This window comes from Glutamicibacter sp. AOP38-B1-38, from assembly GCF_052377485.1.
In the GTDB taxonomy this organism is placed as follows: domain Bacteria; phylum Actinomycetota; class Actinomycetes; order Actinomycetales; family Micrococcaceae; genus Glutamicibacter.
In genome coordinates this window covers 1-57022 of sequence record NZ_JBQSWU010000019.1, presented here as the reverse complement: position 1 = coordinate 57022, position 57022 = coordinate 1, and the positions used below count along the sequence as shown (strand labels likewise).

Genomic DNA, 57022 nt, shown 5'->3' with positions numbered 1-57022 from the left:
TGAGGGGGCTCACCCGGACGCCGTGGCCCAGGTGATGACGGAGATTATCGGCGAGCTGCAGCGGCTCACCGGCGAAGAGCTGGACGGCATCCCCGCCGGCGTCACCGTGCCCGGCGTGGTGATCGACGGGGTGGTGCATACGGCCGCGAATATCGATGAGGCCTGGATCGGATTGGATGCCACCGCGATGCTGGGCCAGCTGCTGGGCCGCGAAGTTTCGGTGCTCAATGACGCCGACGCGGCGGGCATGGCCGAGGTATACGCTGGCGCCGGCTCGCAGGCCGGCCGGCCGATCAAGGGCAGCACCTTGTTGCTGACCCTGGGTACCGGCATCGGATCGGCGTTCTTCCGCGACGGGGTGCTCTTCCCGAATGTGGAATTCGGGCATCTGGAGATCGACGGCTTCAACGCGGAGAGCAAGGCCGCCGCCCGGGTGATGCGCGAAGAGAACCTCAGTTGGGAGCAGTACATCGCGCGCCTGCAGCGCTACCTGTCCCACGTCGAATTCCTCTGCAGCCCGGATCTGATCGTCATCGGCGGCGCGATCTCCGAAGACCATGAGCAGTTCTTGCCGCAACTGAAGCTGCGGGCCAAACTCGTGCCGGCAGAATACAACAACGCCGCCGGGGTGCTGGGCGCCGCGCATCGCGCCCTGCACTCGGGCACTTAGGAACCTATGCATACCATTGACCCGAACGCCCAAATCAAGCTCGTCGCCGTTGACATGGACGGCACCTTCTTGGACGGTGAGGGCCAAATCCCCGACGCGGCCTGGGCCGTGATCGACGAACTGCAGGATCGGGGCATCAGCTTTGTCCCGGCCTCCGGGCGGCAGTTCGCCACGTTGCGCGAACAGTTCGCGCAATTGGGCGAAATCGCCATCATCGCCGAAAACGGCACCGTGGTGATGCACGGCGAGAACGAGATCTATTCGAACATCATCGCCGGAGAGTCGGTCGCCGCGGTGATCGCCGCGGTCCGCGGCCAAGGGCAGCTGAATGCCGGGCTGGTGCTCTGCGGCCGCCGCACCGCCTATGTGGAACGCAGCGACGCGGCCTTCGCTGCCGCGATCGCCCCGTACTACCGCGCGGTGGAGGTCGTCGAGGACCTGGCCCAGGTGCAGGACGAGATCATCAAGATGGCGGTGAACGTGGGCACCGGCGCGGTCCAGGAGATGGCCGCGGCCCTGGACGTTGAGCTGCAGGTGGTGATCTCCGGAAGCCATTGGGTCGACGCCATGAACCACGGGGTGCACAAGGGCCTTGCGCTCAACGCGCTGCAGGAGAAACTCGGCGTCAGCGCCGGTGAAACGGCGGTCTTCGGTGACTACCCGAACGATCTGGAAATGATCAAGGCCGCCACCTATTCCTTCGCCATGGCCAACGCCCACCCGGTGGTGGCCGCCGCGGCGAACTTCACCGCCCCGGCGAATACCGAGCACGGGGTGCTGCAGGTTTTGCGTGCCTACCTCCAGGGCCGCAGCGAGCTCTGACCCCGTCTGCCTTTGCGGGTGCCGAGTTTCAAACTGGCCGCACCGCGCGGGGCAGGAATTTGGCCGGGAAGCGAAGAACGCCCCCAGTCTCGGCAGGCGGTGACGAAGCTGGGGCGCGGTCAGCCGATGGCCGCGAGGCCGAAAGCCTAGCGGACGTCCTGTTCGGCCAGATGGTTGGCGATCGCGTCGAAGGCGCGGATAGTGGGGAAGAGCTTGGAGGCATCCTGCGGCAGCGGCCAGCTGGAGAGCTTCACGCAGACCATCTTCGTTGCGGGATTCATGTAGATCATCTGCCCGTGGATGCCCAGCGCCAAGGCAACATTCGACTTGGGGTAGGGGAACCAGATCTGATTGCGGTAATGCCCGCCGGGCATCATATTATCGCCCGGTGAATCCGCGAAGGCTTTGAGCTGGTCTTCGGTGGCGGTGAAGGTATCGCGAATCCAATCTGGATCGAAAACCTTCTGCCCGGTCAGCGCCACCCCGTCATTGACGTACAGGTGGCCGAGGCGCGCCAAGTCGCGCAGGGTCGCATTGAAGCCGCCGTCGTACATGCCGGTGCCGAACTGGTCGGTGCCCATCACCAGGTCCTGCTGTGCGCCGATCTTGGCCCATACGTATTCGGAGAGCAGCTGCGCCATGCGCGCGCCGCCAGCCGCCTCCAATACCCAGCCGAGCACGTCGGTCTCGCAGGAACGGTACTCGAACGGACCGCCGTGTTCGGTTTTGGACTTCAGCGTCAGCAGGTAGTCGTACATCCCGATCGGGCCGATCGCGCCGCTGGGTTCGGTCCAGCCGATGGCCTCCTCCAGCAGGCGCACCTCGGCCTTCGGGTCCAGGTACTCCTCGGAGAACTGGATGCCCGAACGCATGTCCAGCAGGTGGCGGACTCTCGCCCCGGCATAGCCCGAGCGTTCCAAAGACGGCACATAGTCGGTGACCAGCGCGTCCACGTCCAGCTTTCCAGCGCCTACCAGCGCGCCCGCCACGGTGCCCACGACGGTCTTGCTCATCGACATCAGCAGGTGGTCGGTCAGCGAGGTCATGGTGTTGTAGTACTTCTCCACCAGTACCCGGCCATTGCGCATCACCAGCAGGCCATCGGTGTTCGTCGAGTTGATGACACCGCGCACGGTCATCGACGGTTCGGACGCGGAGACCTTGGCTACCTCAAGCTCGCCGATCTCCATTTCGGTGAACGGCAGTTTCGCGATCGCGTCATCGCCGCGGGAGACCTTGGTGGTAGGCAGGAACTCGGCGATGTTCTGGAAGGATATCTGGATGTTTTCCGGATACTGCCAGTTGGCGATCGTTAACTCGGTTGTCGCTAGGCCGCTGGTCATCTGCTGGTCCGTCTTCTCTTGGGAACGCTGTTGTGCTCTGTGTTTCGGAGCCTACCACCAGCAGTTGAATGGGGCAGTGATGCTGGGTTAGCGGTTTTCCGCCGGCGGAACGTCGATGCCCTTGTACTGCGCGCGGATCGAGGAGATGAAGTGCTTCGCGTCGATGGTCAACTTCGTCTTCTTCTTCCCCTCATACTGCAGCTTCGCCTTGGTCACCAATACACCCAAGTCAGCGCCCTTCCAACGGTAATCTTCGGCACCGTAGATGCGCAGGAAGAACGCTTCCTTGTGGTTCTGCAGCTGGTGCCAGTCCAGCGCGCTGCGCGAGAACTGCAGCTTGCCCTTGGAGTCCAGGAAGTACTTGCCGGTGCGCGGGGCATGGGTGATGTACTGCACGATGTCATCGGTTTCCTTGATGATCATGTGGCTCCAGACATCCGCCCCGGAGAGCTCCTCCCAGCGCGCGTTGATCTCATCGACGTCCAGCTCGAAGTCCACGTCGAGGTATTCGAGCAGGTGGAAGAGGAACAGCGGGATATCCGCGTAGGCGCCGGCGGTCACGTTGGTGATCGCGCTCGCCCCGGAGATGCGCGGGTTCAATTCGCCCAGGTACACCTCGTCGGTGTCGGTATCGACCAGCACGTCGACCTCGAAGAAGCCGCGGTACCCGGTGGATTCAAGCCCCGCTCCGACCTTGCGGACCAGTTCGATGGCGCGGGCGCGCTGCCCGTCGGTGACCACATCGGGGTGCATCTCGTTGCCGCACCAGCCGCCCTTGTACGGGGTCAGCTCCTTGTATCCGGCCAGCTCGGTGAGAATCGGGCCGACGACGGTGCCGCAGCGGGTGAGCACCGCTTCCACGGCCACCGGCTGGTTGTTGATCCGCTTCATGACCTTGAGCTGTTCGCCGATGATGTGCTTGGAATACTGGTTCCAATCATCCTCGCTGGTGATGAAGAACGTGGTCTTGCCCGAATCGCCGTATGGGGTCTGCACGACCAGATCATCGCCGAGCTTCGCCCCGCGGGAAAGCTTCTGCAGCTGCGCATAGGAGTCGGCGGTGCCCAGCACATTCGGGACCGAGTGGGCGCCGGCGGCGTTGCCCAGTTCGGTGGTGACGATCTTCGAATCCAGATGGGTGCGCAGCTCGTGCGATGGCAGGATCAGGTCGTAGCCCAGCTCCTCGCAGATCGCCTCGGTTTCCTCGTCGAAAAACACCATCGCGATCTTCGGGCGCTGGCCTCCGGGGGTGCGGCGCGCATCGATGTATTCGCGCACCTCGGGGTTTTCCAGCAGCCAGTTGTTGATTTCTTCGGAGCTCTGGAAGTCCACATGCGGCTTCTCACTCGGGGTGAAAACCCGCGGGTGGTGTCCGTCCCAGCCATCGTAGTAAGTGATATAGCTGAATTTGCGCACCCAGCGGTCAAGGCCCAGCAGGTTCACCGGGGTGGCGCCGATGAAATAGATCGGAGTCTGGTTGGTGCGGAAGAAATGGCGCGCCTCGCTCATATTCTTCAGCGTGCGGCCAAAATTCACGATGCGTGGAGCCTCCACGATGCTCTCGTCGTCGTTATAGGCGGCATCCACGGCAACATTGGCAGTCATCTCGTCCAAAACGCTTTCCTGCGACTGCGTTTTGCCGGCCTGTTTGCGTAATTTGGCCAGATCGCTCGGTTTGGGCATCTGCGGTCGTGCCGTGCCTTCGCTCGCCTCAAGAAAATTTGCCATGGGATGTCGTTCCTTCAAAGTGGTAGACCTAGTAATTCTTCACGTGCCCGACGCTGGACACGCTGCGTACCGGTTGCTCTATCCATGCTTCGGGGTGCGAGTAAGGCGAGAGCAACGGTGAGGTAAAGCTGCGGTGAATAGTGAGTTTTGGGGCGCTTTGGCGTTGGGTAATAGCCTAGACGCGCGAAAGTCCTAACGTGAATTTAATGACACGTTAGGACTTTCTCTGTCATGTGACGATGTCAGCTAGCGGAGCCGACGTAATACCCGATGGCTGCCAGGGCTGCCCGCACCCCGGTATCCAGGGCTGGAACATAGTCGGGCAGGAAATGCGGGGAGTGGTTTACCGGGGCGGGCCGAGCGGTGGTGTCGAAGCCGCCGAACATCCAGAACACATTCGGTACGCCCAGCGCATCGGCCAGCGCCCCGAAGTCCTCCGAGCCCATCGCCGGGGGCACGAAGCGCACCTGTTCGGCACCGAACTCGGTCCCGAAGGCCGAGGCCATGGACTGGGTTTGCTGCGGGTCGTTGTAGAGCCGCGGGAAGCTGTAGAGCGGCTCGATCAGCGGCGCCGGCGCATTGCCGGCGGCGGCCTCGGCTTCGATGATGCGGGTGACCGCGCTGAGCACCTGCGCGCGGACCTCTTCGGTGAGCGTGCGGATATTCAGCGTGAACTCCGCGCGATCCGGAATGATGTTCTCCTTCAATCCCGCATGGAAGGTGCCGCAGGTGATCACCGCCGGGCTCAGCGGATGCAGTTCGCGCGAAACGATGCTCTGCAAGCGGGTGATGATATGCGCGCCGAGCACGATCGGGTCGATGGAATCCTGGGGCTGCGAGCCGTGGGACTGCTTGCCGAAGAGCGTCACCTTCAGCGAGTCGGCCAGCGCCATCGCGCTGCCCTCGGTGACCGCAATGGATCCGGTCTGGAAGGGGAAGACATGCTGGCCGAGCACCACCTGCGGGTGCGGGACCTTGTCCCACAGCCCGTCCGCGAGCATCGCCTGCGCGCCGGCCGCGGTTTCCTCGCCCGGCTGGAAGATCCACAGCACCGTGCCGGACCAGCTGTCGGTGCTTCGGGCCAGCACCTGCGCCGCGGCCAGCGCGGAGGCCACGTGCGTGTCGTGGCCGCAGCCGTGCATTACCGGAACCTCGGTGCCGTCGGGCAAGACCCCGGTGGCCACCGAGGCGTAGTCCGCGCCGGTGTCTTCCTTGATCGGCAGCCCGTCGGAATCCGCGCGGAAGGCGATCACCGGGCCGGGGCCATTGGCATGGATCCCCACCACCCCGGTGCCGCCGCAGCGGAAGTTCTCGATGCCCAGATCGGCCAGCCGGCCCTGGATGTAGTCGGCGGTGGCGTGCTCTTGCATCGATAATTCGGGGTGTGCGTGCAGGTGCAGGTAGCTTTCGTGCAGCGCACGAGTCTCCTGGGGGTTCAGCGCGAGCTCGTTCATGGTCTTCCTTTGCTTGGTGGTGCTTAGTCTTCGGTGGTCGCCGCGAACTGGGTGCGGTCCCGGACCAGCCAGGAAACGATGATAGAGGCGATGACCACCAGCGCGGTGGCGAACATCGCCAGCCCGGGAGCCGCCGGCAGGATCACGAAGTTCATCAGCAGCGCGAGCGCAATGGCCACCAGGGTGGGGCGCAGCGACTTCATCGCAACGATGGACTGCACGAGCACCGCACCCATCAGCGAGGGCAGGATGTAGAGGCGGGCGACCTCGACTACCTCGGCGGGAACCATGGATACCAGCCAGGTGCCCAGCAGCCCGACGAAGAGCAGCAGGCTGGTGAGATGGACCGTGGCCGCGCCGCAGATGGCCATCACCGCGGCCAGATCTCCGCGTTTGCTGCCCGGCTTGGCACCGATGGACGCCTGGGCGACGATCGCGGCCGGAAGCAGCTTATTGGAGATGTTGCCGATCATGAATGCCTGGTACATGGCGGCCGAGCCGAGGATCGGGAAGTAGGTGGCCGGTTCGACGATCCACAGCACCCCGAAGGTCGCCGCGACCGCGAGGAATGCCACCCAGATCATCGACGGGGCGATGTCCAGATCGCTGAAGAAGACCAGATAGATCGGGCCGAGCAGGGAGAAGAGCAGGCCGGCGGACATGGTCAGCGAGCCGTAGCGGGTGGTTTGCTTTTCGAAGCGCGCCATTGAGGCGTCGGCTCCGGTCAGTTGTGCTGCTGAGGTGCTCATGTGGTGCTCCTGGTCTTAGGCTGCGGTGTGCAGGAAGTAGCCGGCGGTGATGGCAACGGCGATGGAGATGCCCAACGCCCATTCCTTCAACCATTTCGCGTTCAGCGCCTTGGCCAGGAAGAGGCACAGCGCCATGGTGGCTGCGGACACCGCAACCAGGATCAGGTGGACGTTCGATTTGGGCAGTTCGGCAATGGTCAACGCGGAGAACGCGCCGAGCAGGGCCGCGGTGGGAATCAGCGCCATCACCGCGGGATTGCGTTTGGCCAGCGACTTGCCGCCCTTTTTCATGATCGGGGTGAGGATCAGCGTGGCGAGCATCCACATGGCCCCGGACAGGCTCATCGCCATGAACGCGACCGCGAAGACCTGCTGGGTGTAGTCCGCCCCGCCCAGCGAGGCGCCCATGGCGACCGCGGAGATGGTCGCCGATCCGGTTTCCGCCGAGACCGAACCGATTAGTCCGATGCGCACCAGCACCGCGGGGGTGCCGAACAGGGCCAGCAGCGCGATGGCGACGAAGACGACCGCCAGCGAGGGGCCGACGGAGGCGACCGCACCGGCGCGGAAGGATTCCTTCAGCTCGCGCGCCGGCATGTCCACATGCGGCGCGGCGACCTTGGCCGCCCGCGAGTAGAGGACCGTCTGGATGAAGATGACTGCGAATACGCCCAGGGCGCAGAACCACAGGAAGGGGGTGTTGGCGATGGCCCAGATGTTCGTTGAACTCGGGTCGCCAGCGGCCAGAACGAGCTGTGGCTGCATGGTGGGCTCCTGAAAGGGGTAGGTGGCAAAGCTTGATGTGATGTGGATCGCATCTAGTAATAACCTTGCTAGCTCCCGTCAATAACGGCAATAATTGGCACGTATTGCCAAGTTTCTGTCGTTTTCCGCCAAATCCATGATGGACTTGCCCAATAGATGCAGGATTTAGTCACCAAGGGGAGCCTGTGATGGCGCAGCATGAAGTTTTCAACGAGCTGGAACGCCGCATCGTCATCGCGATGCAGATCGACGGACGGGCCACCTGGCGGAAGATCGCCAGGGTGCTGCACGAGCCGGAACGGACCGTCGCGCGCTATGGCCAGGCGCTGCTGGAGAGCGGGAGAGTTTCGGTGGCGGCGATCGCGCACCGGTCCGGGTCGCTGGTCGCCTCCTTCACCTGCGCGCCGGGGACCGTGCGGGTGGCCTGCGAGGCGCTGGCCCAGCGCCCGGATACCAGTTTCAGCTATATGGTCACCGGGCAGAGCGACGCGGTCACCGAGCTGCACTACGACGGGGACCTGGCCGAAATCCTCACCATGCAGCTGCCGGCTACCCCCGGGGTGAACTCGCTGGCCGTCTACCCGATCCTGAAGTACTTCAAGACCATTCGCGCCTGGCGCGCCGAACCGGTCAGCGAGGCCCAGGAGCGTGCGCTCACCCCGGCCACCGGCGGGGAGCTGACCGAATGGAATCCGGCCCCCGGGCTCACCGAAAACGATTCGATGATCATCGAGGTATTGCGCAAGGACGGGCGGGCGAGCATCGATGCGATCTCCCGGCAGGTGAAGATGAGCGAATCCTCGGTCTCCCGCCGAGTGGACTGGCTGCTGCGCGGCGAGCAGATCAGCATCCGCACGCTGGTGGAGCCGGCGCTGCTCGGCTTCCCCGTGGAGGCGCTGCTGTGGGTGCAGACCTCCCCGCATAGCGTCGAGGCGCTCGGCCAGCGCCTGCGGCTGCTGCCCGAGGTGCGCTATGCGGCGGCCGTCGCCGGGGACGCGCAGCTGATCGTCGACGTCACCGTGCGCACCCAGAAGGACCTGTACCGGTTCATCTCGGACACCGAATGGGGCGAGATGGTGCAGATCAAGACCGCGATGGTGCTTTCGGCACGCAAGCGCGGAGGGCGGCTATTCGCCGTGTAGCGTGGCGGAGAAGTCGTTCTGCGTGAATTCGAATCCGGCGTCGGCCAGCACCCTGCTGGTGACCTTGCGCCCGGTCAGCGCCACCCGGGCGTTGGAACCCAGCGCCGCTGCGCCAAGCTTGGGCAAGAGCGTACCGGTGGGCAGCCCGGGCAGCCCGGCGATCGAGCGCAGCGCGGCCATCACCTCGTGGTTGCGCAGCGGATGCGGGTTCGCCGCGTGCACCACACCTGCGGGGATCGGCGGGGTCTCCAGGCCCAGCAGATTGCGCACCAGGCGCAGCCAGTCCTCCATCCCGATCCAGCTGAACCACTGCTTGCCGCTGCCCAGCGGACCGCCCATGCCGGTGTGCACCAGCAGGCTCAGCGGCTTGAGCAGCGGGGCATCGGGGTGCATCACCAGCGAGGTGCGCAGCACGTAGCTGCGCGCGGCGTTGACCTGCGCGTCGTTGAAGGCCTGCTCCCAGGCCGAGGCCACTCCGGTCATTTCCGGCAGCGCGCGTGCGTCCTTAGGCAACGGGCTGTCTTCGGTGAATTCGGTTTCCCCGCCATCGCCGAAGATCGCCGTGGTGCTGGACTGGATCCAGCTGGCCAGCGGGGTCTCCAGCGCGGCCGCGGCCTCGGCCAGGGTAGCGGTGCTCTGCACGCGCGAGGCGGTCAGCTTGGCGATATTCTCCGCCGTATTGCGCTTGTCCACGCGCTCGCCGGCCAAATTGATCAGGTGCACCGGGTACTTCTCGTGCGTCAGCGCGCTGGCCCAGGCCCCCTGATGGCGCCCGTCCCAGGGGTACTGCTCGGCCGGGAAGTCCGGTTCCGCGTTCCGCGTGAGCACCGCGACCGAGGCGCCGCGGCAGACCAGCTCGGCGACCAGATTGCGCCCCAGGAAGCCGCGTCCCCCGGAGATGACCACATGGGCCGGTACGGTGCGGTGCGCGGCCGGCGGGATGACCTTGAACAGGCGTGCGGCCGCCAGCGCGAAGTCGGCGCACAGCGCATTGGCGACGCTGAATTTGAAGGCGGCGGTTCCGACCCCGCGCAGCGCAACGGTAAAGCGCAGCAGTGCGCCGCTGCCCGCGGAGTCGACTTGCCAGCGCAAGACCATCTCCCCGCCGGGCTGCGGCTGGGTGAATTCCACCATGCGTTGGGCCGGATTGCGGCGGGTGATCGAACCGGCTGGGGCGGTGGCGCGGTGCAGCGGGCCGAACAGCCTGCCCGGCGGGCGCAGGTCGACCTTGGTGCCTACCCCGCGCTGGTCATCGTGCACCACGAAGCCGTCGAAGCTTTTCATCCAGCTGCCGGTCTGCGACAGGTTGCCGACGATGGAATACACCGCCTCGGGGTCTGCGGCGAGGTACTGCGATTCGGTGCGCTGCCAGCGGGTGAACTTATTGAGCATCTGCGCCATTCTCAGATCATCCTTCGAGTTGATCAGAAACTTCGGACTTCTCCAAGGCTACTTCGGTTTGCTGTGCCCGGGCGTGATGCCCGCCCGATGCTGTCCTGAAGTGTCGCGCCGGGCTTGGAAGTGGCGCGGTGATTAAAGGAGAAAACCGGCGTCCGCCGAGTGCCGTTGGGCATTCGGCGGGCGCCGGTTTTCTCGGGAAGAACGACTTGCGCGTTAGGCGGTAACCTTCGTGCCCAGTTCTTCTTCCATGGCGGTGAATTCCGCGTCGATCTCAGCGTTCGGCTTGTAGGTCGCCCGCGAAACGAGCCACGCGACAACCAGCGAGACGATGAAGCCCGGGACGATCTCGTACATGTTGCTGGCAAGCACGTCGATGTTGCCCCAGATGTAGACGACCGCGGCACCGGAAACCATGCCGGCGAAGCCGCCCAGAGCGGTCAGCTTGCGCCAGTACAGGGCCAGCAGCACGATCGGACCGAAGGAGCCGCCGAAACCGGCCCAGGCGAAGGAGACCAGGTCCAGGATCGAGGAACTTGGGCTCAGCGCCAGCAGCGTGGCGATCACCGACACGATCAGCACGCCGGTACGTCCGAGCATCACCAGTGCCTTAGGCGAGGCCTTGCGTCCGGTGATGTTGTAGAGATCTTCGACCAACGCCGAGGAGCAGACGATCAGCTGCGAGGACATCGTCGACATGATGGCTGCCAGCACGGCGGCCAGCACCAAGCCGGCGATCAGCGGGTGGAAGAAGATCTGGCTGAGCAGCAGGAACACGGTCTCGCTGCTTGCATCGGTCAACGGCTCGTCGGCGAAGTAGGCGACGCCAACCAGCGAGGTGGCGATGGCGCCTGCCGAAGCCAGGAACATCCAGCCGATGCCGATGCGGCGTGCCGTCTTGGCCTCGCCCGGGCTGCGCAGCGCCATGAAGCGCACGATGATGTGCGGCTGGCCGAAGTAGCCCAGTCCCCAGGCGGCGGTGGAGAAAATTGCCACGACCGCGAGGAACCAGTTGCTGCCGGTGAAGGAGGAGAACAGGTTGAATGCTTCCGGATTCACCTCGGTGATCTTCGAGGCCAGGGAGCCGAAATCGCCCATCTGGATGACGGCGACGATCGGCACCGCGATCAGCGCGGTGAACATCAGCAGGCCCTGGGCCACGTCGGTGAGCGAGGCTCCGAGGAAGCCGCCGAACAGCGTGTAGAGCAAGGTGATGATGGCAACGAAGATCATGCCGTTCAGATAAGGCCAGCCGAAGGAAGCTTCGAAGAACTTGCCGGCGGCGACCATGCCCGAGGACACGTAGAAGGTGAAGAACACCAGAATGATGACCGCCGAGGCGATGCGCAGCAGGTGCTTGCGGTCCTTCAGGCGCTTCTCGAAGAAGCTCGGAATGGTGATCGCGTTCTGTGAGATGGCGGTGTAGGAACGCAGACGAGGGGCGACGAACTTCCAGTTCGCCCAGGCGCCGATCAGCAGGCCAATGGCGATCCAGGCTTCGTGCAGGCCGCCAAGGTAGATGGCGCCGGGCAGGCCCATCAACAGCCAGCCCGACATGTCACTTGCACCTGCGGATAGCGCTGCCACCCAAGGCTTCAGGCCACGGCCTGCGAGCATGTAATCGTCGATATTCGATGTTCGCCTAAAAGCTATATAGCCGATGCCAAGCATCACGGCCATATAAAAAGCGATTGCGATGATCTGATAAGTCTGGTCAGACATTTTTCCTCATTGCCGTTTTTTGTTCGCCGGCGCGTGTTATTGCCCGGCGAACCGCGGATCTAGTGGTGCGAATCACCACTATTGCACTTATTTTTCTATTTGTCTTGGCTGCCTTCACTGCTCGTTATGGATTTGTAACTTAAAAGACCGTATCGAACTAGTGCGCAGAATCAGAATCGAGTTCCTGCGCTTCGTGTTGAATTGCCAGCTCTTCGTGCACCAGCGTGCGCACCGCCGCGATCGCCGGGGATCGCGCCGAAGAGTGCCGCATCGCGGTGAAAATGGTGCGCACCGGGGCGTTGTGCAGGTCCACGAAACGCAGCTGCCGCTCGAACTGGGTCCATACCAGATCCGGCAGCAGCGCCACCGCCGTGCCGGTCTCGACCAGGGTGACATGTGCCTGAAGATCGGCCGTTTCGTAACGTACGTCCGGCTCGAATCCGGCCATGCGGCAGGACTGCTCCGCCCAGTGCCGGCTTGCCGCGCCCGGCGGTTCCATCACCCATGGAAGGGCAGCGGCATCGGCCAGGGAAGTGGCCCGGTCGAATTCGGCGTTGCCCTCGCCGCCGGGCAGCGGAAGCGCCAGGCGGATCGGGTCATGCGCGAGGTGGCGCCGATCGAGAGTTTCAAAGATCGGTGCCGCATGCCCCTGATACTGTTCGGCGATCACCAGATCGAAGTTGCGGGCGCTGGTTTCGTGCAGCGCTTCTTCGGGTTCGTGCTGGGTCATCTCCACGCGCAGATGCGGATGCATGGAGTGCAGCTTGCGCAAGACCGATGGCATGATGGCGAGCATCGCGGTCTGGAAAACCGCTAGGCGCACGGTGCCCGAGACGTTGGACATGGTCGCCGCCAGGTCCGCTTCGGCGCGTTCCATCGAGCCGAGCAATTCCTCGGTGTGGGCGACGAGAACCTGGGCTTGCGGAGTCAGCTGGAGCTTGCGTCCATTGCGTCGCAAAAGCTCGACTCCGGCTTCGTCTTCGAGCTGGCTGAGCTGCTGTGAAACCGAGGACGGGGAGTAGCGGAGCACATCCGCAACCTCGGCGATCGTTCCGCGAATACTTAATTCTCTGAGAAGACGTAATCGTCGCATTTCAAGCATTGATTCATATCCTAATCACACGCATGTTAAGTGAAGTTATGCCCGGGCGTTTCGTGCACCCATTAATACATTAGCAAACCCGAACGAAGCCCTTCGGGTTTGTTCACTTTTGCTTAATCAAAGTTGGGGTCATACTCGATCTTGCACACAGCATTTTCGCGGCCAACTATCCGGTGATTCCGTAAGCTCGTCAGCCACAACGAAATTCGCGATCGGTGTATCAATATAAGGACGAACTGCATCGAAGGGAACGGCACATATGTCATCCTCTATCACCTCTCAGCGAACCGTCGCTCCGGCGGTTGACGCAACAGGCAAGCCACTGACCCACCCCTCAGAACTTGCCGATGAGACCATCGCCTTGGTCCGCCACTGGCTGACCGAAGCCGCCAATTTCCCGGTCGACGCCTCTGCGGCGCGCCTCGCGGGAGTACTGAAGGATCCGAAGGGCCTGGACTTCACCGTTGGATTCGTCGACGGCGTGATCCGCCCCGAAGATCCAAAGGTCGCGGCCAGCAACCTGAAGCGGCTGGCCCCGATGGTCCCAGCCTTCCTGCCGTGGTATCTGCGCAAGGCCGTCGCACTGGGCGGCACCATGGCTCCGCTGCTGCCGGGAATCGTCGTGCCCGTGGCCCGCAAGGTGCTGCGTGAAATGGTCGGCCACCTGATCATCGACGCCTCGGATACCAAGCTGGGCGGCGCGATCTCCAAGATCAAGCGCGAAGGGGTGAACCTGAACGTGAACCTGCTCGGCGAGGCGATCCTCGGCGAGGGCGAAGCGACCCGCCGTCTGGAGGGCACCTCCAAGCTCTTGGCCCGCGATGACGTGAACTACGTTTCGATTAAGGTTTCCTCCACCGTGGCCCCGCACAACCACTGGGCCTTCGATGAGGCCGTGGAGCACATCGTGGCCAAGCTGCGCCCGCTCTACGAGCTGGCCAACAACGCGAGCGCGAAGAAGTTCATCAACCTGGACATGGAAGAGTTCAAGGACCTGGAACTGACCATCGCGGTCTTCACCAAGATCCTGTCGCTGCCGGCGTTCAAGGACCTCTCGGCCGGGATCGTGCTGCAGGCCTACCTGCCCGACGCCCTGGGCGCGATGATCGAGCTGCAGGAATTCTCCGCCGCGCGCGTGGCCGCCGGCGGCGCGCCGATCAAGGTGCGCGTGGTCAAGGGCGCGAACCTGCCGATGGAAATCATGGAAGCCGATATCCACGGCTGGCCGCTGGCCACCTGCCACTCCAAGCAGGACACCGACACCAGCTACAAGTCGGTGCTCGAATACGCGCTGCGCCCGGAACATGTGCCGAATGTGCGCATCGGCATCGCCGGGCACAACCTCTTCGACGTGGCGCTGGGCTGGCTGCTGGCCAAGGCCCGCGGCGTGCAGCATGGCATCGAGTTCGAGATGCTGCTGGGCATGGCCACCGGCCAGGCCGAAGCGGTGCGCCGCGATGTGGGCGAGCTATTGCTCTACACCCCGGTGGTGCACCCGGCAGAATTCGACGTGGCCATCGCCTACCTGATCCGCCGCCTCGAAGAGGGCGCCAGCCAGGAGAACTTCATGTCCGCGGTCTTCGAACTGGAGAAGAACGAGGAATTGTTCGAGCGTGAAACCAACCGCTTCCTCGCCTCGCTGGAAAACCTGAGCGACGTGGTGCCCGCAACGCACCGCGTGCAGAACCGCCAGCTGCCCGACGCTTCGCTGACCGAGGTAGTGGCCGGATTCGCCGATGGAAGCACCGAGTTCTTCAACACCCCGGACACCGACCCGAACCTGGCCGCCAACCGCGCCTGGGGACGCGAGATCCTGTCCAAAATGCAGGATTCAAATCTCGGCAAGGACCTGGTCGCCGCCCATACCCTGTCCTCGACGGCGCAAATGGATGAGGCCATCGCCATGGGCGTGGACGCATCGGCTAGCTGGCAGGCGCTCGGCGCGGCCGGCCGCGCGGAGATCCTGCACCGTGCCGGGCTGCTCTTCGAAGAGCGCCGCGCGATGCTGCTGGAGGTGCTCGGCTCCGAATGCGGAAAGAACATCGACCAGGGCGACGTGGAGATCTCCGAGGCGATCGACTTCGCCCACTACTACGCGCAGCGCGGCCTGGACCTGGAAAACGTCGACGGGGCAAGCTTTGTGCCCTCGAAGCTGACCGTGGTCACCCCGCCGTGGAACTTCCCGATGGCGATCCCCGCCGGGTCGACGATGTCCGCGCTGGCCGCCGGATCCGCGGTGATCATCAAGCCGGCCACGCTGGCCGCCCGCATCGGCTCGGTGATGGTGCAGACCCTGTGGGATGCGGGAGTGCCCCAGGACGTCTTGCAGCTGGTCTTCGCCGGCGAGCGGAAGCTCGGCACCCAGCTGGTTTCCGACGAGCGGGTTGACCGCTTGATCCTCACCGGCGGCTACGAGACCGCGCAGCTGTTCCGCTCCTTCCGCAAGGATCTGCCCTTGCTGGCCGAAACCTCGGGGAAGAACGCGGTGATCGTCACCCCGCACGCGGACCTGGACTTGGCCGCACGCGACGTGGTGGCCTCGGCCTTCGGGCACGCCGGGCAGAAGTGCTCGGCCGCCTCGCTGGTGGTGCTGGTCGGCTCGGTGGCCGAATCGCGGCGCTTCAACAGCCAGCTGATCGACGCGGTGAAATCGCTGACCGTCGGCTACCCGTGGAACCCGGAATCCCAGATGGGACCGCTGATCGACGTACCGGGGGAGAAGCTCGCGCGCGGCTTGAGCACCCTGGGCGAAGGGGAGCGCTGGGCCATCGAGCCCAAGCAGCTCGACGAGTCGGGCAAGCTCTACTCCCCGGGCGTGCGCTACGGGGTGCAGCGCGGCAGCGAATACCACCAGACCGAGTACTTCGGTCCGATCCTGGGCGTGATGACCGCGCAGAGCCTTGAAGAAGCGGTCGAAATAGTCAACGACATCGACTTCGGACTCACCTCCGGGCTGCACTCGCTGGATTCGGAGGAGATGGCCTACTGGCTGGAGCACATCCAGGCCGGCAACATCTACGTGAACCGCGGCATCACCGGTGCCATCGTGCAGCGCCAGCCCTTCGGCGGCTGGAAGCGCTCGGCGATCGGCGCGGGCACCAAGGCCGGCGGCCCGAACTACCTGGTCGGCATGGGCAGCTGGCGCGATGCTCCGGTGACCGAAACGGCCACCTTGTCGGCCTTCGACGAGCGGCTGCTGAACGCCGCGGAGCTATCGGGCGAAGACGCCGACTGGTTGCGCGGTGCGCTGGGCAGCGACAAGCTGTGGTGGCACCAGGAGTTCAACGCGGCCAAGGACCGTTCGGGACTGGCCGCCGAGCGCAATATCTTCCGCTACAAGCCGGTGGATGTCACGGTGCGCTTCGAAGCCGCCTCCAGCGGGCACGGCATCACCGAGGCCTTGCGCGTGGTGGCCGCCGGGGTGACCGCCGGTTCCCGGGTGATCTTCTCCGCGGATGCGGACCTGCCACGCGGGGTGCGCAACCTGTTCGCCGAGCACTCGGTGACGGTGGTCCGCGAAGATGCAGCGGCGTTCGCCGCCCGGGCCGCGCGCCTGGCCGCGAAAGAGGGGCCGACCGCGGCCTCGCGCATTCGCTTGATCGGCGGTTCGGCCAAGGCCGTTGCCGAGGCCACCGACGGCAAGCCCGATGTGGCGATCTACGCCTCGCCGGTCACCGGTGCCGGACGCGTGGAGTTGCTGCCGTTCCTGCACGAGCAGGCGGTATCGATCACCGCGCACCGGTTCGGTACGCCGAACCACCTCAGCGACGAGCTGATCTAGTCCGCTAGTTTCCTGCGTTGACCGTGGGCCGGTCCGTACCTCGTTTGAGGTCCGGGCCGGCCCGCGGTTTTTTGTGCTTCGTTTCAGGCCCGAGACTCGCTGGTCATTCAGTCAGTCAGGATCAGCGCAGCGCGATATCCATCTGCCTCAAGACAAGACATGGCATCTAATTCTTGGCCGGTGATGGGAAGGCAGGTCGCATCCACCCAACTCTCCCCGCTAGGAGCATCAATCCACGAATCATCGATGATGATCACCGGATGTTCCGCGGAACCCGCTGTCCCATGGCACAAGATCCAATGCGGGACGTCGTAGCCGAGCATCTGCTGCAACGACACCAGCAGCAGCACCCGGGCACCGTTACCCACCGCTTCTTGGATCTGTGAGATCTGCAGCCGCGTAGAAGTCACCGGCAGTCCGGTCGCCTTCGCCCGGCGGTGCGATTCAGCTTGGAGGATGCCGCGCCAGCCGCGTTCGGCCTCGGGATAGTAGTCAACGATGACCGGCTTTCTGGTATCCAGAGACACCTGGACCGAGCTGGCTGGCCAACGCTCTGCGATGGCCAGCCCGAGCCCCACTGGTTCACAGGCCATGAAGTTGGTCGCTTGACGCCACAACAGCAACTCCGCGGTGCGTAGTTGATCCAGCTCGGCGATGCTGGTGGTTTCCCCGTGCGCGGCCAGGGCGGCAACCGCCGCGCAGGTGAAGTTCTCGCTTTGCTGGTAGTGCGCGGTTCGCAAGTAGCTGGCCGGATGCATCCAGCGCACGTAGCCTGCTTGTGGAGTCGAGTCCGAAGCTTGTGTGGCGCAGCGCGGGGCGGGCAGCGTCTGGAAACCGGTTTGTTCGGCCAGGGCGGCTAGCCGCGGATCTTGGGTCCAGTTTTCCCATTTCACGCAGGCTAGGTTTTGAACCCGGGCGTAATCCAGCACCGCGCGGATGACCTCTTCGCGTGTTGCTGCGTCGCGGGCGAGGAGCCCTGCGATCTTTACGTAGGCTGCCGCCGGACGGGCGGTGAGCAATGCGGCACCGACTATTACGGCTTCGGAAAACTGTATCGTCAGCAGTCGGGTGCTGGCAGCCGGAATTTCGCGTTCCCACGGACCGGTCATGGAACCCAGGTGCTTCAGTTGCGCCGGATGCTGATCCGGGTCGAAGTCTTGGAGCCTAGCGCGAAGAGCAGGGTGATGTGCCATGGGAGACTTTCGGTTCGGTGGGTAACTGGTTTCAGCTCCTTGCTTAGCAACTAGGCGCGTGAGCGGTAGAGCAGCCAGATGAAGTACGGCGCGCCAAGGAGGGAAACGATCAACCCGGCTGGGATCTGTGACGGCGCGATCACTGTACGGCCCAGCGTATCGGCCAGGCAGACCAGCAATGCTCCGAAAACCATGGATACCGGAATCACCCGGTGATGGCGCGCCCCCACCAGCGACCGGGCCAGATGCGGGGCGATGAGTCCGACGAAGCCAACCACACCCACTGCTACCACGCTGAGCGCTGCGAGCAACGCTGCAATTGACAGAGCGATCAGCCGGGTGCGGGCCGTCTTGATGCCCAGCACCCGGGGCAGATCCTCGTCGATGGCCAGCAAGTCGAGTTTGCGCCCCATGAGCAGCACCACCGGAAGGCTGAGTGCCAGCACCGCCACAACCGGCGCCACGTCCCCGAACTGACGGCCATAGGTTGAGCCAGACAGCCAAGTATAGATGCGCGGGGTTTCCCACGAGTTAATGCTCAACAACAGGTAGGTGGTGACCGCGGAGAGGGTGTAGCCAGCGCCAATGCCGATCAGCACAAAGCGTTCCGGGGAGAAACCTCGGCGCCAGGCCAGCGCAGTGATGACGGCGAACGTGGTTAAAGAGGCTATGACCGCAAAAATCACCAGCAGCGAGCGTGAACCGCCAAGGGCGGTGATCACTATGGCCGCGCCCAGCCCGGCACCCGCGGTGATGCCAAGGATGCCAGGTTCGGCCAGGGGATTGCGCACGGTGCCCTGTACCAAGCAACCAGCTAGGCCCAGTGCGGCTCCGGCGCCCAGAGCCGCAGTGATCCGTGGTGCCCGTTCGGAGAAAGCGCGGGCGATGAGCTTGGGTGCATCATCCTGGAACCACAAGGCCAGGTCTCCCAGCTTCAGGAACATGCTCCCAGCCAGAAGGCCTAGAATCACCGTTCCGAGCAGCAAAATGAGACCCAGCACCATGGTGAGAATGAACCGGCGGCGGCTAAGCAGTTTGCTAGCCACCTGCAAGGAGTTGCGGGTGCTGGAAGCTTCGGGCAGCCGCATCGCCAGGATGATAATCAGCACCCCGCCCAGGATCGCCGTGGGGACGCCGGTGGGAATGGAGGCTGCACCTTGTGCGCCTAACAAGGAACGGAGGACCGCATCGGCCAGCAGGATCAGTAGCGCACCGATTAGCCCAGTGGCTGGAAGCAAAAATAGCTGGCGGCGCAACACGGTTAGTCGACGTGCGAGCAGCCGGGCGAGCACCGGGGCGCCGAGCCCGACAAAGGTGATGGGTCCGGCCAGCGAAACGGAGACGCCGGTGAGCACCACGGCGCACAGGACGGCTAGGGTGCGCGTTGAACGAACGGGAATGCCGAGCACCGCAGCGTTTTCATCGCCCAGGGCGAGCACGTCCAAACGGCGACAGAGCAAGAGGCAGATGAGCAAGACCGCCAGGATCACCGGAAGGCTGCGTAAAAAAGCATCCAGGTTCAGCTGGGACAGTGAGCCTGAGCCCCAGGCGTAGAGTCCGGTGGTATTTTCCTTGAAGAGCAGCAAGATGATGCCGCTGCCGGCTTCCAAAGCCATCGCGATGGCTGAGCCTGCGAGGATCAACCTGGTAGTGGCGGTCCCTACACTGCGCCCGGAGATAGCCAGCACGACCCCGGCGGCGAGCAGACCGCCGGCGAATGCTAGGGTGCTGGATGCCAAAGTGGACAGGCTCAGGCCCAAGGCTGCGGCCACGCTCAGCGCGAAGTAAGCTCCGGAAGTGACGGCCAAGGTGTCCGGTGAGGCCAACGGATTGCGGGTAACCGATTGGAGCAGGGAGCCGGCGACTCCCAAAGCCAAACCTACCGCGGCCCCCGCGCAGAGTCGTGGCATCCGGGAGCCGGTGAAGATCTCGGCGACCCCTACGCCGCCAATCCGGGTGTTCTCCCCGAACAAAGCGCGCAGCAGTTCACCCAGCCCTACCCCGGAAGTTCCTTGCGTCAGATGCCAGGCGCCGACCAGCAGCACTGCTGCTGCCAAGGCGGCTAGCAGGCCTAGACCTGCTGCGATTCGAGCGCCGGTGGCCGGCACGAAAGAATTTTCCGTGCCGGTCATCGAGACGCTCACGTCACCGGCAGCTGGCAGCCGGTCTGCGGATTTTTCAGCGGTAATCATGCTTTGCCGTGGACTACTTGGCTTCCGAAGCGGAGGTCAACGCATCGGCGAAAGCATCCACGGCCTGGCTGGTGGACTTCGGTCCACCAGCACCCCAGATGTTCGGGAACTGGAAGGTCCGGCCTTCCTTGACTGCGCTGAGGTTCTTCCAGATCTCGCTGGAAGTCAGTTCGGTGGTCCAGCCAGTTCCTGCGTCGTTGGAGTAGAACAGGTTGGCTTCGCCCACACCGGCCAAGCCTTCCACATCGGTTTGGGCTAGACCGTATTCCTTGTTCACTCCGCCGGAGCCAAAGGACTTGTTGATGCCGTCGCTCCAAGCCGGTGTCAATCCCAGTTCCTTACCGAGCTCGGTGAACAGCGCGCCGTCGGTGTAGGGACGGATGGTCAGGTTGGAGCCGTCAACCCAACCGTCGAAGAACATGAAGTCAGTGGTTTCCATCTTCACATCGGCCACCTCCTGCTTCTTGGCCGCTAGGTGGGCATCGAATTCGTTGAGCACTGCGGTTGCGCGCTCGGTGCGGCCGGTGGCCTCGGCGACCTGCGAGAAGACGTTCTTCATATTGCCAATGGGGTCTGAAGAATCGTTGCCCCTAACCGCCAGAACTGGAACGTCGCCCTTATCAAGCTGCGATAGCACAGGGTCCTGGTCGCTAAAGGCATCCACGATAATCAAATCGGGATCTAATGCGTAGATGGAATCCAGATCTGGTTCGCCGCGTTCGCCTACCGAGGCGACGCCTTCTGGAAGTTGCTCTGCTGTGACGTAGGTGGTGTATCCATCGGGGGAGGCGACGCCGACCGGGGTGACACATAAGGTTAGTGCATCTTCAATTTCCTGCCATTCGAGCACGACCACGCGTTCGGCTGGCTTATCTAATTCCAGCGTGCGGCCCAGATCATCGGTCATCGAGACCGAGTCGGTGCTCGTGGCAGTGGTGTCATCCGCGCAGTTTGCAGAGGCCGCGGAGGGGCTCTGTGCGGAGGCAGATCCGGAGGTGTCGGTGGTGCCGCAAGCGGTGGCCGTGAAGAGAAGGGCGAGGGCGGCCACGGAAGTGACGGCGCTACGGACGAGTGGAGACATAGTTTTTCCCTTGTTAATGAGTGTTTCGGTGGTAAGCAGAAGTGGTCAGCTTTGCCGGTGGCGGCTGACCGGTTCGATACGCAGCAATCCGGTCTGCTGATCGGTGCTGACCTGCACGCTGATCTCATAAACCTCTGAGAGGTTCTCGGCGGTGAGGACCTCGGCGGGAGTTCCAGTGGCGTGCACCCGACCTTGCTTCATCAGCACCAGCCGGTCCGCCAGCGCGGCGGCCTGGTTCAAGTCATGGAGCACAATGCCGATGGCCAGCCGGTTTTCACGGGCCAGATCGTGGACTAGGTCCAGGGTCTCGACTTGGTATCTCAGGTCCAGATGGTTGGTAGGTTCGTCGAGCAGCACCACGTTGGTTTGCTGTGCCAGGCACACCGCTAGCCAAACACGCTGAAGTTCTCCGCCAGAAAGCTCCCCGGCTGCCTTTTGCGACATAGCTGTTGTGCCGGTCAGCTCCATGGCCCGAGAAATAGCTGCGTGATCCGTCTGGGATAGTCCGGCGAATCCGCGCCGATACGGGTGGCGGCCGAAAGCGATGATATCTGCCACCGCCAAGCCCTCCGGGGTGGCGTGGGACTGAGCAAAGAGCGTGACTTCGTGCGCGAATTCGCGTCCGTTCAGCGTGCTGATTTCGCGGGGCTTCGAATGGGAACCGGTGAGGGTGATAACCCCTGCGGCTCGCTCATGCAACCGTGCCATGGAACGCAGCAGTGTCGATTTTCCACTGCCATTGGGTCCAATGAGCGCGGTGACTTCACCCGGGGATAAGCTGATGGAGGCACCGTCGACCACGGTGCTTTTGCCATAGCGCAGCACCACCTCATGGGCGTGCATGCTTCCGGCCCCAGCGGAAGCTGATCCGGCTGCTACGCCTGGCATGAGCGTTGGGCGGACTGATTACGTCCGGATTTGTTAATGATTTTCACTTAGGTAAGTCTAAGTTAACTATTGTGTGTCAGCAATCAATGATTTCTGACATTCAATCAGGTTTTCCGGTCACTTCTTCGAGTTCGCCATGGTGAATGCGCCGGGTGTCGATCCCATAGTGCGCCGAAAAGCATCAATAAAAGTACTCGGCTGAGCGTAACCTAACAAGTCAGCCACGTCCTGGACTCCTTCGCCAGTGGCCAGCAGCTCCATTGCGCGGTGAACTTTCACCGCTTGGCGCCACTGGGCAAAGGACAGGCCTGTCGCCTCACGATAGGCGCGGGTGATGGTGCGTGCGCTGATCCCAGTTTCCACTGCCCACTGCTCAAGGGGTCGATTATCCGACGGGTTTGCCAATAACTGGTGTGCAATGCCACTGATCCGCGGGTCATCGGGCAGACGCAGCGCCACTTGGTGAGCGGAAGGTTTGAGCACGTCAAAAACGACGGCCTCTGCACGGGCTCTGGCTTCTTGGCTCAGTTCCCGACTAGAGAGGTGGATCAACAGCGACTCAAGCAGCGGTTCCATGTCGATCACCGTCGGGACTCTGAATTCGGTGGTGGTTCGTTCGGGGGCGAAGAAGGCGCTAAAGAGTTTTATGTGTGCTGTCAGCCGTCCACCATGAAGCATCTTGGCTGGAATCCAGAGGCCGTAACCCTCGGAGACCGTAAAAATCTGTCCCTCAATTTGTGCGGTGAGCGTGCCCTCCTGTGCCCACAAGAGTTCATGGGCCAAGTGCGAATGCGGCTCCCATTCCGTGGACGCCTCAATGTCGAACGCTTCGCTCAAGATCACGAATGAAGAAGTCGCGCCGAGGGGCAGCTCGGTTGCTCGCACCAAGGAGGTGTCCGGCTCACGGGACCAGGTGCCTAGCCCGATAGCTGGTGCAGAAATATGGGTCATGCTAGCAGTATAGAAAGTTATCGACATGACGCAGACCGCGCCATAGCCATGCAGGAATCTGATCAGCGTTCCACTTCATAAACAAGGCTAACCCAGTGTGCAATGCGCAAGCTCTTCATCTCGTTTCTCCAGCCTGAAGCCTCGCGCAATGCGCAAGCTGGCGGAGACAGCGTTACCCGGAGCGACTCGGGCGCTGAGTTTATTGATTCCGAAGGCCCCGGGAATGATGGACAGGGCATTGTCGAGCATTGCTCCGCCGATTCCTCGTCCCCATTTATCTGCCGATACTCAGAAGCCGAGCTCCACACAGGCTTCTTGGCGGGTGGAAAACACGATGCCGACGGGCTTCGTTTGCCTCAGTTGCTACGAACCAGCGCGATGCTCCCACAAGGTCCAGCGGTTCTTGTTCAAGGGCTTCGCGAACGCAGGCCGTGATAGTTTGCCGTTCCTACGGTTGCCCATAACCAATAAAGCGGACTGCTCGTTCGTCCGTGGCCATCGTGGCAATGAAGTCTGTGTCTGCATTCGTGAATGGAAGCAGGGTGATTGAGGAAGGAAGCAACATCCCGACCCTTTTGATGTCGAAGAATTAAACTACCCATGGAAACAAGAACTTTCCCAAAACACCAAGCCAGCGCAGAATCTGGTGCTTCTGCGACCAGAGGCGGCAGTACTGTCAGCAGCAATCACAAGACTAGATTAACAACATGATTACCGCTGGATTTGCCCGCGTCAGGGGCTTAGTGCCGCACGCCCGGCAACGGGTAACTAGGATTTTGCCGATTTCTTCTTTGCTTGACGTTCGCCACCGCCGGGGCGCGCGGCCAGCACGTCTGCGGCCACGGAGAGCAGCGCGGGAAGGATATAGCGGGCGAGCGTGGCCAGCACGAAGAGGGTCAGCGATCCCTCGGGGGCCTGCGCGGCGGCCAGCGCCAGGAAGCCAAAGCCGAGCCCGCTGGCCAGGCCCACGATCCAGCCGGCGGCACCGCGCGGGCGCAGGATGAACCAGCCGGTGAGGGCCACCAGCGGAAGGATCAGGCCCAAGGTGTGGAAGTAGCCGGTGTAGGCGCCGGTCAGATCGAGCGCGGAGACAAAGAACCAGTCGCCGTATTCCACGCTGCCCAGCACCGGGAGCTTGAGCAGCAGATCGAGCAGGAAGCTAAGCATGATGATTCCGATGCCGAAGATTTTTGCCGCACGGGTGATTGGCAACAACCAAAAAGTGGCAAGTACCAGGCAGCGCAGCACCCAGAGGCTGACTACTACCAAGGCGTTCGAACCTAAGACCAGATGGGTCATGGCTAGCGCGGTGTTGCCGGCCAGTCCGAGGATCACCGCGAACCAGATGAAGATGGACAGGGCTGAAAGCTGCATGCGGGGTTTGTTCTCGGTCACCGAATCAAGTGTAGTCAGCGCGGCTGTGTACTGGCTATATTGGCGGTTTAGAGTTCCAGTTTGAGCGCCTTGCGCAGGGTCAGCGCCCCGCCGGTGTGCATCACCGCACGGCGGTAGATCCGTTCGGCGAACAAGATAGTGAACCAGCAGGTAGCCAGCGTAAGGGCCAGTGAGATGAGCGGTTCAACCAGTGAGACTTCACCGCCGAGCAGGCGGATTGGCATCGCGACGGAGGAAACAATTGGCACATAGGAGGCGATGACCAAAAATCCGTCCTTGGCGTAGATTCCGATGAACAGCACCGCCATCAACACACCGACTACCGGCCCAGAGGATTGTTGGAGGTCTTCGGTACGGCTGGCTAGTGCTCCCAGCGTCGCCCAGATTCCGGCGAGGACCAGGAACCCGACAAGGAAGAAGGCCACAAACCAGCCGGCTACTTGCGAGACGACTCCAAGGAACGGGATCTGAACTGGTGATAGATAGGCGGCGAACAGGCCCACGGAGAGAAAGAGCAGCAGCTGGGCCAGCGCGAGAATCACGTTACCCAAGATTTTGCCCGCAAGCAGCTGACGCAGATTGATCGCGCCGGCGAGGATCTCCACTACCCGGTTTTGTTTTTCTTCGATCACCGAGTTGGCTATCGGCATGCCGAAGATGAGTGCTGACATATAGAACAAGAAGGAGAAGAGGAACGCCATAGCCTTGATCATGGAGGCACGTTCGGCGTCCCCATGCATTTGGGTGACCGTTAGTGCACCGTCGCCCGGTAGCTGATCTGCGTTCAGCCCGGCCGAAGTGAGCAGTCGCGCGGTCAACACCTTCTCGGTGGCTTCGCGCAGCGCCCCATGGAGTTTGTCCGGGACTTCATCGGATCCGGTGAGCGTAAATTTATTTGCTGGGCCCTGGCTCAGCGTGGCATCAAGCTCCCCAACATCAAGTTGCGCGGTGGCATCATCGGCCGGTAGCTGTTCGACGTTGATTTTCAGCTGGTCTTCGGCGTCCGAGGCCGCTTGGTTGAGGACGGTGAGACTGGCCTGATCGGTGGCCGCCACCGAAAACTGCGTGGTGCGTGTGGCGAGAAATCCGGTAACGGCGATCGAACCGATGATCAGCAACAGCGTGACCAGGGTGGAGATGATGAAGGCCTTGTCGCGCAGCTTCGTTTCGACTTCGCGCAGGGTGACGATCAGCCAGGCGGGGGTGGGGCGGGTGTTCATGCGATGATCTCCCGGTAGATATCCGCCAGCGCGGGACGGTGCAGGGCGAATTCGGTGACCGTGCCGCGGGAGAGCGCGTGGGCCAGCACGCGTTGCGCGTCGCCTGGCGTGCCGAAGCTGACCAGGGCGTGCTGCCCGGAGAGGTCGATCACCTCGACCCCCGGCTCGGTGCGCAGCCAGCCGGCGTCGGCGCCCAGGGCCAGTCGGTGCCTGCTGGCTTGGGCGGTGCGCAGCTCGCTGGCCGGGGCGTTGGCCAGGATTCTGCCTTCCTGGATGATGACCAGGTGGTCCACCAGGGTATCGAGCAGATCCAGCTGGTGCGAGGAGAAGAGCACCGGGACGCCGCGGGCTGCGTAGTCGCGCAGGATGGAGCTCATCGCGTCCACCGCCAGCGGGTCCAGCCCGCTGAAGGGTTCGTCGAGCACCAGCACGTCGGGTTCGTGCAGCAGCGCGGCGGCCACCTGCACGCGCTGCTGGTTGCCCAGCGAGAGGGCCTCCAGCTTGGATTTGGCCCGCTCGGCCAGGCCGAAGCGGGCCAGCAGGTCCATTGCGCGGGTGCGCGCGGTGCCGCGGGCCAGCCCGTGGAGCTGACCGAGGTAGATCAGCTGGTCGATCACCGGCTGCTTGGGATACAGCCCGCGTTCCTCTGGCATGTAGCCGAAGTTGGGGCGGGTGGGCGCGTCCAGGGCGGCCCCGTCCAGGGTGAGCCGGCCGCCGTGGGCGTTGAGCAGTCCCATGATGATGCGCATGGTGGTGGTCTTCCCGGCGCCGTTGGCGCCGACGAAGCCGGTCAGCGCCCCGCGCGGCACGGTGAAGCTCACCTCGTCCAGGACCTTGGTCCCGGCAAAGGACCGGGTGATCTGCTGAAGTTCGAGCATGCTCGGCCTTTCTGGCTGGGGAATCTCTTCGCTTGCCTTCCAGCTTAGGCAGGCCGGGGCGGATCCGCCTGATGCTTGGGGATGAAACTATTGGATGAGCCCGGCCCGGTGGGCGTAGAGGGCCGCCTGGACGCGGTCGCGCAGGTGCAGCTTGGCCAAGAGGTTGGACAGGTGGGTTTTCACTGTCGCCTCGGACAGGGCCAGCAGGGCGGCGATCTCCTGGTTGTTTTTGCCGCTGGCCAGCGCGGTGAGCACCTGGCGTTCGCGGGCGGTCAGCGCGTGCAGCGCCGCGCTCTCTGCGCCCGGTGCCGGGGTGCCGGGGCGCGCGCTGGTCTTGCGGGTGATGAGCTTGAGTGTGGCCTCCGGGGAGAGCAGCGCGTATCCGGCGTGGATCTGGTGGATCGCGTTGAGCAGCAGTTCCGGTTCGGCGTTTTTCAGCAGGAAGCCGCTGGCCCCGGCATCGAGCGCGTCGAAGAGGTAGTCCTCGCGGTCGAAGGTGGTCAGCACGATGATCTTGGTGTCCACGGTGCCCGCCAGCTGTGCGGTGGCCGCGATGCCGTCCAATGCGGGCATCTGGATGTCCATCAGCGCGACATCCGGGGTGCGGGTGCTGATCAGCTCCACGGCTTCGGTGCCGTTGGCGGCGGTGCCGATGACCAGCAGCTGCGGATCGGTTTCCAGGATGAGCTTCAGCGAGGAGCGGATCAGTGGCTGGTCATCGCAGATCACGACGGTAATTTGGCTCATGGGCTTAGCCTAGTTCCCTTCGGGGGATCCGGGCAGGCGCAGCCGGGCGCGGGTGCGCCAGCCGCGCGGGGTGCGCGGGCCGATCTCCACCAGCCCGTGGTGCAGCGCGGCGCGTTCGCGGATGCCGCGCAGCCCGAAGCCGCTGCCGGCGCTGTCCGGGCGGGGGGCTCCCTCGTCGGTGACTTCCACCTCCACCCAGGATCCCTGCGCGTCGGTTCCGGAGCGCAGCGCGAGCGTGGCGGCGCGGGCGGTGGAGTGCCGGCGCACATTGGCCAGCGCCTCCCCGCAGATGCGGTAGAGGGCCAGCGAGAGGCCGGGGGCCAAGGAGGCGAAGAAGTCCGGGGCGTGCTCGTCCGTCGAGAGCTGCACGCCCAGTCCGTGCGCGGCGTTCTGCTCGAGCAGCCCGGGCAGCGCCGCCAGCGAGGGCTCCGGGGCGCGGGCGGCGGAATTGCCGGTCCCGGGATCCTGCGGGGACTGCTCGCGCAGCACGCCGAGCAGCGAACGGGTTTCGGCCACCGCGCTGCGTGCCGAGGATTCGATGCCGCGCATCAGTTCGATGGCCTGGGCCGGATCGCGGTCCTGGACCAGCCGGGCGGCGGAGGCCTGGACTCCGACGGAGGCGATGTGGTGGGCGATGACGTCGTGCAGCTCGCGGGCGATGCGCAGGCGTTCGGCGTTTACCGCGCGCTCCGCGAGCTCTTCGGCCTGGGCGGCGATGCGCGCGGCCTGGACGAGCACCAGGGATTTGGCGTAGGAATTGGACCAGCTGGTCAGCCCCAGGAAGATCGCTCCGCCGAAGAAGAGCACGTTGATCAGGAAGCTGTACAGCGGCAGGGCCAGCTCTTCGGGGATCGAGCCCATCGGGTTTTCGACCAGCAGCCGGTTCGCCGCCGAATACAGGTCGCCGGTGAAGAAGGAGAGGACCAGCCACACCGCCATGCTCAGCAGCACCAGGGCCATCGCGGTCCACAGCCCGCGGCGGTTGCGGGCCCAAGCCACGGCCGTGTACAGGCCCAGGAAGTAGGCCAGCTGGGCGCAGAACTGCATGACGATGGTGGCTGTGGCGGGGGAGCTGCCGATCAGGAAGGCGGCCGAAGAGATGAGCATCATCGTGATCGGCCAGCGACGGCGGAACATCAGCGGCAGGATCAGGGCCGCGAGCAGGGCGAAGGCCAGCGGCCGCTCGGCGCTTTTGCCCGTCTCGGTCAGCGAGAGCACCAGTTCCAGCATGAGCAGCGCCAGCAGGTAGAAGCCCAGCGCCACCGCGATGTCGCGGCGCAACGCGGTTGCCGAGGGTGCCTCGCGTTCCCAGTCGGCCGGTGGCAGCGAGGGGACCTGGCGGTGCAGCAGCTGCGAAAGGCGGTGCATAGTTCTTCCTGTTCGGTGCATTCGTTGCGGGTGCGAGGGCTCTTCCGCACTGGACTTTACCCGCCGACCGGGCCCGGGTGAATGCGCCTTGGGGATTACGCCATTTGTCTTGGCGTGCCGGGTGGGGCTTGGCCAATTAAGTTACTGAGCGGTAATGTGATCTCATGCACATGATTTTTCGCATCCTGCTGATGCTGCTCCAAGGCAAAAAAGCCCCGAGGCTGTCCATGCTCGACTCCGGAACCCTCCAGATGCGCGCGACGCTGACCGATATCGACTTCGCCGGGCATATCAACAACGGCATGTACTTCTCGATCTTCGATCTGGGCCGCTTCGATCTGATGTTCCGCTCCGGGGCCTGGAAGGTGATCCGCGAGCACAAATGGAGCCCGGTGGTGCAGGCCGAAACCATGACCTTCCGGAAGTCGGTGAAGCTCGGGGTGAAGTTCACCCAAGAGACCCGGGTGCTGGGCATGGATGAGCGCTGCATCTACTTCGAGCAGCGCATCGTGGTGGCCGGCGAAATCTATGCCCGCGGCTATATCGCCACGCGCATGACCTCGAAAACCGGGCCGGTGCCCAATGAGCAGATCCTTGCCGCGCTCGGGCTGAGCATGCCCGAAGACCGCGTGCTCCCCGAATGGGTCGCCCGTTGGCGGGCGGAAAGCGCCCTGCCCGGCGCGCGCAAGCCCGCTCCGCACTCCTGGATCAGCTAGGCGCCGCGGCGCGCGGCGTCCAGGAACCGGGCGATCAGCTCCGGGTCCTTGACTCCGCGGGCGGACTCGACCCCGGAGGAGACATCCGCGCCGCTGGCCGCGGACTCGGCGAGTGCCGCGGCCACATTCTCCGCGGACAAGCCGCCGGCCACCAGCCAGTTGCGCCCGGCCGCGAGGGTGCGCACCTTTGCGTAGTCCCAGCTTTCCCCGCTGCCGGGGACCGCGGCGTCGATCAGCAAGAAGTCCTCTCCCCAGTCCTCGAATGCCTCGGGCTGCGCGTCCATGCGCACCGCGCGGATCACCCGGAATCCGGCCGCGCGCACCGCTTGCACCTCTGCGCGGCGCCGTTCCCCGTGCAGCTGGATCCAGCCGAGCCCGGCGGCGGAGGTGCGCGCGATGGCCGTTGCGGTATCCTCATCGCGGAACACCGCCACGGTGGCCACCTTGCTGGGGACTTGCGCGGCGAGTGCTGCCGCCAGTTCCGGGGAGACCTGACGCGGCGAATTGGTCAGCACGAAGCCCAGCGCGTCCGCCCCGTGCTCCAGCGCGATCGCCACGTCATGCTCCGTGGCCAGGCCGCAGATCTTCACAAACGGGCGGGCGCTCATCGAGTGGCCTCCGCGCTGGCCTGCGGGTCGCTCAGATGCGTGGGGGTGTAGCCGCCGGGCGCGTTGGCGCGGATCTCAAGCAGCTCCCGGGCGTGCTCCCAGAGCCGGGAGTCCTCCGCGCTGACCGGCACCCAGGTTTCTACCGGCACCGCCGTGCCGGTGTCGTCGCGGGCGACCAGCACGGTCAGGCAGTAGGTGGTCAGCTCCATCTGGTTGGTTTTCGGATCCCCGGAGCGCACGTGCACCGCGATGTGCATGCCCTTGGAGCCGGTATAGACCAGCCGGGCCTCGACCTCGACCAGATGGCCGATGAGCAGCGGGCGGTAGAAGCGCACGCCGCCGGAGAACACCGCGACGGTGTCCCGCCCGGCGTAGCGGCTGGCGCACAGGGCGGCCGCCTCGTCGATCCACTTCATCACGATGCCGCCGTGCACCTTGCCGCCCCAGTTCACGTCGGTGGGCGCGGCGAGGAAGCGCAGGGTCACCCGCGGCGCGGTGCCGGCGTCGGTATAGGACTGGTCGTTCATCGACTCGACGATGCGTTCGCGGATCTCGATGCGCGCCAACGCATTCTGCCGCAGCTGCAGCTCGCGCGGGGTGCCCGGGGTGAAGGAGGGCACTTTGGTCGGTTTGCCCCGCTCATCCACCGCCACGAAGATCACCAGGCAGGTGGAGGAGGTGACCGGGCGCAGCTCGCGCGGATCGGAGAAGGACACCTCGGTGCGGATATGCATGGAGCTGGTGCCGGTGTAGACCACCGAGGCGGTGACCTCCACCAGGTCCCCGGAATGGATCGGATCCGCAAAGTGGATATTTCCCACGTAGGCGGTCACGCAGTAGCTGGCGGACCAGCCCACCGCGGCGGCGTAGGCGGCCTTATCCACCCATTCGAGCACCGTGCCGGCGGCCACCGTTCCGGTGATCCCCACATCCGTGGGCGCTGCGAGGAAGCGAAGGGTCACCGAATGCGGCCGGCTGGCCGTTTGCAGAGCAGTCATTTGTCTAGTTTCCCCCGCGCGGGCGCCGGTTGCCAACCTATGACGCCGGGCTTTCGACTTAGGATGGAGGGGTGCGTAGGGTCTTTGGAATTTTTTCGGCATCCACCGCGGCGGTGGTCTGCCTCGGGTTGCTCTCGGCCATCGGTGCCATCGGGCTGGCGGTGCTCATCGGGCGCGCCATCGATTCGCTGCGCGCGGATCAGCCCTTGGACGTCGGCTGGTATGTGGCGGTGGGGTACGAACTGCTGCTGGTGGCCGCCGCGGCGCTGCTTACCCCGGTGCTCATCGCCCGCTCCGGGCGCAAGCTCGGAGCGCTGCAGCGCCACCAGCTGGTGCGCCACTATTTGGCCATCGGCCCGTTGGCGGTGCGCCGGCTCGGCGAGGGCGAACTGGTCGATGCCGCCATGGACGCGGTCGATCGCTCGGTGCGCTTCCGCACCGGCTTCATGGGTCCGGCCATCTGCGCGGTGGCCACCCCGGTGCTGGTGCTGCTCGGCATCGTGTTTTTCATCGATCCGCTCAGCGCCTTGATTCTGCTGCTGCCCACCATGCTGGTCCCGGTGCTGGTCATCGGCTTCCAAAGGCTTTTCCGCGGTTCTTCGGGCGAGTACCGCCGGGCCCAAGGGCTGCTCTCGGCCACCTTCCTCGACGGGTTGCGGGCGCTGACCATGCTCAAGCTCAACGGCGGGGCATCCTGGATGGGGCAGCGCATCGCGGTGGCCAGCGAAAGGGTGCGCCAGCAGGTGATGAAACTGCTGGCGCGGAACCAGCTGGTGCTGCTGGTGATCGACGCGAGCTTCGCGGTGCTGCTGCTGGCCACCGCCGCGCTGCTTGCCTGGTGGCGGGTGGGCAGCCTGGCGATCACCCCCGGGGAGGGGGCCGCCCTGGTGCTGCTCAGCTTCCTGATGCTCGCCCCGGTGAACTACGTGGGCAGCTTCTTCTACATCGGGATGACCGGCAAGGCGGCCGAGCAGAAAATTGAGAGCTTCATGGACACCGAGCGGCACCGTGCGGCGGCGAATCCGCTGCGCGTCGACCTGCGCGCCGACGCCTTGCAGCTGCTGGATCTGGGGGCCGGATATGAGGGGCACCCCGCGGCGCTGGAGCAGCTGAACTTCAGTTTCCCCGCCGGCTCGAAGACCGCGGTGATCGGGGCCTCGGGCAGCGGCAAAACCACCTTGCTGCGCGTGCTGCAGGGGCAGCTGGAGACCACCGCCGGGATCATCCACGACGGGCACCAGGCTTTGGGCCCGGCCACGCTGCGCTCGAATACGGCGGTGGTGGAACAGGGCACAACGCTCTTCGGGATCAGCCTGCGCGAGAACCTGCTGCTTGCCGCGCCGCAGGCCAGCGACGAAAAGCTGCGCGCGATGCTGCGCCGCGCCGGGTTGGCGCCGTGGTTCGCGCAGCAGGAAGCGGGGCTGGACACGGTGCTTGGCGAGGGCGGCGCAACGCTGTCCGGGGGCCAGGCCCAACGCCTGGCCATCGCCCGCGCGCTGCTGGCCGAGCGGCCCATCCTGCTGCTCGACGAGCCGACCAGCTCGCTGGATGTGCAGACCGAAGCCGAGGTGCTGGACACCCTGCGCGAGGTGGCGGCGGGGCTCACGGTCATCACCGTGACCCACCGCTTGGGGCTGCTCGCCGACTACGACCAGGTGCTGGTCCTGGATCGGGGGCGGATCGTGCAAGCCGGGTCCCGGGAGGAACTGCTGGGCACCGAGGGGTACCTGAAAACGGCGATGGAGAATTTCGGCCAGCGCGTCGCAGCGCTGGGCAGCCAACGCGGGAACGGGGCGAAATGATGAAACCGCACGGCCAGCAGCCAAGCAGCCTCGCCAGCGCCCGGTGGCTGATCGCCCAAACCCGGGACCTGCTGCCGCCGGTGCTGCTTGCCTGCCTGCTCGCCTGCCTCACCCGACTGGTCGCCTTGGCCATCTATCTCTTTGCCGGGCTGGGGCTGGTGGCGGCCATCGGCCTTCAGCTGCCCGCCGGGCTGCCGCGGCTTCCCTTCGGCCTGCTGGTGGCGGCGATTATCCTCGCCGGCCTGTGCAAGGGAGGGCTGCGCTATGCCGAACAGTATGTGGGGCACAGGCTCGCCTTCCTGGCCCTGGCCAGGCTGCGTTCAACCATGTACGAGGCCTACCAGCGGCAGGCGCCCTTCGCGGCGGCCAGCAAGAATTCCGGATCCATGCTGGCCAAGGCCACCCGCGATATCGACAAGGTGGAGGTATTCTTCGCGCATACCCTGCCGCCGGCCGCGGCAGCGCTGCTGGTCAGCGGCGCGGTGCTGGGCTGCGTCTACCAGGTCTTTGGCGGCACCGCGACGCTGATCCTCGCCGGCGGCTATCTGCTGGTCGGACTGCTGCTGCCGCTGCTCGGGGTCGGCGCGCTGCGCCAGGCGGCTGGCAGCGCCGCACAGGTGCGCGGCAGCCAGAACCGGATCATCATCGAATCCCTGGCGGGCATCGAAGTGCTCCACGCCTTCGGCGCCGGTGGGCGGATGCTCAAGCGCATGGATGAGGCCGGAGCGGCGGATACCCGGGAAGCCCACCGGGCCAGCTGGGTGACCGGGCTGCGCGCGGCGCTGAGCCAGATCGTCATCTGGGGCAGCGCGCTGGCCCTGCTGCTCACCGATTCCGTCCAAGGCACGGCGGCCACGATCATCCTGGTGGTGATCGCGGTCCCTTCCTTCGAGCCGGTGCGCGCCGTGGACGGGTTCGTGCTGGGGCTGCAGGACTCCCTGGCGAGCGCTCGCCGATTGTTCGCCACCGCCAGCGCGCCACCGGCCGTGGCCGAGCCGAGCGAGGCGGGGGACCTGCCGGATACCGGGACGCTGAACGTCCAAGACCTCACCGTGCGGCACGGGCAGCGCGAAGTGGTGCAGCAGGTGGACTTCACGGTGGAGCCCGGGGAACTGGTGGCGCTGGTGGGCGCCTCGGGCTCCGGGAAATCCTCCATCACCGCCGCGCTGGTCCGGGCGCTGCCGGCCGGCGGAAGGCTCAGCTTTGGCGGGGCCGCCCTGGATGCGGTACCGCTCCAGGCGCTGCGTTCGCGCATCGTGGTGGTCTCCCAGGAGGCGGTGATGGTCCGCGGCACGGTCCGCGAAAATCTGCTCTTGGGCACCACCGGAACTACCGACGAGGAGCTCCGCGCGGTGCTTGAGGAGCTGGGTCTGGGCGAATGGCTGGAGCAGCAGCCGCAGGGCCTGGACACCCGGCTGGCAGATCGTTCCACCAGGCTTTCCGGCGGCCAGCGCCAGCGCTTGGCCCTGGCGCGCGCCCTGCTGCGGCACCCGGCGCTGCTGGTTATGGACGAATCGACCAGCGCACTGGATGCCGCGAGCGAAGCCCTGGTGCTGAAGGCGATAAATGAGCGCCGCGGATACGGGATGGGGGTGCTGATGATCAGCCACCGCCTTTCCATCGTGCAAGAGGCCAGCGAGGTGCTGGTGCTGCGCGAGGGGCGGGTGGTCGAAACCGGTTCCCCCCAACAGCTGCTGGCCGATGGCACCAGCGAGTTCTACCAGATGGTGCTGCGCGAAAACGATCGGATCGATACCGGGGGCTAATCCCTGACAAGTCCCGGTGCAGGCAGTAGGGTCGAAAACATGATGCGAATAGTAGTGATTCTGTTCCTGTTCGTGCTCGCCGCCGGGTTTGTGCTCACGGCGCTGCTGGCGGGAACTTCCGGCAACTGGGTGTGGTGGATCCTGGTGGCGCTCACCGCGGTGCTGGTGGCCGTGGGGATCCGGGACATGACGCAGAAACGGCATGCGATCCTGCGCAACTTCCCCATTCTGGGACATGCCCGCTACCTGTTCGAATTCATCCGCCCGGAGATCCAGCAGTACTTCATCGAGCGGAACACCGACGGCACGCCCTTTGACCGCGACACCCGCTCGATGATCTACGCCCGGGCCAAGGGCGCCGACAGCCACAAGGCTTTCGGCACCGAGCTGAAGGTGAACGAGGTCGGCCACGAATACCTGCTGCATTCAAGCGCGCCGGTGGCTCCGAGCAAGGAGCAGCACCGGGTGGAAATCGGTTCGAGCCAGTGCGCCCAGCCCTATGAGATGTCGCTGCTGAACATCTCCTCGATGAGCTTCGGGTCGCTCTCGGCCAACGCGGTGCTGGCGATGAACAAGGGCGCGGCCATGGGGGATTTTGTCCACGAGACCGGCGAGGGCGGGCTGACCAAATACCATCTGGAGCACGGTGCGGACCTCTTCTGGGAGATCGGTTCGGGCTACTTCGGCTGCCGCACCCCCGAAGGCCGGTTCAACCCCGAGACCTTTGCGCAGAAGGCCAACCTCCCGCAGGTCAAGGGCATCACCATCAAGATGTCGCAGGGTGCAAAGCCCGGACTCGGCGGGGTGCTTCCGGCGGCGAAGGTGACCGCGGAAATCTCCGAGGCCCGCGAGGTGCCGATGGGCCAGGACTGCATTTCCCCGGCGAGCCACGCCGAATTCTCTACCCCGCGCGAACTGCTGGCCTTCGTTTCAAAGCTGCGCAAGCTCTCCGGCGGCAAACCGGTGGGAATCAAATTCTGCGTCGGTTCACGCACCGATGTGATGGCGATCTGCAAGGCCATGATCGAAACCGGGGTGCTGGTTGACTTCATCACCGTGGACGGTGCCGAAGGCGGCACCGGCGCCGCACCCCTGGAGTACGAAGACCATGTGGGGACACCCCTGACCGAGGGGCTGATGCTGGTCCACAACGTGTTGATGGGCGCCGGGCTGCGCCACGAAATCCGCCTGGCGGCGGCAGGGAAGATCGCCAACGGCTCGGATATCGTCAAGCGCCTGATCCAGGGCGCGGACTTCGCCTTTTCCGCCCGGCCGATGATGATGGCCACCGGCTGCATCCAGGCGCAGAAGTGCCATACGAACCACTGCCCGGTTGGCGTAGCGACGCAGAACAAGCGGCTCATGCGCGCCTTGGACGTCGAGGACAAGGGCCACCGGGTGTACAACTACCACCGGCTGACGGTCACCGAGGCGGGACAGATCATGGCGTCCATGGGCCTGCACGGTCCGGACCAGCTGAACACCCGGATGCTGCGGCGCCGGGTGAATCTCCAGTCGACCCGCTCCTACGCCTCGCTGTTCCACTGGCTGCAGCCCGGCGAGCTGCTGGAGAATCCTCCGGCCTCGTGGCGGGATGACTGGCAGGAGGCGGACGCGGATCACTTCGGCGAACACGCCCCGGTGCATTTCGGCCTCCCGAGCAGTGTGGCGCTGGCCCCGGCCCGCCGGCTCAGTGAACCCGGCGAAGCGGTGAAGGCCACGCGCGTGGAGCCGCGCGATTCGCAGAAGGTCCATCCGGTGCCCAGCGATGTCACCCGGCCCGAAGGCCAGCCAGGGTCCTGAACCGAAGCTACTCGCCCATGAGCGCCAGCAGCGCGGCGGCGTTGACCTCGCGCGGCGCTGCGGGTTGCCAGCTGGGATTCCGGTCCTTGTCGATGACCTGGGCGCGGATGCCTTCGGCCAGGTCGGGCTGGTGCATCAGGTGCTCCGCCAGGCGCAGCTCCCGGTCCAGGGCGCCGCGCAGGTTCTGCTCGGCGCGGGCCGCACGCACCGCATGGAACGCCGCGGCCACGCTGGTCGGGGAGTTCGCGGATATCATCTCGGCCGCGCGGCGCGCGCCGGGGTGGACCATGGACTGCAATCGTTCCAGGACCGCGTCCGGGCTCTCGGCGCCGAAGGCGTAATCGATCCAGCCCTGTTCGATTTCCAGCCGACGGGATTCGGGAACCGCGTGGAGCACCTCGAAGGCCGCGGCGATCTCCGCGGCGCCCAGGCCGATCAGGTCATCGAGCTCATCAACTATGGACGCGGCGAGGGATTCGCTAATGACCGCGTCGGCGAAACCCAGGAAGACCGCGTCCGCGCCGCTGAAGGAAGTGGCCGTCATGGCGAAGTATTCGCCGAAGTGCCCCGGCGCGTTGGCCAGCAGGTGGCTTCCGCCAACATCCGGGGTGTAGCCGATGCGCGCTTCGGGCATGGCCAGCTTCGCGTCGGCGGTGACCAGGCGCACCGGTGCGTGGCTGGCCAGGCCGATGCCGCCGCCCATGGTGATCCCGTGGGCCAGCGTAATCAGCGGCTTGGGGTAGACCGAAATCAAGTGGTCGGTGCGGAACTCCAGGGCGAGCAGTTCCAGGAAGTCCGCGTGCCGGCCACCGGTGATCGCGGCATGGAAGTCGGCGATATCTCCTCCGGCGCAGAACCCCCGCTCGCCGCGTCCGGTGAGCAAAACGAGCCCGATCTTCGGGTCCTCGGCCCACAGCTGCAGGACCCGGTGCAGCTCTTGGAGCATGGACAAGGTCAAGGCGTTGAGTTTGCCCGGACGGTTCAGTTCAAGATGTCCTACCGGTCCGTGCACGGACGCTACGACTAGTTCTTCCACGATCGCCCTTTCCGAGGCTGCCTACCGATAACCGCTTTCCAGCCTAGTCGGAAAGGATCTGCGTGAGCCGGTCCAAAACGAGGGCAACCTTGGGCTTCTTCGAATTCTCCGGCTTCAAGGCGAAAATCGAGCGGGCGAGCCGGATTTCCGGTGCATCGACAATACGCAGGCCCGCGGGGGCCTGGGTCATGGCCAGATCCGGCACCAAGGCGGCGCCGAGGCCCGAGGAGACTAGATTCAGCGACGCGTTAAAATCGTCGCAGTAGGCCGCGACCTGCGGGTGGATGTTGTACGAGGCGAAGAGCCGGGAGATCAAGGTGGCGTCCGAGGTGCCCGGGTGGTGGAAGATCCACGGCCATTCGGCGAGCTGGTCCACGGTCAGCTGGGCGTCGTCTGCGATCGGCCACGAGGCCGGGATGACCACGCGGAACTGGTCATCGCCCAGCCAGGCGCGTTCCAGAGAGGCGGGCCAGCTCAGCCCGCCGGGTCCCACCTGGAAGATGAGCGCGAGGTCCAGGTCCCCGCCGTTGCCCAGGCCGGCGACGGTTTGCTGGGGTTCGCCGATCCACAGGCGCAAATTGATGCCCAGGGAGTTCCAGTCTTCGCTGGTCAGCAGCTTGGGCAGCGCGTAGGTGGCCAGGGACGGGAAGATGCCGAGCTTGATCTCCTCACGGTCTGTGGAATCCGTGGAGATGGTCGCTACGTCGGCCATCAGGGCGTCGAGGTCGGTGAGCACGCGCTTGGCGTGGCGCACCATGCGCAGTGCCCCGGGCGTGGGGGTGATGGAGCGGGCGCCACGCAGGAACAACGTGGTTCCGGTGCTGCGTTCTAAGGCGGTCATCTGTTGGGAGACGGCGCTGGCAGTGTAGCCCAGCCGGGTTGCGGCCGTGGCAAAGGAACGATGCGCCACCACTTCGAGCAGGGTGCGCAGATGAACTGGATTGATCACTTCTAAAGTCTAAACGCTGAAGCCTAAGGGCTGCTTAGTCAGTGAGCTAGTCCTCATCTTCGTCGGCGTTGGATTCTTCGGTGAATTCGTTATCCAGCTGCGCCTCGGTTTCCAGATCGTCATCGAGCAGGTAGGCGCGGGTGGCCAACGGGTCGATGTTCCGCATCGTTTCGGGCGAATCGCTGGAGCCCTCATAGGCTTGCGAATCGCGGCCGTCGTCGGGCTCGTAGATGTCGTTCCCGTATTCGGGTGCGAAGTCGGTTGGTTCGAAATCCTTGGTCATCACGTACTCCTCCACAGAATGCGAGGGACCCGACGAGAGCCGGGGGCATCCCTCATGACTTCTCGTAATCACAGCCTAGGCCGGGAAGGCGCACAAGGAAAGACTTGTATTTTCGCGCTGCTCAGTGATTGTGTTCGGCGTAGTGCTCCAGCAGCGGAGCGGCCCGGTAGGCCAGGTGGGTGTGGAGTGCGAAGGTGGTTTCGGACCGGGTGACACCCTTGATCCGCAGGATCTGCCGCAGCCCCGACTGCAACTGGTGGGTATCGGTAGCGATCAGCCGCACCCAGACATCTCCACGGCCGGAGGTTTCGTGGATTTCCAGCACGTTGGGAATCTGCCGCAGCGAGGTCACCACGGTATCGAGGTCGCGGTGCAGCACCTCCAAGGTGACGAAGGCCAGTACGTCGTAGCCGAGCTTGGCCAGGTCGAGGTCGCGGCCGCCTTCGCGCAGCACATCCGCGCGCTGCAGGCGGCGGAGGCGCGACTGGGCGGTGTTGCGGGCCACGCCGACCTCGTCGGCGAGATCCGAGATCTGGATCCGCGGATCGCGGATCAACGCCAAGAGAATTTTCAGATCCACGTCATCCAAACGCACCATTTGCTCACTCCTAGGACCCGCGGGGGCCAAGTTTTTGACTATTTTGCTCAAACTCTAACAACTTTAGAGCCGAAGCGTCCTTCTTTGGCGGATATTTATGAGTGAACGATCTAGATCAGTAGACATTTTCTTACAGATCGCTCAACTAGCCGGTGGGGTAGCGAGCAACCCCACCGCTAAAAACTTTTGAGTGCAACAACCTGGCGACATCCTTTGGACCACCCGCCTTTTGGGAGACCCCATGTCGGTAATCAGCGAACTGCGCATGCAGCCGGCTCGGCTCAGGCCGCTGACCTGGAATCCGGGCACTACCACGCGGCTGAGCATCACCGTGCTGGTGAGCTTCACCTTGCTGGTGGGCGCGAATTTGGCGACGCCGCTCTACCCGCAGCTGCAGGCCGATCTCTCCCTGGGCGCCATGGGGACCACCATCGCCTTCGCCAGCTACGTCTGTTCGCTGATGTTCTTCCTGTCCATCGTGGGCCACTGGTCCGATCACATCGGCCGCCGGGCCGCGCTGGTGCTTGCCATCATCATCTCGCTGGTGGGCACGCTGAGCTTCGGTGCTGCCTCAAACCTGTGGGAACTGTGCCTCGGGCGAGGCCTGCAGGGGGCCGGGGTGGCCCTGGCCACCGGAGCCAGCGCCGCGGCGCTGCGCGAGCTGCTGCCGCATAAGCCCGAATGGGCCTCGCGCTTCACCCTGCTGGCCTCCTCCGGGGGCGTGGCCTTCGGCCCCTTGCTCGGCGGCGTGCTGGCCTTGCTGCCCGGCGGGCGGACCACGGTGTTCACCGTGCAAGCGGTGCTGCTGCTCGTGACGCTCATTCCATTGGTCGCGCTGCAGGCGCGCCCGGCCATTGCCATGGCCGAGCGCGGGCAACGGCACCGCGCGCTGGCCCCGCGCCGGCTGGGGATCCCACGCGAGGCGCGCGCCAAATTCTGGATGGGCGCGCTGGTCGGATTCTTGAGCTTTGCCGTGTTCGGTTTCACCTTGTCCTTGGCCCCGGGCTATTTCGCGCAGGTTTTCGAGCTGACCTCGCTGCCGATGATCGGGCTGGTTGCGGGACTTCCCTTGGGAATCTCGGCGCTGTCCCAGGTGGTGATCCGCGGCGGCCAGCGCCTGCTGCCGCTCGGCCTGATGCTGCTGGCCGCCAGCACCATTGGCCTGGTGGTGGCCGCCGAGCTCGGCTCGCTCTGGTTGGCGATGCTGGCGCTGGCGCTGATCGGCCTGGGGCAGGGGATCGCGTTCCGGACCGCGTTCAGCGGCGCGGTGAATGCCGTGGCGGCTTCCTGGCACGCCCAGACCGTGTCGACCATCTACCTGGTGACCTACCTCGGCAGCGCGCTGCCGGTGATCGTCTTGGGCTGGGCGGTGGGGGTCTATGGCCAGGAACTGAGCATTCTGGTCTTCAGCGTGCTCTGCGCGCTGCTGGCGCTGCTGCTCACCGGGTGGTCCGTGGCCTCGTTGGCGAAGGACCGCGCCGCTCGGGCATAGCCTGGAATCGCTGAGTGCTTCCGCCTTTCCGCCCGGCCACTGAGTCCGCTTGCCCACGTGGGCGTTAAAACAGAAGCGATCCACCCCGGAATCCTGCCACGCACCGCTATGGTGCGTGGCCGGTTCCTTTCGGGGCGGATCGCTGTGGCGCTAGGGCGGCGACGAGATTGCCGGCCCGGTGCGCATCAGCCCGCGGTAACCAGCTTGCAGGCCTGTGCGGTGAGGTTGACCGAATTCAACCGGTCCTCTTCGAGCAATGGGTGGTGCACGGTGATCAGCTCGTCCGCCTGGGCGGTTTCGGCGAAATCGGCAAGGTACTCGGCCACGTTATCGCCGGTTCCGATGGCGGTGAAGCGCATCATGTCCAAGATCTGCTCGGCCTGCGGAGTATCCATCACCATGTCGAGTTCGGCTTCGGTGAATTCCTTCTTTGCATTGCGGCCCAAGAAGGACGCGACGCGGTGGCGTTCGGAGGCCACCTTGAGCTCGTGGGCGTGCTGCACGCTTTCGGCGGCAATCACCCCGACGCCGGCGATGACATATGGTTCGGCCAGCTGGGCCGAGGGCTTGAACTGCTCGCGGTAGGTCTTAACCGCCTGCTGCAGGGCCGCCGGGGCGAAATGCGAGGCGAAGGAGTAGGGAAGGCCGAGCTGCGCGGCTAGCTGCGCGCCGAAGAGCGAGGAGCCCAGAATGTAGAGCGGAACGTTGGTGCCCGCCCCCGGGATGGCCTGCACTCCGGGAATGCGTGACTCGCCGGCCAGGTAGGCCTGGAGTTCCAGCACATCGTGCGGGAAGGAGTCGGCGGCGGAGGCGTCGCGCCGCAGCGCGCGCAAGGTGGTCATATCGGTGCCCGGGGCGCGTCCCATTCCCAGGTCGATGCGATCGCCGAAGATCTCGGCCAGGGTGCCGAATTGCTCGGCAATCACCAGCGGCGAGTGGTTGGGGAGCATAATGCCGCCAGAGCCCAAACGGATGCGCTCGGTGTGGTGGGCCACGTGGCTGATCAACAGGGAGGTCGCGCTGGAGGCGATGGTCGGCATGTTGTGGTGCTCGGCGTACCAAACACGTTCATAGCCGGTGCGCTCAGCAAGCTGAGCGAGGCGTACAGATGACTTGAATGAGTCGGAAATGGTGCTATTAGGTGCAACCGGGGCAAGGTCCAGAATCGAAAGCTTCACGTTTGGTACAACCCACCGAGGTGCGGGACTATTCCGTGAAGCCAATTACACGTGAAAACGGCGTCTTCCCGGATGATTCCGGGAAGACGCCGTTGACGCTAATGTCTAGGGGCTATTCGCCTAAGACGCTTTAGAGTCCGCGGATGTCCGCTGCCTGAAGACCCTTAGGGCCCTCAACTACTTCGAACTCAACCTTCTGGCCTTCTTCCAGGGTACGGAAGCCCTGGGTCTGGATGGCGGAGAAGTGAGCAAAGACGTCAGGATCTCCGCTGTCTGGAGCGATGAAGCCGAAGCCTTTTTCAGCATTAAACCACTTGACGATACCGGTTGCCATTATACTATTTGGTCCTTTCAGACGTTCCTCACCGATTTTTTGGTGAGCTTGGTTGTAATCCACGAGAGACGTTGAAACCGAAGTTCCCTCGTCCTACGAAGCAGCCAAGTCATTCACTTCACGTCTAGAAGGGGTTCGCGCCAACCATGCGGATCGACATTCACAAACTTCTAAAGGGTTCTTCGCGAATTACTTTGGAACTACACTGCCTAGCCTACGTCGAGATTCGCAACTTTTGAATAACTTTGACCTAATTAATCTAGATTTTCGGAAAGTGTCCCAAATCGTTTACCGAGTAGCGGGTTTGATGATTCGAGCCACCACGATTGCGGCGACCAGGGCCAGCACCGCTGCGATGCTCGAAGTGATGAGCACCCCGTGGTCAAAAGCGTGGGCGGCGGAGGCCAAAAGCGCCTGCGCCTGATCGGCGGGCAGCCCCTGCGCAATCTGATGCGCACCGCTCAGGGTCTCCCCGGCCGCTTGGGTCGCCGCGGCGTCGAGGGCTTCCGGAACCTTGAGTTGCGCGGCATAGACGGTATTCAAAATGGTGCCGAGCACGGCCACCCCGAGCACCGCTCCGACCTCATAGGCGGTTTCCGAGATTGCCGAGGCCGCCCCCGACTTCGAGGCGGGCACCGCGGTGAGCACCATGTCATTGGACAGGGTCTCTGACATGCCCACACCAATTCCCAGGACGCAGAAGGCCGCCATGAGCCAGAAGACATCTCCGGAGGAACCGGCGAAAACGACCACCGCGTAGGCCACGGCCGAAAGCATCAGGCCGCCGACCATGATGGCCGGTGCGCCGAAGCGCGCGGCCAGTGGGACCGAGACGAGGCCGAAGACCATCGTCAAGACCAGGCCCGGGGTCATCAGCAGGCCGGCATCGAGCGGGCTGTATCCGGCGATGAGCTGCAGATGCTGGGAAACGAAGTAGATGAAGCCCACCAGCGAGAAGACGCCGATCAGGTTCACCGTCAGCGCTCCGGAGAACGCGGCATTGGAAAACAGGCGCACGTCGATCATCGGATTGGCGGCGGCCAGCTGGCGGCGTACGAAGCCCACCCCGCTGGCAACGGAGAGCGCTACGGCGCCAATGACCACGTACAGCGGCTCGGAGGTGAAGGACTTGATCGCGTAGACGAAGGGCAGCAAGGTGAAGATGACCAGGACGATGGACAGCGGATCGACTCGCCCGGGATTCGGGTCCTTGGATTCGGGCAACAGCAGCAGGCCGCCGATGAGCAGCGGCAGCAGCATCGGAACTGCCAGCAGGAAGACCGAACCCCACCAGAAGTGCTCCAGAAGGAGCCCGCCGATGATGGGGCCGAGGACCGCTCCGCCGGAGAATGCGCTGGCCCAGATGGCTACCGCGGTCCGGCGTTCTTTGGCGTCGGGGAAGATATTGCGGATCAAGGAGAGCGTGGCCGGCATCAGCATGGCGCCGAAAATACCGAGCAGGGCGCGGGCGAGCACCAGCTGGAAGGCGTCGGTGGCGAAGGCCGCCAACGCGGAGATCAGCGCGAATCCCGTGGCACCGATCAGCAGCACCTTGCGTCGGCCAATCCGGTCACCCAGGAAGCCCATGGGGACTAGCAGTCCCGCGAGGATCAGTGGGTAGATGTCGATGATCCATAGCAGTTGCGTACCGCTAGGCGATAGCGCACCCGAGATGGCGGGAACCGCGAATGACAGCACCGTGTTGTCCACGGAGACGAGTAGTACCGGGAAAAGCAGTACGGTCAGAGCGGCCCAGCGGCGCGAACGACTCAGCGTGGAGGCGCGTTCGGTGATCTGTGAGCTCATGGGATTGGCCTTTGAAATTAGTGCGTAGGAAATTGGGGGTGTGGTTTCACCCTCAAGAGTAACTGTACCGTCCGGTTGGTATAGTTACCATCGAATGTAAGGTTAAATCCGTCACCGTCTAAACCCTAAGGAGATTCATGGCCCGTCCACCTGCGGCACGCACGAAGGTACTGGATGCTTATATCTCGCTGCTCTGCGAAGAAGGGGAACGTGCGGCAACCCTCGAAGCCGCCGCGACACGAGCAGGAGTTTCAAAAGGCGGACTGCTTTACCACTTTGCCTCGAAGGAAGCGCTCGCCGCCGGGGTGATCGAGTCCACCGAGGAGCACGTCCAACTGGATCTCGATCGGATGCACGAGGCCGCAGAGGGCGCCTCGGTTTATTACGTGCAGACCTCGGCGGAAGTCGACACCGAATTGGACCGCCATCTGGTCGCGGTGCAGCGCCTGGCGCAGGCCGGAGTCGGCAGCGCCGCGGCGATGCTCGAGGACGTGCACGCCCGGTGGCTGCAGCTAATCCTCGACGAAGTGGGGGACCCGGCGATCGCGCATCTGGTCATCCTGATTGGCGAGGGGCTCTATGCGCATCTGGCCATGCCCGGCTCCTGGTATCAAAGCAATTTTGAGGGTCGGCTCAAAGAATTACTAGAATTGGTCCCGCAACTCAAAAAGTTGAAAGAACTCAACGAATAATTCTGCAGGGATGTGTCACATGGCCGAAGACGGCACAAGGAACCGGCTCAAAGGCCGTATCGGGGCGCTGCTTGGCATCTTGCTGATGGCCCTGTCGCTGCGCGCGGCGGTAGTGTCCGTGCCGCCGCTGCTGGCCCGCATCCAAGAAGATATCGAGTTCACCGAATTCACCACCGGGCTGCTGGCCATGCTGGCACCGATCTCATTCGCCGTCTTCGGGCTGTTGACCCCGCGGCTGATTCGGCTTTGGGGCCTGGAGCGTACGCTGGTCATCGCGGTCGCGCTGGCCGTGGCCGGACAGCTGGCACGGCCATTGATGCCCAATGTCTATCCCTTCCTGGCCTTGTCCATTGTCACCCTGGCCGGTTACGGCATGGGCAACGTGGTGCTGCCGCCGTTGGTGAAAAAATACTTCCCGGACCGCATCGGCGTTGTCACCAGCGGATACGTCACGATGATCGCCATCGGCACCTGGCTGGCGCCGCAATTCTCGGTTCCCTTCGCCAATGTCGGCAGCTGGCAGACCTCGATCGGCTCGTGGGCCCTGTTGTCCGGGATCGTGCTGATCCCCTGGATGATGCAGCTGTTTGCGGACCGCCGCGTGGAGCGCCCGGAGGCGGCATTGCCGGCGGCCGGGGGACACGAGATCGCGCGGATCAACCCGTGGAAGTCCAAGGTCGCCTGGGGGCTGGCCATCTTCCTTGCCGGCAACTCAGCGCAGACCTATGTGTACTTCACCTGGCTGCCGCCGTACCTGTACGCCCAGGGCCTGGACGAGGCGGCCAGCGGAAATATGCTCGCGCTCTTCGCGATCCTCGGATTGCCGGTGGCACTGTTGGTCCCGCTGTGGGTTCCGCGCTTGAAGAACCCGATCATCGCGGTGGGCGTGTTCACCGCCTGCTGGATTACCGGCCACCTCGGAATCTATCTTTCCCCGACCCAGGGAACCTGGTTCTGGGTGTCGATGGCGGGCCTGGGCCAGGGCACCTTCGCCATCGCGCTGTTGATGATGAACCTGCGCTCGCGCACCACCTACGGTTCGGGCGTGCTTTCGGGCTTCGCCCAGGGCCTGGGCTATGCCGGCGCCGCCATCGTTCCGATGCTCTTCGGCGTCGTGCAGCAGGCCAGCGGATCCTGGGGCGTGGCCTTCTCGATGCTCGGGGTGTGCATCGTGGTGATGCTGCTCGGAGCGGTGATCATCAATCCATCGCGCACCATCGAGGACAGCGCGCCGGGTGCCGAAAACGAGGGCAAGCTCGAACGCGTGGACTAGGCGGAACTAGAAATGCCGTTGCGGTCCGTTCTCCGGTGGGGATCCCGGGGTAGGCCGGTGCCAGTGTCCGGCCGCCAGCGGGATGCGCCAGCCGAACTTCAGCGAGGCCAGCCGCGTGGCAAAGGTCAGCGCCGCGATGCCCACGCCGACCATGGGGTTGAAGAGCTCAAAGCTCCAGCACACCGCGGTGAGGATGCCGCCGATCATCGCCGGGATCGCATAGATGTCCCGCGGGTTGAACAAATCAGGGGTGACATTGGAAATGACATCACGCATCAGCCCGCCGCCCACCCCGGTAATCATCCCTAGCAGCACCGCGGTGACCGGATTAAAATCGTGCTGCAGGGCCTTGAGTGTGCCGGTCATGCAGAACAAGCCCAGTCCCGCGGCATCGAAGACCAGCACCAGGCGGTGAAGTTTTTGGATGGCGGGAGTAAAGCCATAAACGAGCAACGCGGCCAGCACCGGCGGCAGGAAATAAATGGGATGCCCGAAGGTGGCCGGGGACTCGTTCAGGATCAGGTCGCGCACCACGCCGCCGCCCAGGCCGGTGACGCCGCCGAGGAATACCGAACCGAGCATGTCAAAACCGCGGCGCGCGGCCATCAACGAGCCGGCGACGGCGAAAAAGAAAATGCCAACGAGTTCGATGACAATGAGCATGTAGTGGCCCTCAGCGAGTTGGAGTGGAAGCAGATGCAGAGCTTATTATTCTCCGAGTTCCTGCGCGCGAATAATCGTGGAAAGTTTTACTAAGGTATTCAGGTTGCGCGTGGTGATAATCCGCTGGCGCGCCTGCGCGGTGACAAGCTTCGAAACCGGGGTTTCAAGGCTTTGGCCCTTTGGGCTGATCCAGCACAAGCTCCTGGCGCGCACCGCCACCACCGTAGCATCGGCGAGTTGGGCCGCCGCGGCATATAGTTCCTGGGCATCGCGCTCACTGGCGCACAGGGTCAGGTAGCGGTGGAACTCGGCAGCTGCCGCGGGCACCGGCACCGGGAAGTCGGCGGCGAGTTCATGGACTTCGGCGGCGCTGAAAGCCAGCGCCGGAATGGGGCGGCCGTAGTAGTCGGCCAGCAATTGCTCGCAGTGCGCACGCAGCTCGGGCGCCGCGCCGTGCGGCGCGTCGAGGATTGCATTGCCGCTGGCGAGCACGGTTTTAACCGGGCCGTAGCCGGCCTCGCCGAGCAGTGTCGCGAGATCTTTCATCAAAACTTTGACGCCGCCGACGTTAACCCCGCGCAAGAACAATACGAACTTTGCCATGGCTCCATCCAAGCGCACCGAGTTAGCGCTTGTCGAGGGTCGTTCCTGGCCCGAAATATGACTAGGATCGAACACATGCTTCAGCACATGCCCTTTGGTTCCTGGCCCTCGACCATCTCAGCTGCGCAAGTAGCGGCTGGCACTAAACCGCTCGGCGGAGCCTGCTTCTTCGGAGACAAGCTGATCGTGCAGGAAGGCCTGCCTGCCGAGGGCGGACGGGTGACCCTTGTCGAGTATGGGCGCAGCGCTGCCGCGGCGGGACGTCAGCTGATCGCGGCACCGTATAACGTGCGCTCGCGGGTGCATGAGTACGGGGGTGCCAGCTGGCTGCTGCTCGAAGGGGCGGTCCCCGCGGTGGTCTTTGCAAACTTCGAAGACCAGCGCGTCTACTTGAAGGTGCTGGCCAATGAAGAGCCGGTGGCGCTGACCCCGCCAAGCATGATCGACGGCGATCCGGCACTGCGCTTCGCAGAATTCGTGCCGGGGCCGGCGGGCCAGGTGCTGGCAATTATGGAAGACCTGCGGGCCGAACCGGTGCGCCATATCGTGGAAATTCCGCTGGACGGCAGCGCCAGCGAAGATCTGGCGGCCATTCGACTGCTCAGCACTCCGGCGCGGTTTGTCGCCGGGCCGCGGCTGAGCCCGGATGCCACGCATCTGACGTGGATCAGCTGGGAACACCCGGATATGCCCTGGGATGCGACCGAACTCCACCTCGCCGAATACACCGAGCAGGGAACCTTGCGGGGCTCGGTGATCGCCGGAGGCCCGGAGGTCTCGGTCATGCAGCCCGAATGGACCGACGATGACCGGCTGACCTTCATCTCGGATGCCTCGGGATGGTGGAATCCCTACACCTACCAGCTCAGTTCCGGGCGCACCGTGCGTCTGGTTGACCGTGCCGCAGAGTTCGCAGGTCCGCTGTGGCAGGTAGGCACCGGATGGTATCTGAACGAAAATCAGCAGACCCTGTTGTGTTCCTACGGAACGGGCACGACCAAGCTGGCACGGGTGCATACGATTACCGGGGGACTGGAAGACCTCGCCTTGCCCTTCACCCGGGTGCGTCCGCTGGCGTTGCAAGATGGGTGGCTGTTGGCTGGCACCTCTTCGCTGACCCAAGGCGAAGAGATCTCCTTGATCAACGTGGAGACCCTGGAGCACCGGTCGGTGACCCGGTCGATCGCCGAGCTGCCAGAGCCCGCCATGCTTCCGGAAGTCGAAGAATTTGAATGCGCCAACGCGGCCGGCCAGGCGGTCCACGCGCTGCTCTACAAGCCCCGCCAAGAAGGCTTTGCGGGAGCAGAAGGGGAACTGCCCCCGTATGTCACCTTCGTGCACGGCGGGCCAACCAGCCAAGCGGTCGCAACGCTGAGCGCCACCGTTGCCTACTACACCTCGCGGGGCATCGGTGTGGTGGACGTGAACTATGGTGGCTCCACCGGTTATGGCCGGGATTATCGAAACCGGCTCCGTGGCGCGTGGGGTGTAGTCGACGTGGCGGACACCGTAGCGGTGATCAAGGCGCTCATCGCCCGGGGACTTGCCGATCCGGCAAGGATCGGCATCGAAGGCGGCAGCGCCGGCGGCTGGACGGTGCTGTGCGCGCTGACCTTCTCCGAGGTCTTCACCGCCGGCATCAGCCGGTACGGCGTCTCGGACCTGGTGGGATTGGTGGAGGATACCCACGACTTCGAATCCCAGTACATGTTCTCCTTGGTCGGTCCTTACCCGGAAGCGGCAGAGCTGTACGAAAAGCGGGCGCCTATCAACCATGTGGAGAAGATTTCCTGCCCGGTGCTGCTTCTCCAGGGCGATGAGGACAAGGTGGTCCCGCCGGCTCAATCACAGGTGGTGGCCGACGCGTTGGCCAAGCGGGGGATTCCGCATGCCTACATCCTGTTTGCCGGAGAACAGCATGGCTTCCGCAAGTCGGCAAATATCATCAAGGCGCTAGAAAGCTCGCTGTCGTTCTATGCACAGATCTTCGACTTCGCGGTGGACGTGCCAGCGATCGAGCTGACTTAGTCTTCGGGTCCCTGCCAGGAGGTGCGCAAGCGATCAATTTCGCGGCGGTCCTTCTTGGTGGGGCGCCCGGTACCCCGGTCGCGGATCGGGACCTGCGGGATGACGACTTTCTCGCGGGGCGGGGTGTGGTCCAGATAGCATTTGACGGCTACCGGCGCGCCGACGCGCTTAGAAATGAGCCCGGTGACCTCAAGGTCCCGATCCCAGCCGTCCTTGCGGACCCGGATGCGGTCCCCGGGTACGACGATCTGCGATGCCTTGACCGGATCCCCATTGAGCCGAACATGACCGGCGCGGCAGGCGGTGGTTGCCGCCGAGCGAGTCTTATACATGCGCACCGCCCAGAGCCAGGCGTCAAGACGGACCTTACCGCCGGTGGGAATTTCGACCATAGGTCAAAAGTCTAGATCACCGTGGGATTAGTTGTTGTTTGCGTTGGCATCATCGCAGGCCTGCACCAGGCGATCTTGCAGTGCTTGCGGCGCCTGGTCTCCCGAACTTGCCAGTTCCTTGAGCACATCGACTATTGGCTGCGGCAAACCGCCGCCTTCAACCGAACCGATGATGGAACTGAGCACACGCAGCTCTCCGGCATCTATGCTGCCATCCTGGACCGGCGCACAGGCCTGGCGGACCATCTCCGTGGCGGCAGCGTCGGTGAGCTGCGTGGCAGCCGACGTGGCGGTGTCTTCCAGCACGGAACAACCAGCGGTCACCATGATGAGCGACGATACGGCGAGTATCGCGGCTGACTTTCGAATTGCTACATTCCCCATAGCTAGCAAGTCTAGCGTCCAAGTTTTAGGATCTGCTGGGTGTGAACCGAGTTGATCATCTGAAGATTAAGCTCTTTGGGGCACAATGGTTCGGTGAGTAGCACAGAGCAGAAGATCATTGAACAGCTGGCAGCCGAACTATCTGGAAACTCCAAAGTCGCGGTCTGGCAGGTCAAAGCGGCCGTGGAACTTTTGGACTCGGGGTCAACGGTTCCCTTTATCGCTAGGTACCGAAAAGAAGTCACCGGGATGCTCTCGGACACGCAGCTGCGTTTGCTCGAAGAACGCCTGCGGTACTTGCGAGAACTCGAAGAACGCCGCGTCACGGTACGCGAAGCCATCAGCGAAGCCGGAAAACTAACCGATCAGCTTGACGCCGCGATTTCGGCGGCTGCCACCAAGGCCGAGTTGGAAGACATCTACCTTCCGTTCAAGTCCAAGCGGCGGACCAAGGCGCAGATAGCTCGTGAAGCTGGGCTGGAACCGTTGGCGGATTTGCTGCTTGGCGATCCGAGCACCGATCCGCAGGTGGCCGCGGCCGCTTACCTCAACGTCGAAGCCGGCTTCGGCACCGAGCTGGATGTGCTTTCCGGTGCCCGTTCGATCGTGACCGAGCGGGTTTCCCAGGATGTCGCCTTGGCTTCCGAGCTTCGCGAGCGGCTGTGGAAGTCGGGCAAGATCGGGGCCAGCGCCGCGGCCGCCGCTACTGTTGAGGCGCAAGGTAAATACAAGGACTACCTCGACTATGTGGCGACCCTGGATTCGCTGCCTTCGCACCGAGTGCTGGCCTTGCTGCGCGGCGAACGCGACGGAGCGCTGAAACTGCAGTTCGCCGAGGCGGATCCGCGCGATGAGCAAGCGCTCGCCGCGGCGCGCACCGGTTACGAAAACGCCATCGCTTCCTCCCTCGGAATTTCCACCAGCCCCGATGCACCGGCCGCTAGCTGGCTGGCGCAGACCGTTCGTCTGGCATGGAAGGCCCGGCTGCTCACGCGATTTGAATCCGATCTGCGCGCTCGCCTCTTCGAAGCGGCCGAGGATGAATCGGTGAAGATTTTCGCGGCCAACCTGCGCGATGTGCTGCTGGCTGCGCCGGCGGGCAGCAAGGCAGTGCTCGGCCTCGACCCGGGTCTGCGCACCGGGGTGAAGGTCGCGGTAGTCGATCTCACCGGCAAGGTCGTAGATATAGCCACCATCTACCCGCATGCCCCGGCTAATCGGTGGGACGAGTCGGTGAAGACGCTGACCAGATTGGCGCAGAAGCACGGCACCTCGCTGATTGCCGTGGGCAACGGCACCGCGGGACGCGAAACCGATCGCCTGGCCGCAGAGGTCATCAAGGCACTGGGCGGCAAGGACCTGTCCAAGGTCATCGTGTCCGAGGCCGGAGCGTCCGTCTACTCTGCCTCCGAACTTGCCAGCCAGGAACTACCTGACCTGGACGTGTCGATCCGCGGCGCGGTGTCCATTGCCCGGCGCCTGCAGGATCCCTTGGCCGAGCTGGTCAAGATCGATCCGAAATCCATTGGTGTGGGCCAGTACCAGCACGATGTCGGGGCCACGAAACTGGACCGTGCCTTGGACGCTGTCGTTGAGGACTGCGTGAATGCGGTCGGCGTGGACGTAAATACCGCGTCCCCGGCGCTGCTTTCCCGCGTGGCGGGTGTAGGCCCCCTGCTCAGCAGGAATATCGTCGATCACCGCAACGCCAACGGGGCTTTTGCCACGCGCAAGGAGCTGCTGAAGGTGCCGCGCTTGGGCGCCAAGGCCTTCGAGCAGTGCGCCGGCTTCTTGCGTATCACCGGTGGCAAGGAACGCCTGGATGCCTCCTCGGTACATCCCGAAGCGTACGCGCTGGCCAATAAGCTGCAGCAGGCTGCCGAAAGCCAGGGACGGCGTTTAGAAGAGCTGAACCCCGCCGACTTCACCACCGAGCAGTTCGGCGAGCCGACGATACGGGATGTCATTGCAGAACTTCGCCGTCCGGCGCGTGACCCCCGCGGCGAATTCGTTACGGCCGCATTGCGTGAAGGCGTGGAAACACTTTCCGACGTCAAGCCGGGGATGATCATGGAGGGCACCGTGTCCAACGTGGCAGCCTTCGGCGCGTTCGTAGATTTGGGCGTGCACCAAGACGGACTGATCCATGTCTCGGCGATGAGCAACAAGTTCATCTCCGATCCGCGCGAAGTAGTCAGCTCGGGACAGATCGTCAAGGTGAAGGTCCTCGAAGTCGATGCGACGCGCAAGCGCATTTCGCTCACCTTGCGTTTGGACGACGAGCTGCCGGGCGAGAAAACGACGCCAGAACAGACAAAACCGCGCGGTCAGGGTGGGCTCCGGTCCAACGGCGGGCCAAGCAAGCGGGGCGAGCGTGGCCAGGAGGGGAATCGCAAGGCCGCACCGGCAGCCAACGCCAATACGGCCATGGCCGAAGCTCTGCGCCGCGCTGGGCTGGGGAAATAGGTAGGACCCAGGTGGTTGTTGCCCTTGCCTTTGTTAGCATCGGCTCAATTAACTACTGGTCAACGCTAAAGTATGCGCTAATTACCCTCGTGATAAGTGTGTCCGAACTTCGGTGACAAGCAGGAAAATGAGTCGTAGTCTGTAGACATGGAACTTACAGGAAAATTGGCAGAGGCCTTCAACACTCAGTTAACTCTCGAATTGACAGCTGCGACCGTTTACCGTCAGCTGGCAGTGGAAATGGACGTTATGAGCCTTTCCGGCATTGCCGGTTGGTTCCGTGCGCAGGCGGCAGAAGAAGTAGTGCATGCGGAGAAGTTCATGACTCACATGACCGACCGTGATGCCCGTCCAAAGATCGGCGAACAGCCGGCACCGGTGATGAACGTCAAGACCGTTGTCGACGCGTTCACCGTTTCGCTGTCCCACGAGCGCAAGGTTTCCGAAGCAATCCGGGAACTCTACCGACTGGCACAGACTGAGGGCGACATCGATTCGATCCCGATGTTGAACTGGTTCATCGAGGAACAGGTCGAAGAAGAGGCCACCGTTTCCGAGATTCTGGACCGGCTCAAGCTCGTCGGAGACGACGGCAGCGGCATTCTGCGACTGGACCGCGAGCTCGGGGCACGTACGTCGGCAGGCGAATAAAACTTCAGGAAGATAAAAACTCTTCAAACATGAAATAAACTTAGGGAATCAGCTAATTGCTGGTTCTCTAAGTTTTTCTATATCGAGGTGGTTGTGAACCAATTGGGTTATCCGCATCCTTCGGCTCGGACGTCGTCACCGACGCATACGCACCGCACGACGGCAGAGCTGAAACTACGTAAGGGTGCCGGGCGACACTACCTTGTGCAGAGCAATCTGAGCTCGGGAACGGAACTTGCGCTCGTTGAAGTGCGCGGCTCCTGGGCGCATGTTTACGTTCACCGAATCTATGGGTGGCTGCCGAATATCTATCTTGAACCGATTCCGGCGGCCTTTGAAGAAAACGTTGAAGGCAATCCTGAAGTAGATAGCGGTTCGCGGGTGCTTTCGCGCTATTCGCTGATCGAGGCAACGCATCTCACCACCGCGACTCTCAATCTGCGCAAGGGCAGCGGCACGGGATATCCGGTACTCAAAGTCGTCGAGCAGGCGAGCAAGGTGCGGATGGTGCTGCAACAGGGACTGTGGTCGCAAATCCAGTTTGGCCAACTGCTGGGCTGGGTCCCGAGCATGTATCTGCAGACCTTGCCGTCGCGTCCGGCCAAGGGCGGGCTCATCGCGGTGCCCAACCAACGGGCACTGACGACCATTCAGCTCAATGCCCGACGCGGACCTGGAGACCACCACTCTTTGGCGCGCATTTTGCAGGCCGACACCGCCGTGGTGATCGTGGCCCGCCAGGGTGCCTGGCGGCAGATCGACCGCGAAGGTGAAGAAATGTGGATTCCAGCCAGCCAATTGCGGACCGTCTACTAAGCGGTCAGCAGATCCGCTGAGGTAATGAGACCTGTTTCAGAGGCGATGACCGCTAGTTGGACTCGGTTCGAAACGCTAAGCTCGTCCATGATCCGGGCCAAGTGCAACTTCACCGACCCTTCGCTGATGTACGTTGATCGCGAAATCTGGATGTTCGTCATACCTGACGCGACACCACGCACGAGTTGCCTGTCGCGATCACTCATTTTGTCAATGATTGCTTGATTCTGGGATCGCCTGGCGAATCGCAGCGGCTTCTCCCAACCTTCGGAGGGCTGGGCAAATAGTTGATAGCCGGCGGCGACCATGCGAAGCGCGCTGGGCAGCTCGGCGCTAATCGAATTCTTCGAAATCAGTCCGGAACTACCCGACTCGTAGGCCTTCGCGAGTTCCGCGCGCCCGTATGAATTGGCGAGCAGCACGACCTTCGTCGATGGTGCTTGGGACGTAATATCCTGGATGGCGAGATGGATATCGGTGCCGCTAAGTGAGTACTCAAGAATCACGATGTGCGGGGTAAAGCTCACGGCATTTTGCACTGCTTCATGCATCGAGTCCGAGATTTTCTCGATCGTAATGTCATTGGCCGATGCTAAAACAGCGGAAATCCCTGCGCGCGAAAAATGATCGCTATCGGCCAAATGGACTCGAATAGGGGGGCAAGGGGCATCATCCTTATTCAGAAAATACTCAGGTTGAGGTGCAACAGATCGCCCCTTCATGTCCCCACATGAGTTCATCCATTGCTTGTAGTGTAATCCTATAGCCATGTGGCTAAAAAAACACTCCGACAGTCGGCTGTTAAGTCTCAAATCAGACACGGTTTTCACAATGGACCTCCACCTAAGCGGTGTCAATACCTAATTTTGATGAATTTCAATTGAAGTGTATATGTCAGCTACCGACGGGTAACCCATATCAGCTAGATTTTTTAGCCAAGTGGCCAAGATTAATAACCTGAATTAGCAAAGAATTAGCTGAAAGAAACCTGAGAGTGTGGGGTTGCTCGGCATAGGGTCAAGGATGGGTCACTTTTGCAGAAGTGCACTCGAAACATTCCGATTGAACGATTTGGCTTCTGATCCGACAGGAGAAAGAAGCATCGCAACTTGAGGACCAATTGGGGCTCGCTGCAAATCGGGCATCAGTGAAAGACTTTGTGGGAGGACACGAGTTTTGAAAGATACCAACAAGAAGCCGCGTTTCCGGCGTACGGCCACTTCTGGCCTAGCGTTTGGAACAACGACGGCTGTATTCGCTGCTTCGGCAGTACTTTGCGCAGCGCCGGCTAGTGCCTTCAGCGCTGACGATCCTTCGCAAGCTCAGGCTCATATTATTGACCTTGACTTGTCGACCTTAGACCTTGTGGGTTCGGGCTTCACTCAGCAGAGTTTCCCGGATGACGGCAATCCCGGTGCCGATCAGGGACAGCTGGATGTCGGTCTGCTTTCCGATGAGACGATTGATCTAGGTTCAGGCGTCCAGCTTCCGCTCTTGAAGAATGCAGAAGGCGTGGGCCTCATCGACCTGGGTGAACTCGGAGGATTGAGCAGCTACAGCCTTGCTGATACTGAGATTCATGCTCGCGCATCCTCTGGCGCAATTACCGACGGCGGTGCGATCGCAGTATCCCCGAACGCCGGTGTTGGAAACGATCCAGCGTACATCGATCTGACTGCACTGTTCGACCAGGCTGGAGTTGAAGGACTAACCGATCAGATCCTTGACGCTGCTCGTATCGAACTTGGTGCGCTGGCATCGGAAGCCGAAAGCACCAACGACGTGGTTACTAGCGATTACGTCATCGCGGGAGCCGAGCTGGAACTGAGCAGCCCTCTGGTGGGTACGCTTGGCACCACGTTGGGTGAAGTATTCCAGACCGCTGTAGACCCTGTGAGCGGGCTTGTTTCCACAGGCGGTGCGCTGGATTCGCTGCTGAATCAGATCGAAACTGCCGCGAATGCGATTCCGTTGGTCAACGTTAACAGTGCTCAGGTAACGATCGACGGGCTGGACACCGTTGGCCAGACTGTTGTTGACGAGCTAATCGCAACACCTATCGCGAACGATAGCGGTTCGATTTCTATCGATCTCGGAACCGGCGATGTTCACGTCGACCTGGCTAAGCTGATTGAAGAAAGCGGCCAGGATCTGAATAATTTCGATCCGAACACGCCTCTGATTGGTGAAGATGTAGCGAATGCTATCGCCAATGGAATCACCGAATCACTGTCGGGAATTACCACCAAGGCAACTTCCATCATCGAGTCGGTCTTGAATGACTTGAACGTGAAGGTCGAACTGAACATAACCGCAGGAGTATTCCCTCTTACGGCAACTGGCGGTGTACTGATCGAAGGAACGCTGGCCCAGTTCGCTGGAACCGAAGCGCCTGCACCGACGGCAGAAACTGAGCTTGATCTGCTTGGAATTATTGATATCGGCGACCTGCTGAACCCAATTACTGCTGCCGTTGCAGATGGTATTACCACTACCACTGGCCCATTGGTACAGGGCGTGCTCGATAACGTCGGCAATGGTCTTGGCGAGGTTGTAGACCCAGCTGTAAGCATAATCGCTGGTCAGCTGGAGCCAGTTCTGCGTGGGGTGCTTGATCGCGTAGTAACCATCACGATCAACGAGCAGCCAACCGCTGAACCGCTGCTCACCGATGGCGACTTGGGCGCTGACAGCTTTACCGTCCGTGCGCTGTCCGTAACTGTGCTGCCAGACGTTGCTGCAGGTGGCCTTGCCAACCTGTCGCTGGCGTCTTCAACAGTACAGTCTGCTGCTGAAGAAGCAGTTGTCGCACCAGTCGATATCCTGACTCCGACCGAGGGCGAAGAAGTTCCTGTTGGCCCCGTTGACGTAACGGGTACCGGCGAGCCTGGTTCCGAAGTAACTGTCTCAATTCCGGGACAGGCCGATCAGGTGACTACTGTTGATGCTGAAGATGGTACCTGGACTGTTACATTCCCTGACTTGCCAATTGACGACTATACAGCCACTGCAACTGACGAAAACGGATCAAATGACGCAGTGAACTTCAGCGTTGTTGGAGCCAACACCGATGTGAACACTGCGGATAATACCGAG

General features: G+C 63.4%; 49 protein-coding genes (1 of these 49 cut by a window edge). 16 read left to right on the top strand and 33 right to left on the bottom strand.

Translation table 11 applies throughout. From position 1 onward, the window contains the following. Nucleotides 1-670: the 3' portion of a polyphosphate--glucose phosphotransferase gene (ppgK, locus tag ACT3TP_RS12310; protein ID WP_444620689.1), read on the top strand. 140 nt of this gene lie to the left of the window's left edge; only the last 670 of its 810 coding nucleotides appear in the window; the start codon falls outside the window, past its left edge; it ends in the stop codon at nucleotides 668-670. 6 nt (nucleotides 671-676) lie between these two features. After that, a complete protein-coding gene (locus ACT3TP_RS12305; protein ID WP_096286696.1) occupies nucleotides 677-1492 on the top strand; it encodes an HAD family hydrolase in 816 nt (271 codons plus the stop codon). Nucleotides 1493-1638: 146 nt separating this feature from the next. Here the strand turns inward: ACT3TP_RS12305 and ACT3TP_RS12300 are convergent, their stop codons facing one another. The 5 genes from ACT3TP_RS12300 to ACT3TP_RS12280 all read right to left on the bottom strand — a co-directional run bounded on the left by ACT3TP_RS12300 (nucleotide 1639) and on the right by ACT3TP_RS12280 (nucleotide 7531). Further along, a complete protein-coding gene (locus ACT3TP_RS12300; RefSeq protein ID WP_444620688.1) occupies nucleotides 1639-2835 on the bottom strand; it encodes a serine hydrolase domain-containing protein in 1197 nt (398 codons plus the stop codon). Between the two features lie 87 nt (nucleotides 2836-2922). Next, nucleotides 2923-4563: a biotin carboxylase gene (locus tag ACT3TP_RS12295; RefSeq protein WP_096286700.1), complete on the bottom strand. Its 1641-nt coding sequence runs from the start codon at nucleotides 4561-4563 to the stop codon at nucleotides 2923-2925. Between the two features lie 242 nt (nucleotides 4564-4805). Beyond that, nucleotides 4806-6017 carry an amidohydrolase gene (locus ACT3TP_RS12290; protein ID WP_444620687.1) on the bottom strand — a complete coding sequence of 404 codons (1212 nt, stop codon included), beginning with the start codon at nucleotides 6015-6017 and terminating at the stop codon, nucleotides 4806-4808. 23 nt (nucleotides 6018-6040) lie between these two features. Beyond that, on the bottom strand, nucleotides 6041-6766 hold the full coding sequence (locus ACT3TP_RS12285; RefSeq protein WP_444620686.1) for a hypothetical protein: 726 nt from the start codon (nucleotides 6764-6766) through the stop codon (nucleotides 6041-6043). Between the two features lie 15 nt (nucleotides 6767-6781). Next, nucleotides 6782-7531 (bottom strand): DUF5058 family protein, encoded by a 750-nt coding sequence (locus ACT3TP_RS12280; RefSeq protein ID WP_096286706.1) that lies wholly within the window; start codon nucleotides 7529-7531, stop codon nucleotides 6782-6784. A 188-nt stretch (nucleotides 7532-7719) separates the two neighbouring features. Here ACT3TP_RS12280 and ACT3TP_RS12275 point away from each other — a divergent pair, with 188 nt between their 5' ends. After that, nucleotides 7720-8673, top strand: a complete 954-nt coding sequence (locus ACT3TP_RS12275) for an Lrp/AsnC family transcriptional regulator (protein WP_096286708.1) — start codon at nucleotides 7720-7722, stop codon at nucleotides 8671-8673. Here the strand turns inward: ACT3TP_RS12275 and ACT3TP_RS12270 are convergent. The 3 genes from ACT3TP_RS12270 to ACT3TP_RS12260 form a co-directional block, all read right to left on the bottom strand. Continuing rightward, complete coding sequence (locus tag ACT3TP_RS12270) at nucleotides 8659-10074, bottom strand: NAD-dependent epimerase/dehydratase family protein (protein ID WP_096286710.1); 1416 nt, start codon at nucleotides 10072-10074, stop codon at nucleotides 8659-8661. The two genes, ACT3TP_RS12275 and ACT3TP_RS12270, sit on opposite strands and share 15 nt — an antisense overlap. Before the next feature lie 213 nt (nucleotides 10075-10287). Then, on the bottom strand, nucleotides 10288-11793 hold the full coding sequence (putP, locus tag ACT3TP_RS12265) for a sodium/proline symporter PutP (RefSeq protein WP_096286712.1): 1506 nt from the start codon (nucleotides 11791-11793) through the stop codon (nucleotides 10288-10290). 157 nt (nucleotides 11794-11950) lie between these two features. Beyond that, entirely contained in the window at nucleotides 11951-12895 is a 945-nt protein-coding gene (locus ACT3TP_RS12260) for a LysR substrate-binding domain-containing protein (RefSeq protein ID WP_096286714.1), read from the bottom strand. A gap of 259 nt (nucleotides 12896-13154) precedes the next feature. Between ACT3TP_RS12260 and ACT3TP_RS12255 the strand changes: the two genes are divergently transcribed. Next, nucleotides 13155-16676, top strand: a complete 3522-nt coding sequence (locus ACT3TP_RS12255) for a bifunctional proline dehydrogenase/L-glutamate gamma-semialdehyde dehydrogenase (protein WP_096286716.1) — start codon at nucleotides 13155-13157, stop codon at nucleotides 16674-16676. Nucleotides 16677-16783: 107 nt separating this feature from the next. On the opposite strand, the gene ACT3TP_RS12250 is transcribed toward ACT3TP_RS12255, so the two are convergent. The 11 genes from ACT3TP_RS12250 to ACT3TP_RS12200 form a co-directional block, all read right to left on the bottom strand. Beyond that, nucleotides 16784-17869: a peptidase C39 family protein gene (locus ACT3TP_RS12250; protein WP_096286718.1), complete on the bottom strand. Its 1086-nt coding sequence runs from the start codon at nucleotides 17867-17869 to the stop codon at nucleotides 16784-16786. A gap of 50 nt (nucleotides 17870-17919) precedes the next feature. Next, entirely contained in the window at nucleotides 17920-20061 is a 2142-nt protein-coding gene (locus ACT3TP_RS12245; RefSeq protein WP_217990383.1) for an iron ABC transporter permease, read from the bottom strand. A 13-nt stretch (nucleotides 20062-20074) separates the two neighbouring features. After that, nucleotides 20075-21142, bottom strand: a complete 1068-nt coding sequence (locus tag ACT3TP_RS12240; protein WP_096286720.1) for an ABC transporter substrate-binding protein — start codon at nucleotides 21140-21142, stop codon at nucleotides 20075-20077. Between the two features lie 45 nt (nucleotides 21143-21187). Continuing rightward, nucleotides 21188-22030 carry an ABC transporter ATP-binding protein gene (locus ACT3TP_RS12235; protein ID WP_096286722.1) on the bottom strand — a complete coding sequence of 281 codons (843 nt, stop codon included), beginning with the start codon at nucleotides 22028-22030 and terminating at the stop codon, nucleotides 21188-21190. Nucleotides 22031-22147: 117 nt separating this feature from the next. Beyond that, nucleotides 22148-22981 carry an AraC family transcriptional regulator gene (locus ACT3TP_RS12230; RefSeq protein WP_096286789.1) on the bottom strand — a complete coding sequence of 278 codons (834 nt, stop codon included), beginning with the start codon at nucleotides 22979-22981 and terminating at the stop codon, nucleotides 22148-22150. Nucleotides 22982-23068: 87 nt separating this feature from the next. Beyond that, nucleotides 23069-23230, bottom strand: coding sequence for a hypothetical protein (locus ACT3TP_RS12225; RefSeq protein WP_444620685.1), 162 nt, complete (start codon nucleotides 23228-23230; stop codon nucleotides 23069-23071). Nucleotides 23231-23749: 519 nt separating this feature from the next. Continuing rightward, entirely contained in the window at nucleotides 23750-24376 is a 627-nt protein-coding gene (locus tag ACT3TP_RS12220) for a hypothetical protein (protein ID WP_444620684.1), read from the bottom strand. A gap of 47 nt (nucleotides 24377-24423) precedes the next feature. Beyond that, nucleotides 24424-25596, bottom strand: coding sequence for an ABC transporter permease (locus ACT3TP_RS12215; protein WP_444620683.1), 1173 nt, complete (start codon nucleotides 25594-25596; stop codon nucleotides 24424-24426). Then, a complete protein-coding gene (locus ACT3TP_RS12210) occupies nucleotides 25593-26474 on the bottom strand; it encodes an ABC transporter ATP-binding protein (protein ID WP_444620682.1) in 882 nt (293 codons plus the stop codon). Before ACT3TP_RS12210 ends, ACT3TP_RS12215 begins: the two co-directional genes overlap by 4 nt. 87 nt (nucleotides 26475-26561) lie before the next feature. Next, nucleotides 26562-27221, bottom strand: coding sequence for a response regulator (locus ACT3TP_RS12205; RefSeq protein WP_444620681.1), 660 nt, complete (start codon nucleotides 27219-27221; stop codon nucleotides 26562-26564). Between the two features lie 9 nt (nucleotides 27222-27230). Next, on the bottom strand, nucleotides 27231-28589 hold the full coding sequence (locus tag ACT3TP_RS12200; RefSeq protein WP_444620680.1) for an ATP-binding protein: 1359 nt from the start codon (nucleotides 28587-28589) through the stop codon (nucleotides 27231-27233). A 164-nt stretch (nucleotides 28590-28753) separates the two neighbouring features. Between ACT3TP_RS12200 and ACT3TP_RS12195 the strand changes: the two genes are divergently transcribed. Next, on the top strand, nucleotides 28754-29305 hold the full coding sequence (locus ACT3TP_RS12195) for an acyl-CoA thioesterase (RefSeq protein ID WP_444620679.1): 552 nt from the start codon (nucleotides 28754-28756) through the stop codon (nucleotides 29303-29305). On the opposite strand, the gene ACT3TP_RS12190 is transcribed toward ACT3TP_RS12195, so the two are convergent. Both ACT3TP_RS12190 and ACT3TP_RS12185 read right to left on the bottom strand, forming a co-directional pair. Beyond that, nucleotides 29302-29913: a phosphoribosylanthranilate isomerase gene (locus ACT3TP_RS12190; protein ID WP_444620678.1), complete on the bottom strand. Its 612-nt coding sequence runs from the start codon at nucleotides 29911-29913 to the stop codon at nucleotides 29302-29304. The two genes, ACT3TP_RS12195 and ACT3TP_RS12190, sit on opposite strands and share 4 nt — an antisense overlap. Continuing rightward, the gene (locus ACT3TP_RS12185) at nucleotides 29910-30911 is read right to left on the bottom strand and encodes an acyl-CoA thioesterase (RefSeq protein WP_444620677.1); all 1002 of its coding nucleotides are present in this window, start codon (nucleotides 30909-30911) and stop codon (nucleotides 29910-29912) included. The genes ACT3TP_RS12190 and ACT3TP_RS12185 overlap by 4 nt, the downstream gene beginning before the upstream one ends. Nucleotides 30912-30982: 71 nt before the next feature. Here ACT3TP_RS12185 and ACT3TP_RS12180 point away from each other — a divergent pair, with 71 nt between their 5' ends. From ACT3TP_RS12180 to ACT3TP_RS12170, 3 genes are read left to right on the top strand one after another with little or no spacing between them, the layout of a single operon-like run. Beyond that, nucleotides 30983-32713: an ABC transporter ATP-binding protein/permease gene (locus ACT3TP_RS12180; protein ID WP_444620676.1), complete on the top strand. Its 1731-nt coding sequence runs from the start codon at nucleotides 30983-30985 to the stop codon at nucleotides 32711-32713. After that, a complete protein-coding gene (locus ACT3TP_RS12175) occupies nucleotides 32710-34479 on the top strand; it encodes an amino acid ABC transporter ATP-binding/permease protein (protein ID WP_444620675.1) in 1770 nt (589 codons plus the stop codon). Before ACT3TP_RS12180 ends, ACT3TP_RS12175 begins: the two co-directional genes overlap by 4 nt. A 39-nt stretch (nucleotides 34480-34518) precedes the next feature. Then, the gene (locus ACT3TP_RS12170) at nucleotides 34519-36282 is read left to right on the top strand and encodes an FMN-binding glutamate synthase family protein (protein ID WP_105554515.1); all 1764 of its coding nucleotides are present in this window, start codon (nucleotides 34519-34521) and stop codon (nucleotides 36280-36282) included. Nucleotides 36283-36289: 7 nt separating this feature from the next. Here the strand turns inward: ACT3TP_RS12170 and ACT3TP_RS12165 are convergent, their stop codons facing one another. The 4 genes from ACT3TP_RS12165 to ACT3TP_RS12150 form a co-directional block, all read right to left on the bottom strand. Continuing rightward, on the bottom strand, nucleotides 36290-37318 hold the full coding sequence (locus ACT3TP_RS12165) for an enoyl-CoA hydratase/isomerase family protein (protein WP_444620674.1): 1029 nt from the start codon (nucleotides 37316-37318) through the stop codon (nucleotides 36290-36292). A gap of 43 nt (nucleotides 37319-37361) precedes the next feature. Next, on the bottom strand, nucleotides 37362-38267 hold the full coding sequence (locus ACT3TP_RS12160; RefSeq protein WP_096286746.1) for a LysR family transcriptional regulator: 906 nt from the start codon (nucleotides 38265-38267) through the stop codon (nucleotides 37362-37364). 46 nt (nucleotides 38268-38313) lie between these two features. Further along, nucleotides 38314-38550, bottom strand: a complete 237-nt coding sequence (locus ACT3TP_RS12155; protein ID WP_096286748.1) for a hypothetical protein — start codon at nucleotides 38548-38550, stop codon at nucleotides 38314-38316. A 121-nt stretch (nucleotides 38551-38671) separates the two neighbouring features. After that, nucleotides 38672-39148, bottom strand: a complete 477-nt coding sequence (locus tag ACT3TP_RS12150; protein WP_096286750.1) for an Lrp/AsnC family transcriptional regulator — start codon at nucleotides 39146-39148, stop codon at nucleotides 38672-38674. Between the two features lie 241 nt (nucleotides 39149-39389). Between ACT3TP_RS12150 and ACT3TP_RS12145 the strand changes: the two genes are divergently transcribed. Beyond that, nucleotides 39390-40640, top strand: coding sequence for an MFS transporter (locus tag ACT3TP_RS12145; protein ID WP_444620673.1), 1251 nt, complete (start codon nucleotides 39390-39392; stop codon nucleotides 40638-40640). Nucleotides 40641-40825: 185 nt separating this feature from the next. Here ACT3TP_RS12145 and ACT3TP_RS12140 read toward each other — a convergent pair whose 3' ends face one another. From ACT3TP_RS12140 to ACT3TP_RS12130, 3 genes are all read right to left on the bottom strand, one after another. Next, nucleotides 40826-41818, bottom strand: coding sequence for an LLM class flavin-dependent oxidoreductase (locus ACT3TP_RS12140; RefSeq protein WP_444620672.1), 993 nt, complete (start codon nucleotides 41816-41818; stop codon nucleotides 40826-40828). A gap of 130 nt (nucleotides 41819-41948) precedes the next feature. Further along, nucleotides 41949-42152 (bottom strand): cold-shock protein, encoded by a 204-nt coding sequence (locus ACT3TP_RS12135; RefSeq protein WP_096286756.1) that lies wholly within the window; start codon nucleotides 42150-42152, stop codon nucleotides 41949-41951. A 288-nt stretch (nucleotides 42153-42440) separates the two neighbouring features. After that, nucleotides 42441-43958 (bottom strand): MFS transporter, encoded by a 1518-nt coding sequence (locus ACT3TP_RS12130; RefSeq protein ID WP_444620671.1) that lies wholly within the window; start codon nucleotides 43956-43958, stop codon nucleotides 42441-42443. A 137-nt stretch (nucleotides 43959-44095) separates the two neighbouring features. On the opposite strand from ACT3TP_RS12130, the gene ACT3TP_RS12125 reads away from it, so the two are divergent. Next, nucleotides 44096-44650 carry a TetR/AcrR family transcriptional regulator gene (locus ACT3TP_RS12125; protein WP_096286760.1) on the top strand — a complete coding sequence of 185 codons (555 nt, stop codon included), beginning with the start codon at nucleotides 44096-44098 and terminating at the stop codon, nucleotides 44648-44650. Between the two features lie 19 nt (nucleotides 44651-44669). Next, nucleotides 44670-45923: an MFS transporter gene (locus ACT3TP_RS12120; RefSeq protein ID WP_096286762.1), complete on the top strand. Its 1254-nt coding sequence runs from the start codon at nucleotides 44670-44672 to the stop codon at nucleotides 45921-45923. A 6-nt stretch (nucleotides 45924-45929) separates the two neighbouring features. Here ACT3TP_RS12120 and ACT3TP_RS12115 read toward each other — a convergent pair whose 3' ends face one another. After that, nucleotides 45930-46586: a trimeric intracellular cation channel family protein gene (locus tag ACT3TP_RS12115; RefSeq protein ID WP_096286765.1), complete on the bottom strand. Its 657-nt coding sequence runs from the start codon at nucleotides 46584-46586 to the stop codon at nucleotides 45930-45932. Nucleotides 46587-46631: 45 nt separating this feature from the next. After that, nucleotides 46632-47189 carry a DUF1697 domain-containing protein gene (locus ACT3TP_RS12110; RefSeq protein ID WP_096286767.1) on the bottom strand — a complete coding sequence of 186 codons (558 nt, stop codon included), beginning with the start codon at nucleotides 47187-47189 and terminating at the stop codon, nucleotides 46632-46634. 75 nt (nucleotides 47190-47264) lie between these two features. Here ACT3TP_RS12110 and ACT3TP_RS12105 point away from each other — a divergent pair, with 75 nt between their 5' ends. Then, on the top strand, nucleotides 47265-49217 hold the full coding sequence (locus tag ACT3TP_RS12105) for a S9 family peptidase (protein WP_105554520.1): 1953 nt from the start codon (nucleotides 47265-47267) through the stop codon (nucleotides 49215-49217). Here the strand turns inward: ACT3TP_RS12105 and ACT3TP_RS12100 are convergent. Both ACT3TP_RS12100 and ACT3TP_RS12095 read right to left on the bottom strand, forming a co-directional pair. After that, nucleotides 49214-49609 carry an RNA-binding S4 domain-containing protein gene (locus ACT3TP_RS12100; RefSeq protein WP_096286771.1) on the bottom strand — a complete coding sequence of 132 codons (396 nt, stop codon included), beginning with the start codon at nucleotides 49607-49609 and terminating at the stop codon, nucleotides 49214-49216. The genes ACT3TP_RS12105 and ACT3TP_RS12100 overlap by 4 nt on opposite strands. Nucleotides 49610-49636: 27 nt before the next feature. Continuing rightward, entirely contained in the window at nucleotides 49637-49993 is a 357-nt protein-coding gene (locus ACT3TP_RS12095) for a hypothetical protein (protein WP_096286773.1), read from the bottom strand. A gap of 93 nt (nucleotides 49994-50086) precedes the next feature. Between ACT3TP_RS12095 and ACT3TP_RS12090 the strand changes: the two genes are divergently transcribed. The 3 genes from ACT3TP_RS12090 (at nucleotide 50087) to ACT3TP_RS12080 (ending at nucleotide 53926) form a co-directional block, all read left to right on the top strand. Beyond that, a complete protein-coding gene (locus tag ACT3TP_RS12090) occupies nucleotides 50087-52459 on the top strand; it encodes a Tex family protein (protein ID WP_444616573.1) in 2373 nt (790 codons plus the stop codon). Between the two features lie 147 nt (nucleotides 52460-52606). Continuing rightward, entirely contained in the window at nucleotides 52607-53110 is a 504-nt protein-coding gene (locus ACT3TP_RS12085) for a ferritin (RefSeq protein ID WP_096286777.1), read from the top strand. Nucleotides 53111-53314: 204 nt separating this feature from the next. Further along, a complete protein-coding gene (locus tag ACT3TP_RS12080; protein ID WP_444620670.1) occupies nucleotides 53315-53926 on the top strand; it encodes an SH3 domain-containing protein in 612 nt (203 codons plus the stop codon). On the opposite strand, the gene ACT3TP_RS12075 is transcribed toward ACT3TP_RS12080, so the two are convergent. Beyond that, nucleotides 53923-54756 carry a response regulator transcription factor gene (locus ACT3TP_RS12075; RefSeq protein ID WP_444620669.1) on the bottom strand — a complete coding sequence of 278 codons (834 nt, stop codon included), beginning with the start codon at nucleotides 54754-54756 and terminating at the stop codon, nucleotides 53923-53925. The genes ACT3TP_RS12080 and ACT3TP_RS12075 overlap by 4 nt on opposite strands. A gap of 346 nt (nucleotides 54757-55102) precedes the next feature. Here ACT3TP_RS12075 and ACT3TP_RS12070 point away from each other — a divergent pair. Continuing rightward, nucleotides 55103-57022: choice-of-anchor G family protein (locus tag ACT3TP_RS12070; RefSeq protein ID WP_444620668.1), on the top strand; the 1920-nt coding region annotated here is incomplete at its 3' end.

Bases quoted from the DNA above. Each gene is read 5' to 3' on its own strand.
- ACT3TP_RS12305 (WP_096286696.1), top strand. From the start codon at position 677: ATGCATACCATTGACCCGAACGCCCAAATCAAGCTCGTCGCCGTTGAC.
- ACT3TP_RS12300 (WP_444620688.1), bottom strand. From the start codon at position 2,835: ATGACCAGCGGCCTAGCGACAACCGAGTTAACGATCGCCAACTGGCAG.
- ACT3TP_RS12295 (WP_096286700.1), bottom strand. From the start codon at position 4,563: ATGGCAAATTTTCTTGAGGCGAGCGAAGGCACGGCACGACCGCAGATG.
- ACT3TP_RS12290 (WP_444620687.1), bottom strand. From the start codon at position 6,017: ATGAACGAGCTCGCGCTGAACCCCCAGGAGACTCGTGCGCTGCACGAA.
- ACT3TP_RS12285 (WP_444620686.1), bottom strand. From the start codon at position 6,766: ATGAGCACCTCAGCAGCACAACTGACCGGAGCCGACGCCTCAATGGCG.
- ACT3TP_RS12280 (WP_096286706.1), bottom strand. From the start codon at position 7,531: ATGCAGCCACAGCTCGTTCTGGCCGCTGGCGACCCGAGTTCAACGAAC.
- ACT3TP_RS12275 (WP_096286708.1), top strand. From the start codon at position 7,720: ATGGCGCAGCATGAAGTTTTCAACGAGCTGGAACGCCGCATCGTCATC.
- ACT3TP_RS12270 (WP_096286710.1), bottom strand. From the start codon at position 10,074: ATGGCGCAGATGCTCAATAAGTTCACCCGCTGGCAGCGCACCGAATCG.
- putP (WP_096286712.1), bottom strand. From the start codon at position 11,793: ATGTCTGACCAGACTTATCAGATCATCGCAATCGCTTTTTATATGGCC.
- ACT3TP_RS12260 (WP_096286714.1), bottom strand. From the start codon at position 12,895: ATGCTTGAAATGCGACGATTACGTCTTCTCAGAGAATTAAGTATTCGC.
- ACT3TP_RS12255 (WP_096286716.1), top strand. From the start codon at position 13,155: ATGTCATCCTCTATCACCTCTCAGCGAACCGTCGCTCCGGCGGTTGAC.
- ACT3TP_RS12250 (WP_096286718.1), bottom strand. From the start codon at position 17,869: ATGGCACATCACCCTGCTCTTCGCGCTAGGCTCCAAGACTTCGACCCG.
- ACT3TP_RS12245 (WP_217990383.1), bottom strand. From the start codon at position 20,061: ATGATTACCGCTGAAAAATCCGCAGACCGGCTGCCAGCTGCCGGTGAC.
- ACT3TP_RS12240 (WP_096286720.1), bottom strand. From the start codon at position 21,142: ATGTCTCCACTCGTCCGTAGCGCCGTCACTTCCGTGGCCGCCCTCGCC.
- ACT3TP_RS12235 (WP_096286722.1), bottom strand. From the start codon at position 22,030: ATGCCAGGCGTAGCAGCCGGATCAGCTTCCGCTGGGGCCGGAAGCATG.
- ACT3TP_RS12230 (WP_096286789.1), bottom strand. From the start codon at position 22,981: ATGACCCATATTTCTGCACCAGCTATCGGGCTAGGCACCTGGTCCCGT.
- ACT3TP_RS12225 (WP_444620685.1), bottom strand. From the start codon at position 23,230: ATGCTCGACAATGCCCTGTCCATCATTCCCGGGGCCTTCGGAATCAAT.
- ACT3TP_RS12215 (WP_444620683.1), bottom strand. From the start codon at position 25,596: ATGAACACCCGCCCCACCCCCGCCTGGCTGATCGTCACCCTGCGCGAA.
- ACT3TP_RS12210 (WP_444620682.1), bottom strand. From the start codon at position 26,474: ATGCTCGAACTTCAGCAGATCACCCGGTCCTTTGCCGGGACCAAGGTC.
- ACT3TP_RS12205 (WP_444620681.1), bottom strand. From the start codon at position 27,221: ATGAGCCAAATTACCGTCGTGATCTGCGATGACCAGCCACTGATCCGC.
- ACT3TP_RS12200 (WP_444620680.1), bottom strand. From the start codon at position 28,589: ATGCACCGCCTTTCGCAGCTGCTGCACCGCCAGGTCCCCTCGCTGCCA.
- ACT3TP_RS12195 (WP_444620679.1), top strand. From the start codon at position 28,754: ATGCACATGATTTTTCGCATCCTGCTGATGCTGCTCCAAGGCAAAAAA.
- ACT3TP_RS12190 (WP_444620678.1), bottom strand. From the start codon at position 29,913: ATGAGCGCCCGCCCGTTTGTGAAGATCTGCGGCCTGGCCACGGAGCAT.
- ACT3TP_RS12185 (WP_444620677.1), bottom strand. From the start codon at position 30,911: ATGACTGCTCTGCAAACGGCCAGCCGGCCGCATTCGGTGACCCTTCGC.
- ACT3TP_RS12175 (WP_444620675.1), top strand. From the start codon at position 32,710: ATGATGAAACCGCACGGCCAGCAGCCAAGCAGCCTCGCCAGCGCCCGG.
- ACT3TP_RS12170 (WP_105554515.1), top strand. From the start codon at position 34,519: ATGATGCGAATAGTAGTGATTCTGTTCCTGTTCGTGCTCGCCGCCGGG.
- ACT3TP_RS12155 (WP_096286748.1), bottom strand. From the start codon at position 38,550: ATGACCAAGGATTTCGAACCAACCGACTTCGCACCCGAATACGGGAAC.
- ACT3TP_RS12150 (WP_096286750.1), bottom strand. From the start codon at position 39,148: ATGGTGCGTTTGGATGACGTGGATCTGAAAATTCTCTTGGCGTTGATC.
- ACT3TP_RS12145 (WP_444620673.1), top strand. From the start codon at position 39,390: ATGTCGGTAATCAGCGAACTGCGCATGCAGCCGGCTCGGCTCAGGCCG.
- ACT3TP_RS12135 (WP_096286756.1), bottom strand. From the start codon at position 42,152: ATGGCAACCGGTATCGTCAAGTGGTTTAATGCTGAAAAAGGCTTCGGC.
- ACT3TP_RS12130 (WP_444620671.1), bottom strand. From the start codon at position 43,958: ATGAGCTCACAGATCACCGAACGCGCCTCCACGCTGAGTCGTTCGCGC.
- ACT3TP_RS12125 (WP_096286760.1), top strand. From the start codon at position 44,096: ATGGCCCGTCCACCTGCGGCACGCACGAAGGTACTGGATGCTTATATC.
- ACT3TP_RS12120 (WP_096286762.1), top strand. From the start codon at position 44,670: ATGGCCGAAGACGGCACAAGGAACCGGCTCAAAGGCCGTATCGGGGCG.
- ACT3TP_RS12115 (WP_096286765.1), bottom strand. From the start codon at position 46,586: ATGCTCATTGTCATCGAACTCGTTGGCATTTTCTTTTTCGCCGTCGCC.
- ACT3TP_RS12110 (WP_096286767.1), bottom strand. From the start codon at position 47,189: ATGGCAAAGTTCGTATTGTTCTTGCGCGGGGTTAACGTCGGCGGCGTC.
- ACT3TP_RS12105 (WP_105554520.1), top strand. From the start codon at position 47,265: ATGCTTCAGCACATGCCCTTTGGTTCCTGGCCCTCGACCATCTCAGCT.
- ACT3TP_RS12100 (WP_096286771.1), bottom strand. From the start codon at position 49,609: ATGGTCGAAATTCCCACCGGCGGTAAGGTCCGTCTTGACGCCTGGCTC.
- ACT3TP_RS12095 (WP_096286773.1), bottom strand. From the start codon at position 49,993: ATGGGGAATGTAGCAATTCGAAAGTCAGCCGCGATACTCGCCGTATCG.
- ACT3TP_RS12085 (WP_096286777.1), top strand. From the start codon at position 52,607: ATGGAACTTACAGGAAAATTGGCAGAGGCCTTCAACACTCAGTTAACT.